General features: G+C 60.2%; 53 protein-coding genes, 1 other RNA gene and 1 pseudogene (2 of these 55 running past the window's edge). 18 read left to right on the plus strand and 37 right to left on the minus strand.

From position 1 onward, the window contains the following. The 3 genes from AB5750_RS01310 to AB5750_RS01320 form a co-directional block, all read right to left on the minus strand. Nucleotides 1-488: the 5' portion of a xanthine phosphoribosyltransferase gene (locus AB5750_RS01310; protein WP_368145207.1), read on the minus strand. 91 nt of this gene lie to the left of the window's left edge; the window shows 488 of its 579 coding nt (coding positions 1-488); it begins with the start codon at nt 486-488; the stop codon falls past the left edge of the window. A gap of 160 nt (nt 489-648) precedes the next feature. After that, nucleotides 649-1,953: an MFS transporter gene (locus AB5750_RS01315; RefSeq protein WP_271742931.1), complete on the minus strand. Its 1,305-nt coding sequence runs from the start codon at nt 1,951-1,953 to the stop codon at nt 649-651. Nucleotides 1,954-2,094: 141 nt separating this feature from the next. Next, nucleotides 2,095-3,378 (minus strand): O-acetylhomoserine aminocarboxypropyltransferase/cysteine synthase family protein, encoded by a 1,284-nt coding sequence (locus AB5750_RS01320; protein ID WP_368145206.1) that lies wholly within the window; start codon nt 3,376-3,378, stop codon nt 2,095-2,097. A gap of 235 nt (nt 3,379-3,613) precedes the next feature. Here AB5750_RS01320 and AB5750_RS01325 point away from each other — a divergent pair, with 235 nt between their 5' ends. Beyond that, nucleotides 3,614-4,060: a C-GCAxxG-C-C family protein gene (locus tag AB5750_RS01325; RefSeq protein WP_368145204.1), complete on the plus strand. Its 447-nt coding sequence runs from the start codon at nt 3,614-3,616 to the stop codon at nt 4,058-4,060. Between the two features lie 67 nt (nt 4,061-4,127). Here AB5750_RS01325 and AB5750_RS01330 read toward each other — a convergent pair whose 3' ends face one another. The 3 genes from AB5750_RS01330 to rpsA form a co-directional block, all read right to left on the minus strand. Then, nucleotides 4,128-4,766 carry a YigZ family protein gene (locus tag AB5750_RS01330; RefSeq protein ID WP_192934338.1) on the minus strand — a complete coding sequence of 213 codons (639 nt, stop codon included), beginning with the start codon at nt 4,764-4,766 and terminating at the stop codon, nt 4,128-4,130. 228 nt (nt 4,767-4,994) lie between these two features. After that, an RNA gene (gene rnpB, locus AB5750_RS01335) (RNase P RNA component class A) lies at nt 4,995-5,356 on the minus strand. Nucleotides 5,357-5,699: 343 nt separating this feature from the next. After that, nucleotides 5,700-6,866 carry a 30S ribosomal protein S1 gene (gene rpsA, locus AB5750_RS01340; protein ID WP_022095232.1) on the minus strand — a complete coding sequence of 389 codons (1,167 nt, stop codon included), beginning with the start codon at nt 6,864-6,866 and terminating at the stop codon, nt 5,700-5,702. A gap of 315 nt (nt 6,867-7,181) precedes the next feature. Here rpsA and AB5750_RS01345 point away from each other — a divergent pair, with 315 nt between their 5' ends. Further along, nucleotides 7,182-7,940 (plus strand): HAD family hydrolase, encoded by a 759-nt coding sequence (locus AB5750_RS01345; RefSeq protein WP_161159788.1) that lies wholly within the window; start codon nt 7,182-7,184, stop codon nt 7,938-7,940. Nucleotides 7,941-8,027: 87 nt separating this feature from the next. Here the strand turns inward: AB5750_RS01345 and AB5750_RS01350 are convergent, their stop codons facing one another. Beyond that, complete coding sequence (locus AB5750_RS01350) at nt 8,028-8,417, minus strand: DeoR/GlpR family DNA-binding transcription regulator (RefSeq protein ID WP_233543837.1); 390 nt, start codon at nt 8,415-8,417, stop codon at nt 8,028-8,030. A gap of 298 nt (nt 8,418-8,715) precedes the next feature. Here AB5750_RS01350 and trpS point away from each other — a divergent pair, with 298 nt between their 5' ends. The 3 genes from trpS (at nt 8,716) to AB5750_RS01365 (ending at nt 11,320) form a co-directional block, all read left to right on the plus strand. Beyond that, nucleotides 8,716-9,765, plus strand: a complete 1,050-nt coding sequence (gene trpS, locus AB5750_RS01355; protein ID WP_368145202.1) for a tryptophan--tRNA ligase — start codon at nt 8,716-8,718, stop codon at nt 9,763-9,765. Between the two features lie 134 nt (nt 9,766-9,899). Beyond that, a complete protein-coding gene (locus AB5750_RS01360; protein ID WP_368145201.1) occupies nt 9,900-10,730 on the plus strand; it encodes an HAD-IIB family hydrolase in 831 nt (276 codons plus the stop codon). A 257-nt stretch (nt 10,731-10,987) separates the two neighbouring features. Further along, nucleotides 10,988-11,320, plus strand: a complete 333-nt coding sequence (locus AB5750_RS01365; RefSeq protein WP_368145199.1) for an MGMT family protein — start codon at nt 10,988-10,990, stop codon at nt 11,318-11,320. Between the two features lie 60 nt (nt 11,321-11,380). On the opposite strand, the gene AB5750_RS01370 is transcribed toward AB5750_RS01365, so the two are convergent. After that, nucleotides 11,381-12,475: a hypothetical protein gene (locus AB5750_RS01370; RefSeq protein ID WP_368145198.1), complete on the minus strand. Its 1,095-nt coding sequence runs from the start codon at nt 12,473-12,475 to the stop codon at nt 11,381-11,383. Between the two features lie 257 nt (nt 12,476-12,732). Beyond that, complete coding sequence (locus AB5750_RS01375) at nt 12,733-13,983, minus strand: MFS transporter (protein ID WP_368145197.1); 1,251 nt, start codon at nt 13,981-13,983, stop codon at nt 12,733-12,735. Nucleotides 13,984-14,377: 394 nt separating this feature from the next. Between AB5750_RS01375 and AB5750_RS01380 the strand changes: the two genes are divergently transcribed. The 4 genes and pseudogenes from AB5750_RS01380 to AB5750_RS01400 all read left to right on the plus strand — a co-directional run. Further along, nucleotides 14,378-15,397 carry an SPFH domain-containing protein gene (locus AB5750_RS01380; protein ID WP_161159777.1) on the plus strand — a complete coding sequence of 340 codons (1,020 nt, stop codon included), beginning with the start codon at nt 14,378-14,380 and terminating at the stop codon, nt 15,395-15,397. Between the two features lie 598 nt (nt 15,398-15,995). Continuing rightward, nucleotides 15,996-16,616, plus strand: coding sequence for a helix-turn-helix domain-containing protein (locus AB5750_RS01390; protein WP_368145195.1), 621 nt, complete (start codon nt 15,996-15,998; stop codon nt 16,614-16,616). 100 nt (nt 16,617-16,716) lie between these two features. Continuing rightward, nucleotides 16,717-17,070, plus strand: a complete 354-nt coding sequence (locus tag AB5750_RS01395) for a hypothetical protein (RefSeq protein WP_161159771.1) — start codon at nt 16,717-16,719, stop codon at nt 17,068-17,070. A 196-nt stretch (nt 17,071-17,266) separates the two neighbouring features. Continuing rightward, a pseudogene (locus tag AB5750_RS01400) lies at nt 17,267-17,449 on the plus strand (helix-turn-helix transcriptional regulator); the annotation flags it as partial. A 354-nt stretch (nt 17,450-17,803) separates the two neighbouring features. Here AB5750_RS01400 and AB5750_RS01405 read toward each other — a convergent pair. Continuing rightward, nucleotides 17,804-19,117: an L-cysteine desulfidase family protein gene (locus AB5750_RS01405; RefSeq protein WP_161159768.1), complete on the minus strand. Its 1,314-nt coding sequence runs from the start codon at nt 19,115-19,117 to the stop codon at nt 17,804-17,806. 267 nt (nt 19,118-19,384) lie between these two features. Between AB5750_RS01405 and rpiB the strand changes: the two genes are divergently transcribed. After that, complete coding sequence (rpiB, locus tag AB5750_RS01410) at nt 19,385-19,852, plus strand: ribose 5-phosphate isomerase B (RefSeq protein ID WP_117762860.1); 468 nt, start codon at nt 19,385-19,387, stop codon at nt 19,850-19,852. Between the two features lie 151 nt (nt 19,853-20,003). Here rpiB and ndk read toward each other — a convergent pair whose 3' ends face one another. From ndk to AB5750_RS01430, 4 genes are all read right to left on the minus strand, one after another. Beyond that, nucleotides 20,004-20,408, minus strand: coding sequence for a nucleoside-diphosphate kinase (ndk, locus tag AB5750_RS01415; protein ID WP_006234152.1), 405 nt, complete (start codon nt 20,406-20,408; stop codon nt 20,004-20,006). A 385-nt stretch (nt 20,409-20,793) separates the two neighbouring features. Continuing rightward, complete coding sequence (gene argH, locus AB5750_RS01420) at nt 20,794-22,224, minus strand: argininosuccinate lyase (protein WP_368145193.1); 1,431 nt, start codon at nt 22,222-22,224, stop codon at nt 20,794-20,796. 118 nt (nt 22,225-22,342) lie between these two features. Beyond that, nucleotides 22,343-22,513, minus strand: coding sequence for a hypothetical protein (locus AB5750_RS01425; protein ID WP_368145192.1), 171 nt, complete (start codon nt 22,511-22,513; stop codon nt 22,343-22,345). Nucleotides 22,514-22,746: 233 nt separating this feature from the next. Then, nucleotides 22,747-23,973 carry an argininosuccinate synthase gene (locus AB5750_RS01430; protein ID WP_035138001.1) on the minus strand — a complete coding sequence of 409 codons (1,227 nt, stop codon included), beginning with the start codon at nt 23,971-23,973 and terminating at the stop codon, nt 22,747-22,749. A 554-nt stretch (nt 23,974-24,527) separates the two neighbouring features. Here AB5750_RS01430 and AB5750_RS01435 point away from each other — a divergent pair. After that, nucleotides 24,528-25,355, plus strand: a complete 828-nt coding sequence (locus AB5750_RS01435) for a Cof-type HAD-IIB family hydrolase (RefSeq protein ID WP_368145191.1) — start codon at nt 24,528-24,530, stop codon at nt 25,353-25,355. Between the two features lie 275 nt (nt 25,356-25,630). On the opposite strand, the gene polA is transcribed toward AB5750_RS01435, so the two are convergent. Further along, entirely contained in the window at nt 25,631-28,381 is a 2,751-nt protein-coding gene (gene polA / locus AB5750_RS01440) for a DNA polymerase I (RefSeq protein ID WP_368145190.1), read from the minus strand. A gap of 166 nt (nt 28,382-28,547) precedes the next feature. Here polA and AB5750_RS01445 point away from each other — a divergent pair, with 166 nt between their 5' ends. Together AB5750_RS01445 and AB5750_RS01450 are read left to right on the plus strand one after the other, a co-directional pair. Continuing rightward, nucleotides 28,548-29,945 carry an aminopeptidase gene (locus tag AB5750_RS01445; RefSeq protein ID WP_368145188.1) on the plus strand — a complete coding sequence of 466 codons (1,398 nt, stop codon included), beginning with the start codon at nt 28,548-28,550 and terminating at the stop codon, nt 29,943-29,945. A gap of 106 nt (nt 29,946-30,051) precedes the next feature. Further along, nucleotides 30,052-30,861 carry a YaaA family protein gene (locus AB5750_RS01450; RefSeq protein WP_368145187.1) on the plus strand — a complete coding sequence of 270 codons (810 nt, stop codon included), beginning with the start codon at nt 30,052-30,054 and terminating at the stop codon, nt 30,859-30,861. Between the two features lie 136 nt (nt 30,862-30,997). Here the strand turns inward: AB5750_RS01450 and AB5750_RS01455 are convergent, their stop codons facing one another. Further along, a complete protein-coding gene (locus AB5750_RS01455) occupies nt 30,998-31,519 on the minus strand; it encodes a hypothetical protein (RefSeq protein WP_368145186.1) in 522 nt (173 codons plus the stop codon). Nucleotides 31,520-31,690: 171 nt separating this feature from the next. On the opposite strand from AB5750_RS01455, the gene thiC reads away from it, so the two are divergent. Then, complete coding sequence (gene thiC, locus AB5750_RS01460; protein WP_368145185.1) at nt 31,691-33,025, plus strand: phosphomethylpyrimidine synthase ThiC; 1,335 nt, start codon at nt 31,691-31,693, stop codon at nt 33,023-33,025. A gap of 215 nt (nt 33,026-33,240) precedes the next feature. After that, nucleotides 33,241-34,038 carry a bifunctional hydroxymethylpyrimidine kinase/phosphomethylpyrimidine kinase gene (gene thiD, locus AB5750_RS01465; protein ID WP_368154889.1) on the plus strand — a complete coding sequence of 266 codons (798 nt, stop codon included), beginning with the start codon at nt 33,241-33,243 and terminating at the stop codon, nt 34,036-34,038. Nucleotides 34,039-34,099: 61 nt separating this feature from the next. Here thiD and AB5750_RS01470 read toward each other — a convergent pair whose 3' ends face one another. From AB5750_RS01470 to AB5750_RS01485, 4 genes are all read right to left on the minus strand, one after another. Further along, nucleotides 34,100-34,759: a GDSL-type esterase/lipase family protein gene (locus AB5750_RS01470; protein WP_368145183.1), complete on the minus strand. Its 660-nt coding sequence runs from the start codon at nt 34,757-34,759 to the stop codon at nt 34,100-34,102. A 77-nt stretch (nt 34,760-34,836) separates the two neighbouring features. Beyond that, nucleotides 34,837-35,970 carry a TIGR02452 family protein gene (locus tag AB5750_RS01475; protein ID WP_368145182.1) on the minus strand — a complete coding sequence of 378 codons (1,134 nt, stop codon included), beginning with the start codon at nt 35,968-35,970 and terminating at the stop codon, nt 34,837-34,839. A gap of 138 nt (nt 35,971-36,108) precedes the next feature. Continuing rightward, nucleotides 36,109-36,804 (minus strand): Bax inhibitor-1 family protein, encoded by a 696-nt coding sequence (locus AB5750_RS01480; RefSeq protein WP_117655137.1) that lies wholly within the window; start codon nt 36,802-36,804, stop codon nt 36,109-36,111. 84 nt (nt 36,805-36,888) lie between these two features. After that, nucleotides 36,889-37,227, minus strand: a complete 339-nt coding sequence (locus AB5750_RS01485) for a hypothetical protein (protein ID WP_138374472.1) — start codon at nt 37,225-37,227, stop codon at nt 36,889-36,891. A gap of 249 nt (nt 37,228-37,476) precedes the next feature. Between AB5750_RS01485 and AB5750_RS01490 the strand changes: the two genes are divergently transcribed. From AB5750_RS01490 to AB5750_RS01500, 3 genes are all read left to right on the plus strand, one after another. Next, on the plus strand, nt 37,477-38,526 hold the full coding sequence (locus tag AB5750_RS01490) for an inorganic phosphate transporter (RefSeq protein ID WP_006234237.1): 1,050 nt from the start codon (nt 37,477-37,479) through the stop codon (nt 38,524-38,526). A gap of 67 nt (nt 38,527-38,593) precedes the next feature. After that, nucleotides 38,594-39,217 carry a DUF47 domain-containing protein gene (locus AB5750_RS01495; RefSeq protein ID WP_117655140.1) on the plus strand — a complete coding sequence of 208 codons (624 nt, stop codon included), beginning with the start codon at nt 38,594-38,596 and terminating at the stop codon, nt 39,215-39,217. Nucleotides 39,218-39,502: 285 nt separating this feature from the next. Then, nucleotides 39,503-40,033, plus strand: a complete 531-nt coding sequence (locus tag AB5750_RS01500) for a nitroreductase family protein (protein ID WP_368145180.1) — start codon at nt 39,503-39,505, stop codon at nt 40,031-40,033. A gap of 166 nt (nt 40,034-40,199) precedes the next feature. Here AB5750_RS01500 and AB5750_RS01505 read toward each other — a convergent pair whose 3' ends face one another. From AB5750_RS01505 to murD, 17 genes are all read right to left on the minus strand, one after another. Next, nucleotides 40,200-40,874 carry a DivIVA domain-containing protein gene (locus AB5750_RS01505; RefSeq protein WP_006234242.1) on the minus strand — a complete coding sequence of 225 codons (675 nt, stop codon included), beginning with the start codon at nt 40,872-40,874 and terminating at the stop codon, nt 40,200-40,202. Nucleotides 40,875-40,935: 61 nt separating this feature from the next. Continuing rightward, on the minus strand, nt 40,936-41,223 hold the full coding sequence (locus AB5750_RS01510; protein ID WP_040358293.1) for a YggT family protein: 288 nt from the start codon (nt 41,221-41,223) through the stop codon (nt 40,936-40,938). A gap of 15 nt (nt 41,224-41,238) precedes the next feature. Beyond that, nucleotides 41,239-41,961: a cell division protein SepF gene (locus AB5750_RS01515; RefSeq protein WP_022094497.1), complete on the minus strand. Its 723-nt coding sequence runs from the start codon at nt 41,959-41,961 to the stop codon at nt 41,239-41,241. 60 nt (nt 41,962-42,021) lie between these two features. Next, a complete protein-coding gene (locus tag AB5750_RS01520) occupies nt 42,022-42,759 on the minus strand; it encodes a YggS family pyridoxal phosphate-dependent enzyme (RefSeq protein WP_368145179.1) in 738 nt (245 codons plus the stop codon). 119 nt (nt 42,760-42,878) lie between these two features. Next, on the minus strand, nt 42,879-43,736 hold the full coding sequence (locus tag AB5750_RS01525) for a phosphate signaling complex PhoU family protein (RefSeq protein WP_006234247.1): 858 nt from the start codon (nt 43,734-43,736) through the stop codon (nt 42,879-42,881). Nucleotides 43,737-43,828: 92 nt separating this feature from the next. Continuing rightward, nucleotides 43,829-44,632 carry a phosphate ABC transporter ATP-binding protein PstB gene (pstB, locus tag AB5750_RS01530; RefSeq protein WP_035137966.1) on the minus strand — a complete coding sequence of 268 codons (804 nt, stop codon included), beginning with the start codon at nt 44,630-44,632 and terminating at the stop codon, nt 43,829-43,831. 12 nt (nt 44,633-44,644) lie between these two features. Then, entirely contained in the window at nt 44,645-45,550 is a 906-nt protein-coding gene (gene pstA, locus AB5750_RS01535) for a phosphate ABC transporter permease PstA (protein WP_161159738.1), read from the minus strand. A 3-nt stretch (nt 45,551-45,553) separates the two neighbouring features. Then, complete coding sequence (pstC, locus tag AB5750_RS01540) at nt 45,554-46,477, minus strand: phosphate ABC transporter permease subunit PstC (RefSeq protein WP_161159735.1); 924 nt, start codon at nt 46,475-46,477, stop codon at nt 45,554-45,556. Between the two features lies 1 nt (nt 46,478). Beyond that, nucleotides 46,479-47,315, minus strand: coding sequence for a phosphate ABC transporter substrate-binding protein (locus tag AB5750_RS01545; protein WP_161159733.1), 837 nt, complete (start codon nt 47,313-47,315; stop codon nt 46,479-46,481). Continuing rightward, entirely contained in the window at nt 47,312-48,112 is an 801-nt protein-coding gene (locus AB5750_RS01550) for a purine nucleoside phosphorylase YfiH/LACC1 family protein (RefSeq protein ID WP_368145176.1), read from the minus strand. Before AB5750_RS01550 ends, AB5750_RS01545 begins: the two co-directional genes overlap by 4 nt. A gap of 216 nt (nt 48,113-48,328) precedes the next feature. Next, nucleotides 48,329-49,483, minus strand: coding sequence for a cell division protein FtsZ (gene ftsZ, locus AB5750_RS01555; protein WP_117734951.1), 1,155 nt, complete (start codon nt 49,481-49,483; stop codon nt 48,329-48,331). A gap of 199 nt (nt 49,484-49,682) precedes the next feature. Then, nucleotides 49,683-50,471 carry a cell division protein FtsQ/DivIB gene (locus AB5750_RS01560; RefSeq protein WP_338400818.1) on the minus strand — a complete coding sequence of 263 codons (789 nt, stop codon included), beginning with the start codon at nt 50,469-50,471 and terminating at the stop codon, nt 49,683-49,685. 424 nt (nt 50,472-50,895) lie between these two features. Beyond that, nucleotides 50,896-51,807, minus strand: a complete 912-nt coding sequence (murB, locus tag AB5750_RS01565; protein ID WP_006234257.1) for a UDP-N-acetylmuramate dehydrogenase — start codon at nt 51,805-51,807, stop codon at nt 50,896-50,898. A gap of 5 nt (nt 51,808-51,812) precedes the next feature. Beyond that, a complete protein-coding gene (gene murC / locus AB5750_RS01570; protein WP_368145174.1) occupies nt 51,813-53,231 on the minus strand; it encodes a UDP-N-acetylmuramate--L-alanine ligase in 1,419 nt (472 codons plus the stop codon). A gap of 97 nt (nt 53,232-53,328) precedes the next feature. Next, nucleotides 53,329-54,444: an undecaprenyldiphospho-muramoylpentapeptide beta-N-acetylglucosaminyltransferase gene (gene murG, locus AB5750_RS01575; RefSeq protein ID WP_161159724.1), complete on the minus strand. Its 1,116-nt coding sequence runs from the start codon at nt 54,442-54,444 to the stop codon at nt 53,329-53,331. Beyond that, nucleotides 54,434-55,927, minus strand: a complete 1,494-nt coding sequence (gene ftsW / locus AB5750_RS01580) for a putative lipid II flippase FtsW (RefSeq protein ID WP_161159722.1) — start codon at nt 55,925-55,927, stop codon at nt 54,434-54,436. Before ftsW ends, murG begins: the two co-directional genes overlap by 11 nt. 35 nt (nt 55,928-55,962) lie before the next feature. Continuing rightward, on the minus strand, nt 55,963-57,123 hold the 3' portion of the coding sequence (murD, locus tag AB5750_RS01585; protein ID WP_368145172.1) for a UDP-N-acetylmuramoyl-L-alanine--D-glutamate ligase. It continues 246 nt past the right edge of the window; the window shows 1,161 of its 1,407 coding nt (coding positions 247-1,407); the start codon falls outside the window, past its right edge; its stop codon occupies nt 55,963-55,965.

Below are 57,123 nucleotides of genomic sequence, written 5' to 3' on the forward strand. Positions count from 1 at the left end.
CCGCCGCCCTGGAAGCCCTTCTCCACGGCAATACCGATGCCGGCAACCTCGGCGCCCGCAGCCTCGCAGATCTTGATGAGACCCTCAAGCGCACAGCCGTTAGCCAAGAAGTCGTCGATGATCAGAACCTTGTCGCCCTCGGACAGGAAGCGCTTACCTACAATGACCGGGTACTCCTTCTGCTTGGTGAAGGAATAGATGGTCGTGGCATACTGCTCGCCGTCGAGGTTGATGGACTGCGCCTTCTTGGCAAAAACCACCGGCACGCCGCCAAAATGCTGGGCCGCGATGCAAGCCATACCAATGCCCGAAGCCTCAATGGTCAGGATCTTGTTGATCTCGACATCCTCGAACAGGCGGGCCCACTCGGCACCCATGTGGTCGAACAGCTCAACGTCGCACTGGTGGTTGAGGAAGGCATCAACCTTAAGGACGTTACCGGCCTTTACGATGCCGTCATGGCGAATACGATCCTCAAGCTCCTGCATGGCGCAACCCCTTCTCGCGGCAACGATACCGCGCGATTAATAAACGTTGTTCGATAGTCTACCACGGACCGACCCCCGCCCGCCCCACAAGCCACATCGCACCATAAAGCTGCAAGACCAGTAGATAGGCCCGATTCGTGGCAGACAGCCTCCCAACACGCTAATGCCGGGTGCGCGTCCTCACCAAACGTACCAATGTGAGCGCAAAGCCCACGGTAGCAACGGCCATCAGCACGTAGAATACCAAACGGAAGCCAAAGAGGAACACGTCCGGACGACCCGCCACATAGCTCGTGACCGTCTTGCCCATCGCCGCGCTCGTCTGTCCATACAGGATGCGCGACGCCGCCGTAATACCCAGCGCTATGCCCGCATAGCGCGCCAAGCTGCTCAAGCTGCCCGCAAAGCCAAGCGCCTCACGCGGAGCCGAACCCATATACAGCGAATTATTGGGACTCTGGAAGATCGACGTGCCGCACGACATAAACGCGACGCAGCACACAATCATCAAGATGGAAGAGTGCTCGTCAAGCGTGCTCACCGCAAAGAGACCGCACACGTACACGCCCAGGCCAACGGCCGTGGGCGCTTCACAACCAACACGGTCGGACACCGAGCCCGAAAGCGGGCCCACAAAGGCATTCACGACCGGCATCGCCAAAAACAACAGGCCGGAGATATCGGAGCTAAAGCCGTGGGCATCCTGAAAGTAGAACGGCAGCACAAACTCGGAGGCACCGATACCCACGAACACGATAAGCATGCAAGCCAGGTTAATCGTGAAAGCCGAGCTCGCAAAGCAGCGACGCGCCGCCTCTGTCAACGGCATAGGGCGTTCGCCAGCCTCCGGCTTCACATGCGGCAGCGTATAGAGTCCCACGATAAACGAGATTACGCCAATGGGCAGATTGATAAGGAAGATGCTCTCCCAGGGAAAGCTCGCCACCAGCACGCCGCCAAGCACGGGGCCGCACATCATGCCAAGAGCCACAAAGGTCGCCAGAATGCCCATGGCACGGCCGCGCTCACGCGCCGGAAACGACTCGGTGATGATGCCCATATTGTTGGCCATCGCGGCGGCACAGCCAATGCCCTGCACGGAACGCGCCAAGATAAGCACCTCGAGCGAAGCCGAAAGCCCGCAAAGCAACGAGCCACCCGTAAAGACGATTACACCAAGCTGGAACACATTCACCTTGCCGCGCACATCGCCCAAGCGGCCAAACGGCAGCATGGCGACGCACGTCGCGAGCAGATACACCGAGCTCACGAGCTGAATGCGGTCGAGACCCACCCCCAGCTCCTTTTGCATCACTGGGAGCGCCACCGTCACGATGCTCGCATCCAGACACGCCATAAAGGTCATGACGAGCACGGTGAACAGAATCGCCCATTTATTCTTACCGTGGGTGTCGCCCTCTAGGGCAATGTGTTCGCGGCGCAGCTGCTCGGCAGTTTTCTCCATGTATATCCTTTCTATCGTGCAACGCAAAAACGGGACCCCAATCGCCTACAAACGGACACGATCGGGGTCCCGCCTACGGAATCGGAACTATGAGGACGTCGTCAGCCGAAAAGCCGTCCCACGCCTCGCACGCACGCTAGCCTAGCACTGCTCGAGTGCCTGCTCAAGGTCGGCAATCAAATCGGCCGTATCCTCAAGGCCGCACGACAGGCGCACCATATCGGCGGAGATGCCGCAGGCGATGAGCTCCTCGTCGTTCATCTGGCGATGGGTGGCGTTTGCCGGGTGCAGGCAGCAGGTGCGGGCATCGGCCACGTGCGTGGCAATCTGGGCGAGCTTAAGACTCTTCATAAAGGTCTCGGCCGCCGCACGACCACCGGTAAAGCCAAAGCTCACGACGCCGCAGGTACCGTTGGGCATGTACTTCTGAGCCATGTCGTAGTACTTGTCGCCCTCTAGGCCCGGATAGCTCACGAAGCGCACTTTGGGGTGGCCCTGCAGGAACTTGGCGACCGCCAGACCGTTCTCGCAATGGCGCGGCATACGCACGTGCAGGCTCTCGAGCGAGCTGTTCAGGAAGAACGCCGCCTGCGGGTTCTGCATGGGGCCGAGGTCGCGCATGAGCTGCGCGGTAGCCTTGGTAATAAAGGCGCCCTCGCGGCCGAACTTCTCGGCATAGGTCACGCCGTGGTAGCTCTCGTCGGGCGTGGTGAGACCCGGGAACTTGTCCGCATGGGCCATCCAGTCAAACTGACCGTGATCGACGATGACGCCGCCCAGGTAGGCCGCGTGACCATCCATGTACTTGGTGGTGGAATGCGTGACGATGTCGGCGCCCCACTCAAAGGGACGGCACATCACGGGCGTCGGGAAGGTGTTGTCGACCATCAGCGGCACGCCGTGGTCGTGCGCGGCCTTGGCAAAGCGCTCAATATCGAGCACGGCAAGCGCGGGGTTGGCGATGGTCTCGCCAAAGACGAGCTTGGTGTTGGGCTGGAAAGCGGCCTCCAGCTCCTCATCGGTGCAGTCGCGTGCGACGAAGGTGCAGGTCAGACCCATGCGACCCATGGTGTGGGCGAGCAGGTTGTACGTACCACCATAGATAGCGGAGCTAGCGACCACGTGATCGCCGGCACCGGCCACGTTAAAAATCGCGAGGAAGTTCGCGGCCATGCCCGAGCTCGTGAGCATCGCAGCGGTGCCGCCCTCCATCTCGCAGATCTTGGCGGCAACGAGGTCGCAGGTGGGGTTCTGGAGACGGCTATAGAAGTAGCCCGACTCCTCCAGATCGAACAACTTGCCCATATGCTCGGACGTGTCGTACTTCCACGTGGTGGACTGATAGATAGGCACCTGGCGCGGCTCCGCATCGCCCGGGCGATAACCGCCCTGAACACACGTGGTACCGATGGTCTGCTCGCTCATATCTAGCTCCCTTGCTCGGGTTTTGGTTTTATTCGGTTCACGATACCGCTCCCGCGCACCCCTCTCAACCCATCCCCCAAGTAGGTTATCGGACAAATTAATCAGTTTTGTTTGTCTCAAATCTGAAAGATTGTGTTCGATAGCGAAAAACAATGCGATATGCATTAGGGTCTCGATGAGCAAAAGCGCCGGCAAGGGTACCATAGGCGGGTACACCACACTCAAGGAGAGGCCCATGAAGCAGATCGATACCACCCAGCTCGACACCTCCGCCTGTCAGGCCCAGGCTGCCGAATACCACGCCCGCGGTTTTAACTGCGCGCAGGCCGTCGCCTGCACGCTCGCACCTGCCGTCGGACTCGACCCTCAGGTCGCCTTTACCCTCACCGAGGGCTTTGGCGCCGGCATGGGCGGCATGACCGAAACCTGCGGCGCCATCTCGGGCGCCGTGGCCATCATGGGCTTCGTGATGAGCGACGGCATGGAAAACCCCAAAACCAAGGGCCAGACCTACAAGCTGTCGCGCGAAATCGCCAAGCGTTTTGGCGAGAAGAACACGACGACCGTCTGCGGCACGCTCAAGGGCATCGGATCGGATAAGGGTCCGCTCCGCAGCTGCCCCGGTTGCATCGACGATGCCATCGAGATCGCCTGCGATGTGCTAAAGCAGCTCGCCGAGTAGACGGCATCAACATAAAACGACGGCCGGCGCGCTTGGGATCCATCCAAAAGCACGCCGGCCGTCGCCGTCAGAACTCGGCAAATTTGGGAGCTCCGACCTCAATCTCCTCACGCCCCGCCATAAGCTCGCGCATCTTAGCGCAAAACGGCTCCTGCTCCCCAGCTTTGAACACCAAGTGAATCGTCACGGCATCCGCGTAATCGGTATCCGAAACCTTGGCACCCGAATCCTGCGCCAAACGAAGCACCTGCTCGTACTGCGGATAGGCCACATGCACGTCAACCGGCACGACGCTCGTCATCTCAACGATCTGCCCGGCCTCCTGAGCCGCGGCCACCGCCGCCTGCGTCGCCGCGGTATAGGCGCGTACCAAGCCACCAGGCCCCAACAACGTGCCACCAAAATAGCGCGTCACTACGCAGCAAACATTTTTGAGCTCCGCGCCGCGCAAAACCTCGAGCGTCGGCATACCACTCGTGCGGCTCGGCTCACCATCATCGCTCTGGCGCTCGCGTCCATCGACCAAAATCCACGCGGGAACATTGTGTCGAGCGTCGTAATGACGTTTGCGAACCATCTCGATAAAGGCATTCGCCTCATCCTCGGACTCAATATGGACCAGCTGGGCAATAAACCGGCTCTTGCGGTCCACAAACTCGCCCGAAGCCTCAATATTCGATTGCAGAGTAAAATAGCTGTCCAACAAAGCCCCTCAACAGAATAAAGCGCAGCAACAAACAGCCTAAATAATACGGCAAAGACATCACCGTTGCCCTCGCCAACAAGAACGGAAACGCCAATGATGCCGTCACCAACAGCGAGAACCCGTCAGCGCGAGCAAGGTGCCTTGAAAGCTGAGGGCATTGACCTTATGGTCATGCCCGAAGGCTTGAAAGGCAGATTGCCGCGCTGACGGGTTCGCAGCGTCAACAAAGTGCTGAGTGGGCCTATAAGCCGGGTTCTGTCGTGAACGGTCATTTATCTTGTCTGCACGTTACCGTGCAGCTCCACGCACGCTACCCGAACGCGGACCGGGCCGGCCCATAGCGTTCCTATTCGCGCTTGCTCCGGATGGGGCTTGCCAAGCCGCCGTGTTGCCACGACGCTGGTGGTCTCTTACACCACCGTTTCAGCTTTTCCCTTTACGCCTTGCGGCACAGGTGGGAGTCTTCTTTTCTGCGGCGCTTTCCGTCGGATCACTCCGCCCGGCCGTTAGCCGGCATCCCGCCCTCTGGAGCCCGGACTTTCCTCACGCGTGCTGCAAGCAGCACATCGCGCGACCGTCTGGCCCACTCAGCAGTGCAAGAGTGTAGCACACCGTCAGCATAGGCAGCGGCACAACACAAGCGCTCGACACGATAAACCAAGAACCATGTCATGCAGTACAATAGGAACGCCGATGGGCAACGTCGTCAGTCGAGACGCGACCGCGCTCCGCACCCCTCCGTCTACTCGGTGCGTTCCCGCCTCCTCCCCGAGGCGGGATGTCGGCGTTTTTTCATGCACCGACAACTCAATAGCAAGCGAATAGCCCAAGCAGCGTTACGCGCAGGCACTACCGAACATCTCGGCAGTAAATGCAAAAAGGGACCCGTCCATTACGGACGGATCCCTTAAAACAAGTGATCGTCAAACCGATTTACTCGGCGTCGGTCTCCTCGTCCTTCTTCTCGGAAGGCAGCGGGGTAACCTCGATCTCGACGCCCAGAGTCTCAGCAGCGGACTTCATGGACAGGGAGATACGACGACGGTCGAGGTCGATCTCCATGACCTTGACCTGAACCTTGTCGCCCACGTGGGTGACCTGAGAAGGCTGATCGACGTGCTTGTTGGCCATCTCGGAGATGTGCACCAGGCCCTCGATGCCCTCGCCCAGGTCGACGAAAGCGCCGAACGGAACAAGCTTGGTCACCGTGCCCTCGACGATAGCGCCGACGGGGTACTTCTTGACCAGTGCGCGCCACGGATCCTCGGTGGTCTGCTTGAGACCCAGGGAGATGCGCTCGCGGTTGAGATCGACGTCGAGAACCTCGACCTCGACCTCCTGGCCGACCTTGACAACCTCGGAAGGATGGTTGACGTGGTTCCAGGAGAGCTCGGAGATGTGGATGAGGCCGTCGATACCGCCGAGGTCGACGAAGGCGCCGAAGTCGACGATGGAGGAAACGGTGCCCTGGAGACGCATGCCAGACTTGAGCTTGGACAGGATCTCGGAGCGCTCGGCCTTACGGGACTCCTCGAGCACGACGCGACGGGAGAGGACGACGTTGTTGCGGTTGCGGTCCATCTCGATGACGCGGGCCTCGATGCGGGTGCCCATGTAGGAGGTGAGGTCCTTGACGCGACGGAGGTCGACGAGGGAAGCGGGCAGGAAGCCGCGCAGGCCGATGTCGAGGATCAGGCCGCCCTTGACAACCTCGATAACCTCGCCCTCGACGTTCTCGCCGGAGTTGAACTTCTCCTCGATGCGGTTCCAAGCACGCTCGTACTCGGCACGCTTCTTGGACAGGACCAGACGACCGTCCTTGTCCTCCTTCTGGAGAACCAGGGCCTCGATGGGATCACCGAGTGCAACGATGTCTGCAGGGTTAGCGTCCTTGCGGATGGACAGCTCGCGGACCGGGATAACGCCCTCGGACTTGAATCCGATGTCAACGAGCACCTCGTCATGCTCGATCTTAACGACAGTGCCGTTAACGAGATCGCCCTCATCAAAGTCGGTAATCGTACCGTCGATGAGGTTGTTCATCTCCTCCTCGTTGACATCGTCAAGAGAGAAAATGGACGAGTTCTGAATCTCACTCAAAGGTGGACCCCTTTCGAACTACGGGGCCCCGATTGCTAGGACCTACAGATGGGTGCGACAAGCACACAACGTTTAGGAACACTCGGGAGCCGACAGATACTGATGTGACGCTTATGCAATCACGCCCGTATAGATTACGGGGAAATCGCTTCGATTTCAAGCGTGAACTGCGATTTTTTACTCGTATGGAGACTTTTTCGCAATCTTGTGAACGACTGTCTCCACAAGTTGACGATGAGCAGCTAGGCACACTGCTTTGGGGTAAAGTATCCCAGACATACGATTCTGGAACGATTTTTCGAGAAAGGTGCCCGCGTGCTCAAAGCAGTCGTTTTCGATATGGACGAGACGCTTCTTAGCATCAACCTCAACGCGTTCATCCTTCGCTATTTTAAGGATGTCTCGTCGATGCTCGCGGATATCGGACGTCGCAGCCGCGGGGGCACGATGGCGCGCCTCGGCACCATCCTGGTCGACCTCAACGCCAATCGCCGCAGCAGCACGGACAATCGCACCAATCTTGAGTTCTACCAGGAAGAGGTTGAGCGCCGGTGTGGCATCTGCCTCTCCGACCCCCTCATCTACGAGGCGTTTACCTACTACGATCACGAAGTTCTGCCGTACAAGAACGATGACATGATCAACGCAAAAGCCATGCCGGGTGCGCACGCCGCGCTTCAAGCCGTACAGGACGCGGGGCTGCGCTGCGCGCTCTTCACCAACCCCAGCTTTCCCCAAGGGGCCATCGAGTGCCGCATGGGCTGGGGCGAGCTGACAGACGCGCCCTTCGAGCTCGTAACGCACATGGGCAACGCCACGCGCTGCAAGCCCGATGTCACATATTATCTAGAGCAGCTGCAGGTCATGGGGCTCGAGCCGCACGAGGTCCTTATGGTGGGCAACGATCCCAAGCGCGATTTCCCCAGCCCCGCCTGCGGCATTCAAACCGCCTATGTGGGCCAAGGAAAGCCCGGCCGAGCCACCTGGCGTGGAACCATGGAAGACTTCGCCCGCGACTTTAACGCCGTAGTAGAAGCCTTCTACGAGCACCAAATAGCCGACGAACTAAGCTAGTCCCCAAATCAGGAATGGGGCGCACGTTTGCCCCACGCTTCGTTACGTGGGCAACGGCTTGAGGGCAAGATGCGATGCCCCAGTGTCCTAGGCCGTGATCATTTTGACGCGTTCGCCGATTTTGGAGTCGCGCCTGTCGGAAATAACAGTAAAGCCCTCCAGGTCGCACACCTTTACATTTGAAAACACGTGGAACTTGGAGCTATCGGCGAGTACGTAACTCGCCTGGGAATTCTGCATCACGATACGTTTTTTGATAGCCTCGGGATAACCTGGCGTCATGATACCGCGGTCCTCGTCCACCGCGTTGACACCTATAAACGCCCGGTCAAAGTACAGCTCGCGCAGCGCGCTCTCAACCATAGGACCGGTGAGCGAGCAGGTAACGGGGTTGAAGTCGCCGCCAATTACCACCACCTTAGCAGCAAGCTCGCCCGTAAACCGACATGCATAGCCGTTGGTGGTGTAGATAGTCACCGGCTTGTCGACGAGCAGGCTCAGGAGCGCCGTCGCGGTGGTACCGGAGTCGACAGCGAGATGAGACCGTCACGCCCGAAGACCCCGCTTTCGCCGCCGAGGAGCGCGCGGCGCACGTGGCCCATGAGGAGCGGCTCGAGCATATCGAGGGGCTCCTTCCCAAGAAGGGAAACGGCCCTGCGGGACGACACGGCGAAAACCATCGTTGATTCCGGCAAGAGACGCCGTTTCTCTGGTAGCTTCATTTTCAACCAAGACCGACAATGCCGGCCAGGCACTCAACCCAAAAGGAGACAGCATGCCCAACGAGCTCAGCTACGAGGTCAGCCTCGAACGCAGCAATCAAATCCGCGCCGACCTGCCGCAGCACCCCGAGAAGTACACCATGCTCACCGGCGATCGCCCCACCGGCCGCCTGCACTTGGGCCACTACTTTGGCACCCTCAAAAGCCGCGTCGAGCTGCAGGAGCTGGGCGTCCACACCAACGTGCTCATCGCCGACTACCAGGTCATTACCGACCGCGACAGCACGGACAACATCCAGGACAACGTCTACAACATGGTCATCGACTACCTGGCATGCGGCCTGGACCCCGACAAGACCATGATTTACACGCACTCCGCGGTTCCCGCTTGCAACCAGCTCATGCTGCCGTTCCTCTCCCTCGTCTCCGAGGCCCTGCTCCAGCGCAACCCCACGGTGAAGGCCGAGATGGAGGCTTCCGGCCACGAGCTCACCGGCCTGCTCCTCACCTATCCCGTGCACCAGGCCTGCGACATCCTGTTTACCAAGGGCAACGTGGTCCCCGTGGGCCGCGACCAGCTGCCCCACATCGAGCTCACCCGTACCATCGCCCGCAAGTTCAACAACCGCTACGGCAACGTCTTCCCCGAGGTCGACGCTTTGCTGTCCGATACTCCGCTGCTCCCCGGCCTCGACGGCCGCAAGATGAGCAAGTCTTACGGCAACGCCATCAACATCTCGATGACGGCCGAGGAGACCGCTAAGCGCATCAAGAAGAGCCAGACCGACGGTGAGCGCATGATCACGTTCGACCCCGAGGCGCGCCCCGGCGTATCCGGCCTGCTCTCCACCGCCGCGATCTGCACCGGCCGTTCCGAGGTCGAGATCGCCGAAGAGATCGGCATGGGCGGCTCCGGCCAGCTCAAGAAGTACGTCACCGAGAGCGTGAACGAGTACTTCGCCCCCATCCGCGCCCGCCGAGAGGAACTGGTCCAGGATATGGACTACGTCAAGGACGTCCTGCGCGAGGGCAATCGCCGTGCCAACGAGGTCGCCGAGGCGACGCTCGCCGAGGTGCGCGAAGCCATGGGAATGGTGTACTAAGCCATCCGCCCCGCGCACGCGCGGCGACACGCGAATGGGCCATCTTCACGTGCCCGCGCTTTCGACATAGCCAAGGTCTTACGAGGTGGGCGATAATAAGCCCGCCTCGTTTTTTACGTTGTATGGGGGACTGCATGTACCGACTTGTTGCCAGCGATATGGATGAGACGTTTCTCGATGCCGACCACGCCATCCCGGCGTCCAACCTCCGGGCACTCAAACGCATGAGAGAGCTCGGCGTGCTGTTCGTCCCTTCGAGCGGGCGATGGTATTCCTCGATCATGGACAACTTCTCGGGGGAGGCCCGCGAGCTGATCGAAGACGGCTATGTGCTCTCCTATAACGGCGGCTTCATCAACCGCGTGGGAGACCCCACCCCGCTCACCACCTGCGGGCTTTCCAACGAATGTGCGAACGCGATCTATGCAAAGGGACTCGAACTCGGACTCTGCATGCACGTCAACGTCGCCGACGGCCACGTGTTCGTGAATGACGCACCCACACGGGAGCGCGACTATCTGGAATCGATCACCGGGGTCACTCATTTTCGCGGATCCGACCACCCCGACCTCTCATTCCTTGAAGGCCGCGGCATCGTGAAGATCCTGTATGTCGACTTGGACTTCGACGCGCTACAGGAATTGGGCCGCGAGCTCACGCCGATGGCCGAGCGCCTCGGCGTTGACATCACTTTCTCCTCCAAGCGCTACCTCGAACTCATGCCCGCAGGCGTTGACAAAGGGATGGGGCTCACACGCCTTGCCGATATGCTGGGAATCCCGATGTCCGAGGCCATCGCCGTTGGCGATTCCGCAAACGACCTCTCCATGATCAAAGCGGCGGGGCTGGGAGTCGGCGTGGCGAATGTCACCGACGACGTGCGGCCGTATTGCGATGTCGTTCTTGAAACGGCCGGGACCGACGGCGCGTTCTCCGAGCTCGTCGAGCGATTCCTCGAGCCCTAACGTCCGCATGACGCCGCGTCTTTCTATTTGTAACCCTTGGTTAACTTGTGGAGAGGCTATGTGCTCGTCGGTCTACGACTTGGGTCTCATAGAATTAGCTATAGTTAACTCAACGAAGGCACAGGCGAATTAAAGACCTTCGACACGAACGTTGCGCCTTCCCTCCCCTCGCGCAACACCTCTTTGGAAAGGCGCCCCGCACATGTGGGGCGCCTTTCTTGACTACAATGACGATATCGATTGGAAGTGAGGATGGCATGGTAGACCGGGACACCGACGGATTCTTCAACCGCGTATACGACATGGTGCGCCAGGTGCCCTGCGGCATGGTTGCCACGTATGGTCAGATCGCCAAGCTCGTTGGTGAGCCCCGTCGAGCCCGATACGTGGGATACGCCCTGCACGTCAATCCGGAACCCGGGGACATACCTTGTCACCGCATCGTATTCGCCGACGGACGCCTGGCGGAGGGTTTCGCCTTCGGCGGACCCGAGGTGCAGCGCGCATTGCTCGAGGATGAAGGCGTTGCCTTCCTCGCCAATGGGCATGTCGACCTGCAGGCCTCTCGCTGGCCCGCAGGCCTGGTATGACAAGGGGCGCCAACTGAACTGCGCCCCTTCCCGTATTTGAAACTTTGACAGGCAACCCAATCAGACAGTCGCTTCGAGCGCATCCTCTGCACGGTCGACCGTGCTTCTGGCCTTGGCGCCCTGCTTGAACCACGAGCGCAGGTCCTCGAGGGTGCTGCCCGCTGCATACACCTTGATTTTGCGACCGCCCTTCGTAGTCACCGTACAGCGGTCGCCGCTCTCACTGTCCTCGTGCGCCGTGACCTTCTTGAGGTAATCGCGGCGGAACGCCACGACGCGGGCATTGCTGATCTCGATGAACCAATCATCGTCGACAAGCGAAGTGCCCGTGGCACCTCGACTTGCCATCTCCTCGGCGAAGGAGAAACCGAGTTCGCGCTCCTGCCTGCCAATCTCGAGGATACCGCGGGCGGGCATGCTGAGCATGAGCAGGGGCAGGAGTCCCCCTATGAACAGGAAGAGGAACGGGACGAGCAAGAGCAGACGAGCGCCGGCATCGGTGAAAACAGCCATGAAGGCGATCACGAGCGAGAAGACGAGTGCCATGCCGTTGAAAACAATCGTCAACGGCTTGATGGCAGACCAACACAGGCCCGCCTTGGTCATGGGGCCGTCGACAGCGTCCGAGATCTCGATGCCCTCTTCCTCCAGACGGTCGAGGAGGTTGAGTGAGCACACCCCCTCGAGGCTTATCGAGCAGATCTTCCGGTCGCCCTCGAACAGGTCGATCCTCATCATCTGCGCGTGAAGCGTTGCACGGGCGATGTTGCCAAACGTCGTCTCCTTGCGGATGCCGAAGGCGTTACGCGAGAGAATGCGCCCACCGTCCACGTCGATACGCGGGATGCTCAGCAAGGCCCAGATAGCCATACCCGCGAGCGCCATGGCATGACCGAACCACACAAGTTCGTGGTCCCACTCGCCCAGCGAGACGCCCTGCCAGACGTAGACACCCAGCATGAGCAGTTCGAACGCGACGGCGCAGCAGGCGATGATCGTGCGGATGGCTGCGGGCATGCGCACCGTGAAGCAATCGAGGCTGTCCGTTGCCTCGCTGCGCTCGCGCGCGCCGCGGCGGGCGACCCATGCAGTGAGCGGGCCGACGATGAACACGGTCATACCGACGCGCAGAATGGATTCGAGCAGATTACTCATAGGGGCCACCGCCTCGGGCTCTGGAGATTAACTGCAGGAAACGCTGCCAGAACGATGGGATGCGCACAACGTAAGGAGCCGCGTATCGGCAAGCGGCGGCATCGCAATCGCCCGGCGAACAGATGATGATCGGCGCCGGGCCAGACGAATTAAACAAAAGGGTGGTCGACGGCGCCCTCGCAGGCGCACCGTCGACCACCCTTCACGTCGCAGCGACCCTACGAGCCGTCCGAAACGAAACGCACTCCGCCAGAGCGCTACCCAATCTTGCGGATGCTCGGGATCGCCCAGGTGATGCCTGCTAGGATCACCATTGCAGCACCGATGAGCACGAAACACGCGCTTACGCCGATGGCGTCCGCGAACAAGGTCGATGCGACGAGCCCCACGGGCATGGCCCAGCTGCAGACCGCTCCGTACAGGCCGAAGACGCGGCCCATGCACTCGGGATCGACGCGCTCCTGCATGAGCGCCATCTGCGGCGCGCTGTACAGCGGACTCGAGACCCCCATCGCGAACGTAAGCCCCAGAAACACAACGAGCGCGGAAGGGGGCACGAGGCCGCCCGCGAGCGTGCCCGCTCCGAAGAGGCCGATGGCCAGCGTGCACGAAAGAGCGCGGTTCTTAAGGCCACCCGTCGCCCCGATCCAGCCGCTCGCCGCGATCATGCCGACCGAGAACGCGATCTCCGCGATAGCCGACTGCGTAGTGGTGCCCCCAAAATGGTCGAACACCATGAGCGGGAACAGCGCGGATATGGGCGAGAACAGGACCGAGAAGGCGAAGCCGATCCAGAGCATGGCGAACAGACCGTGATGGCGTTTGAGCTCGCGGTACCCGTTGGCCGTCTCCAATAGGAAGGCCCGCACCGCGCGGTGCGACGCCTCGGCGTTCTCCTCGGGCGTATGGCGCTCGGGCGCCGGCGTCTTGATGCCGGAGGTCGCCACCGCGATGCTCGCGAGCACCGCCCCGGCGACATCGAGCGCGATCATGAAAGTCAGACCAAACGCCGGGTAGACCGCCGCGGCGATGGCGTTGCCGATGATATAGCTACCCGACTGCATGAACTGCAGCATGCCCGCCAGCTTGCCGAGCACCTCGGGCGGGGCGATGAGCGGTGTGAGCGCGTTGAAGGCGGGCGTATGGAGCGTGCTGCCCAGCGCACGGACGAACACCACCGCCGCCACAACGGCGACAGAAAGGTCGCCCCGAAGCGAGCCGAAGACAAGCGTGAGGCTCACGGCCGCGATGAAGAGATCGGCGCCGATCATGAGACGCTTGATGGACGTGCGGTCCACGATGGTGCCCGCGAAGGCGCCGAGGAGCGCCATGGGCAAGAAGGCCGCCAGGCTCACGAACGACAGGGCGCTCGCGGAGCCGGTGGTGAGGGTGACGTGCCAGATGAGACCCATCTGCAGAATGGAGCTCGTGAGCACGGAGAAGAACTCGCCGATCCAGACGATGGCGAGCGAGCGCTTCCAAGAAGCGCAGGGATTCGGTTGTGTCATGGAATAATCCTTTGATGCGATCGGTGGTATGCAGCGAAGTACCGGTCGCTCACGCGACCGTGGCTAGAGCCAAATCCTCATGGAAGCAAGCATGGTGCAGCTCCCCTTTCCAAATCTCGAGGTAAACCTTCAGCCGTGAGTGGGGCTATTATAGGGACTTGCGAGCCAAGATGCAACAGGAAGACCTCTACGGAGCGTAGATGCCGGGCGCCCCGAACCACTTATGCCATGAGAGACGGCATCCGATTCTCCTTGACTTGGTCTCAATGTGATATCACAAAGCAATCAGCAGCCGCACGGACTGCTCGGGGACTCGCCTCCTCCCCATCGCAATCTGGAGCGCGGCGCCGGGGACGTCACGCAAACGCCGGCGCAGTCGTGAAAGGAACTCACAATGAGCGTGGAAAAGCAACTCAAGGCCAAGTCGGGCTACGGCATGCTCGTCGCCGTGGCGGTGGCGCTCATCGTCATCATCGGCCTCTTTATCTGGAGCACCATCGGGCTCGCGAGCACGCCCGACGGCGTCGACGCGCCCGCAGTCTACGGATGGGGGCTCGGCCTCAGCATCCTCGCGTTTTGCTTGTGGTTCATCCCACTCAACGGATTCTTCTCGCTGCAGCCCGGCCAGGCGCGCGTGTGCATCCTGTTCGGCAAGTACGTGGGCACCGTCCGCGACGAGGGCCTCTTCTGGGCCAACCCGTTCTTTAGCAAGAGCATGGGCGGATCGGCCGGGATCGGCGAGATGATCGAGCTCGAGATGAGCGATTCCAAGGCCGCCAAGGCCGCGGCGCAGAAGGCCGCCAAGGGCAACCCCACCACTATCTCCACCCGCGTGCGCACCCTGAATGGCGAGCGCCTGAAGGTCAACGACAAAATGGGCAACCCCATCGAGATCGCAACCGTCGTGGTGTGGCACGTCGCCGATACCGCCAAGGCGCTCTTCGACGTCGACGACTACCAGAGCTATGTCGCCATGCAGGCCGAGACGGCGCTGCGCCACGTGGCGAGCGTGTACGCCTACGACCACCTGGAGGACGAGTCCGATGCCGCCGGCGCCATCACGCTGCGCGCCAATGTGGAAGAGGTCTCCGAAGCCCTGCGCCGCGAGCTCGCGATGCGCCTGGCGCCCGCCGGCGTCGAGGTCGACGATGCACGTCTCACGCACCTCGCCTACTCCCCCGAGATCGCCCAGGCGATGCTGCGCCGCCAGCAGGCCGAGGCCGTCATCGCCGCACGCAAGAAGATCGTCGAGGGCGCGGTCTCCATGGTCGACATGGCCGTGAAGGAGATGGCTGCCGGCGGCACCATCGAGCTCGACGACGAGCGCAAGGCGCAGATGGCCAGCAACCTCATGGTGGTGCTCTGCGGTGAATCCGAGGCGCACCCGGTGCTCAACGCAGGCTCGCTGTACTAACCCCAACACCAATGAGTAATTTGGGGACGGGTGCAAAATTGCACATTCGACAAGAAGGCACGTCATGGCACGCAAGTAGTATCCACTCCGTATAGACCCCGCTATCTGGGAGGCCGTCCAACGCTGGGCGGACGATGAGATGCGCAGCGCCAACGGTCAGGCGGAATGGATCTTGCGAGACGCCCTCAAACGCGCGGGAAGGCTGCCGAAGAAAGAGCCCTCGTCCAAGGACGCACCCAAAGGCGAGGAGGGCTAAGCTGGAAGACAGGGCTCGGCCGCTGCCGACGTCGGGACAAAGCCGCGCCCCGCGCCGCGGTCGAGGCAGAGCTGAGCCCCGCCGCTCCAAAGTCGAGCCGAACGGCGGGGCCAACACCAACCCAAAGCAAGCTCGCCCCCTCTATACGCACCAACCGGTCCCCGGAGGCATCCGCCTTTGGGGACCGTTCTTTTCCCAGCTAGATGTCGTATATAAAGCCTTTTGACAGCTCGATTTTGCCCCGTGGGGGTCAAATATAAAGACCTTTGATGGTACGATGCTCGCGTCAATGACATGGTGGCTCTCGACAGGGGTCACCCCGACCCTCTAGGGAGCAAACGCATGGAGCTGGGCTCGCACATCAAGGAGCATCGCACGGAGCTCGGACTGTCCCAAGACGATCTGGCGGAGCGCATCTACGTGTCGCGCCAGACCATCAGCAACTGGGAGTGCGGCCGTACGTATCCGGATGTCCAGAGCCTGCTGCTGCTTTCCAACGTGTTCGGGGTGACCGTGGACTCCCTCATCAAAGGAGATGTGGAAACCATGGCACAGGTAATGAACGAAGCGGTCAAGAAGTACAACGCCCTCTCCACAATCACGGTCGTGAGCGCGGTCGTGTTTTTGGTGCTGAGCGCGTGGGCGGCGTTCCAGCTCGAATGGGGCTGGGGCATGCACATCGCGCCCACCGCGGCGTTTGCCGCCGTGGCGCTCGTCGTGATGCTCGTGGCGTTCGTGTATATGGAACGCATGAAGAAGCAGCACGACCTCGTCACGTACCGCGAGGTGTTGGCGTTTAGCCGCGGCGAGCAGGTCGATCGCGACACGCTCGAGGGGCGCCGTGAGCGCGAGATGAACCCTTGGGTCAAGGGCACGCGCAACGCGGTGCAGATCATCATCGGCGCCATCGCCGGCGGACTGGTGGGCGTCGGCATCGGCATGCTCGCCAAGATGCTGAGTTAAAAGCGCGGGTACGCACCCGTTCCCCGAAATGGTATCCCCCTTAGCCCCCATTCTGAAGATGTATGCCAGAATGGGGGCGATTCCCGTTAGGAGGTGCCCCATGAACGTCACCGTACGCGCGTCCCTCATCGCATTGATCGCAATCGTTGGCGCCTGCTGGGCAATCCCCGTCCTCCTGGTGAGGGTCGTCCCATCCGATGCCGGCATGATCGCCATGATGACGCTGATCTACCTCGTGCTCCCCGTAACTGCGATCGCCCTCGGCCTGCTCGCCGCGAACTCCGCGAGGACGCTCTTCTGGATACCCGCGGCGCTCGGAATCGGATCCGCGCTCCTGTTTCCCCTCGCGGTCGAGGGCAGCCGGGACCTTGCGTTCCATGGGGTTGCCTATACCGCAATCGGCTACGCCGCCATGGGCCTGCGCACTTGGACGATTGCTCGACAGCATCGCTAAGCCATCGCCCCGCAAGCCTCCACAAGCCAGATCTCCCCGCGGCGATGGCACGCATCGCAGCAACAATCATGCGGGTAAACCCCGTGCAAAACAGTTTTTGCAGCGCCCGGCAAGCCATGCCGCATATGATGTACAACAGATTCGATAGCGCACCCTACGTGTTCGCGGGACGCTCCTTCACGACCGGGAGGTGACGATGGACATCAGCAACCAGATCAAGACGAGGCGCGAGGCGATGGGGCTCTCCCAAGAACAGCTCGCCGAGAAACTCTACGTGTCGCGTCAGACGATCTCGAACTGGGAGCGGGACAAGACGTATCCGGACGTCCAGAGCCTGCTCATGCTGAGCATCCTATTCGGCACCTCCATAGACACGCTCGTGAAGGGAGACGTGACCGTTATGGAAGAGGCAGTCGAAAGAGATTGCAAGCGCATGGGAACGCGGATGCTATGGCTGGCCGTGCTGATGCTCGCGTTGCTGGCGGTGGCGTTCGCACTGATACTGTCGCCGGCGTTTAACTGGATGGAGGGCACCTGGGGCGCCGGCGTCGCCGCGGCTGCGGCGTTCCTGCCGGCGATAGCGGCGCTTGTTGTCGCGACCGTCCTCGAGCGCATCAAGCGCGAGAACGACCTGGTGACATACCGCGAGATCCTCGCTGTCCGCAATGCAGACAGGTGCTTTACAGCCACAAGCGCGATAGTTTCAACAACAAGATGCAGTGCCCCAGAGCCCCTAGCAGTCGACGATGGTCTTGCCGATCATGATGTTGAGGATCTCGACGTCGGTATCCTTCATGCCAACGCGGCCCACATAGCCCATGCTGGCGATCGTCTCTTCCACCGTATCCTGAATCAGGCCCTCTCCGGCACGGAAGCCGCGGCCCTGCATGGCCATATCGTGGCCCAGAATCGCCGCATCAACGGCAGCGGAAATCTTAGCGGCGCAGCTTGCCTTGGCGCCATCGCACACGATGCCGCCCACGTTACCGAGCGTATTGGAGACCGTCGCGCCGATCTGCTCGCGCGTGCCACCGCACAGCCAGGTAATCGCCGCGCCGGCACCGCACGCAGCGCAAATAGCACCGCAAAACGCCGAGAGCGCACCAATATAGCTCTTGATATGCACGGCAATAAGATCAGACAGCATCACGGCGCGCACCAGGCGCTCGTGGTCGCAGCGCAGGTAATCGGCATATTCCATAACGGGCAACGCACAGGTAATACCCTGGTTGCCCGAGCCGCACACAATGGCGACCGGTAGCGCACAGCCGTTCATACGGGCGTCAGACCCGGCGGCCGCACGCGCACGCGCACGGCAGGCGACATCGTCGGCGCGAGCGCCCAGCAGCGTACGGCCCACCTCGGCGCCCCAAGCGTTCACCAAGCCCTCGGCGCTAATAGCGCCGTTCAGCTCAATCTGACGCTCAACGGCAGCGCGGGCGCCCTCGATGTCGCCGTCCTCGATAAAGTCAATGATAGACTCAATCGACATGGGCGTATCGGCGGCACGCTCGGCCACGATGCGCTCGGCGCAGGCGGCACACTCCCCCGCCGACTTGCCACACATCGGAATGCCATCGAGTGTATGGCACGTAACATTGGTGTGATGGTCGGTGATCTCGACGACCGCAGTATGACCTCCGGCCGTGGCAGTCACCTTAATGTAGAGGTTGGGCACACCCTCGACAAGCGACACATCGCAGTAGTCGGCATCGGAGAGCAGCTCGGTCACGCGAGCACGGTCTGCATCGCCAACACTCTCGAGCACCTCGAGCGCGCTCTTGGCGTCACCGCCCACGGCACCCAGCACGGCCGCGGCCTCAATACCGTGCATACCGCCCGAGTTGGGCACGGTCACGCTCTTTACGTTCTTGATGATGTTGCCTGAGCAGGCAACATCCATATGTTCGGGTTCGCAACCGAGCGTCTGGCTCGCCAGCGCCGCCGCATAGGCAACGGCAATGGGCTCGGTGCAGCCGAGCGCACAGACAAGCTCGCGGTTCAAAACATCACAAAACGCGGTATCACGGATGGAATCGGTAGGCATAGGTATCTCCTACATGTATAACGGGTTTCTCTAGCAAGTATCAACTTCTCCATTTGATAACAAGGCACCAAAAACCGCAAGTCGAGTTCCGGCAGACGGCCGCCAGAAGCAAATTGGCGGCATTTTTCGTGATGGGCTGATGTTCGCGTCCGCTAAAGCGTTTGACCAAAAAACGCCCGAGTGTTTAGGCAAAAGACGCGCTATCATGCAGTCGAACGCGGTAAAACCTTTAGCAATTCCGCCGCACGGACCAGAGAGGAACCACTCATGAAGATCGGTATCGGCAACGACCACGCCGCCGTCGAGCTCAAGAACATCATTTCCGAGCACCTGAAGGAGCGCGGCTGCGAGGTCGTGAACTTTGGCACCGACACCTCCGAGAGCTTTGATTACCCCATCGCCGGCTACAAGGTGGGCAAAGCCGTAGCCAACGGCGACGTCGATCTGGGCATCCTGATCTGCGGCACCGGTGTCGGGATTAGCTTGGCCGCCAACAAGGTCGAGGGCGTTCGTGCCGTCGTGTGCTCCGAGCCCTTCAGCGCCAAGCTCTCGCGCATGCACAACAACACCAACGTGCTCGCCTTTGGCGCCCGCGTCGTGGGCTCCGAGCTCGCCAAGATGATCGTCGACGAGTGGCTCGACGCCGAGTTTGAGGGTGGTCGTCACGAGCGTCGCGTTAACCTCCTCAACGAGATCGATCACACGCGCGCCCTTAAGATCGTCGACGAAGCCTAAACTATTCAGTGCCACAAGCTAACAGCAGGGGCCCGCTCGGAACACATGTCCGAGCGGGCCCCTGCATAGATTCTGGAATAAAAGGGCACCGCAGATGGAGTTCCGCGGCGCCCAAGCCACACGCTAACAGCTTTAAGGAGTCAAAGCTGGTTTAGCCAAAGAAGCGCTTGATCTCAATCTCGGCGTTCTCCAGGCAGTCGGAGCCGTGGATCACGTTGGCGTTGACATCGACGGCAAAGTCGCCGCGGATGGTACCAGGAGCAGCGTCAAGCGGATTAGTAGCGCCCATGAGGGTGCGCATCTTAGCAACAGCGGAGAGACCGGAAACGACCATCTTGACGACCGGACCGCTCGTCATAAAGTCGCAGAGACCGCCAAAGAAGGGCTTGTCGGCCAGATGGGCGTAGTGCTCCTCGACGGTAGCGCGCTCGAGCGTGGTCATCTCCATGCGCTCGATGACAAGGCCGCTGCGCTCAATGCGAGCAACGATCTCGCCGATCTTGCGGTCGCGCACGGCGTCGGGCTTAATCATGATGAAGGTCTTCTCGATAGCCATAAGGTAGCCTTTCAAGTAGGTTCGCGCGTGCCCAAGTCCCATTCCGGCACCCGCCTGTACTGCATCGTAACAGAGTTTTAGCTGCAGTTAAACAAAAAGCTGTTTATTGAAACGTTACAATTTATTGAAGCGTTCCATATGTGTCACTTCTGTTTCGAAGCTCGATTAGAGTACCATCCGACTGCCCATCAACCGCATCGAGCAGAGCAGACGGTCGGTTGCCGCCCGCGAACGTACCCCCTTCACAACCTGCCCAAAGGTCCTACAGAACTTCTCGACAAGCCCCTCCCCCATAGCAACAAAATACGGACGCTCACATCAGCAGACGTCCGTAAAGCAAAAAATGATTCCTCAATAAATGGCAAAAACAGCTTCGGCCAAACCCTTACTTTATCCCGTGGCCCATCTCGACGACCTTGGTCAGCGATCCAAACACGCCCTCGTCGGCCACGAGCTGTGCCTCGGCACGCTGCAGCTGCACGGCAACGGCGGCAGGGGCGGTACCGCCCTCGGTCGTGCGTGCAGCGACAATCGACGGGATGTCGAGCGCCTCGGTAATGTCGTGCTCAAAGAGCGGGCTTGCCTCCTGGAACACCTCAAACGGCAGGTCCTCAAGATTGCAGCCGCGCTTCTCGCACATCAGGACCAGATGGCCCACCACGGCGTGTGCCTCGCGGAACGGCAGGCCACGCTTAGCCAGGTAATCGGCAACATCGGTAGCGGCAAGGTGTCCCACGCCGCACTCGCGCGCCATGGCATCCTCGTTGACGGTCCAAGTCGAAATCATACCGGCCATAACCGACAGGCACTGCATGAGCGTGTGAGCGGTATCGAGCGCGCCCTCCTTGTCCTCCTGCAAGTCCTTGTTATAAGCAAGCGGCAAGCCCTTCATGGTTACGAGCAGCTGCAACAGGTTGCCATACACACGGCCGCTCTTGCCGCGGATAAGCTCGGCAAAGTCGGGATTCTTCTTCTGCGGCATGATGGACGAGCCGGTAGAGTACGAGTCGGAAAGCGTGATAAAGCCAAATTCGGAGCTCGACCACAGCACGATCTCCTCGGAAAGACGCGACAGGTGCATGGCCATAACGGAGCCGGCGTAATGCAGATCGAGCAGGAAATCACGGTCGGAAACCGCATCGAGCGAGTTGGGAATCACGCCCGCAAAGCCAAGTTCGGCAGCCGTCAACTGGCGATCGAGCGGATAGCTCGTACCGGCAAGCGCGGCAGCACCCAGCGGGCAGTTGTCGGCGGCATCAAAGGCGGCCTTCAGGCGCGTAAAGTCGCGCGCGAACATCCAGGAATACGCCAGCAGATGATGCGAGAGCAGCACGGGCTGAGCGTGCTGCATATGCGTGTAGCCCGGCAGAATCACCTTGTCGTACTTCTTAGCCGCATCCACCAGCACATGGCGCAGCTCAAGATTGGCCTCCATGAGCTCCTTGGCCAGCGCCTTGACGCCCAGGCGCGTATCGGTCGCCACCTGGTCGTTGCGCGAACGGCCGGTATGCAAGCGCTTACCGGCCTCGCCGATGCGGCGCGTCAACTCGCTCTCGATGGACATATGAATGTCCTCATCGTTGATATCGAAGGTAAAGTTGCCGGCATCGATATCCTGTTCGATTTCGGTCAGGCCCTTGGCAATCGCCTGCTCGTCCTCGGCACTGATGATGCCCTGGGCCGCCAGCATTTTGGCATGCGCCTTAGAGCCGGCGATATCCTGCTTATAGAGATGTTTGTCGACCGGCAGCGACGCGCCAAACTCCTGCGTGACCTCGGCCACGCCTGCCTCAAAACGACCGCCCCAAAGAGCCATGGAACCGTCCCCTTTCTCCAAATACCAAAACAAGCGCCCAAAGCAATGCGCCATATCGCTAAAGCGATTTTTCAACCGCTAGTTTTACACATTCCCCACCGTGTGCGGAGCCATGTAGCTAATTTGCAAAGAAGTGACGCGCCATGCACTTGGCGCCCAACGTCTCCCTCCGGATGTTGCCCTGCGAACCATCGATCCAGGCCTTCAGGCTCATAGGGACGTCCTCGGCCCTTGCAGCATCGAACTCGGGCGCGAGGGCAAGTAAAGCATGCGCGATAGCATTGAACATAATGGATACTCCTCATATATATAGGCGCAGAGCCGCCAAATTGATAGAAGGAGCCCCACCGGACAACCCCGGCGGGGCTCGGACTCAGCCGCAGACGCGGCATCATATATGCGGGCGGAACGTAGGGGCCACCGATGTTAAGAAGTGTCAGCAAGCATAACGAAAGGTAGGGACCCCGTGCGCCCGTTATGTATCACGCGGATGGGCCGCGCGGATACCAAGGGAAGGAGGCGCTAGGCCTGGGCGGCAGCAGAGCTGGGGCCCTGGACCTTTGCCCACGTCTTGAGCGACAGCGTATCAATCTCGATAAAGCCGGCGCTGGCCTTCTCGTCAAACGTGGTGTCGCGGTCGTAGGTAGCCAGACCGTAGTCGTAGAGGCTGAAGGGGCTCTTGCGGCCGACGACATGGCAGTTGCCCTTAAAGAACTTCAGACGGACAGTGCCGGTCACGAACTTCTGGGTATCGGCCATAAAGGCATCGAGCGCGTTTTTGAGCGGGCTGTACCACTGGCCGTTGTACACGGCGGTGGCCCAATCCTGCTCGAGCTTGATCTTGGTCTTGAGCAGGTCGCCCTCGACGCAGATGTCCTCGAGCGCCTTGTGGGCAGTGATGAGCGTCAGGGCTCCGGGAACCTCATAGCACTCACGGCTCTTGAGGCCCACCAGACGATCCTCGACCAGATCGAGGCGGCCAAAGCCATTGTCGCCGGAGATCTTGTTGAGGGCGATGACGATCTCGGAGAGCTTCATCTTCTTGCCGTCGACGGCGACGGGCTTGCCGGCCTCAAACTCAATCTCGGTGTAGGTCGGGGTGTCCGGCGTGTCCTCGGGGTTCTTGGTCATAACCCAAGCGTCGTCGAGCGGCTCGTTCCAGGGATCCTCCAGGTGACCGCACTCAATGGCACGACCCCACAGGTTGTCGTCGATGGAGTAGGGGTTGTCGTTGGCACCCTCGGGAACCGGCACGTTGTGGGCGTGGGCATAGGCGACCTCGTCGGGACGGCACTTCAGGTCCCACTCGCGAACCGGGGCGATAACCTTGAGCTCGGGGTCGAGGGCCTTGACGGCGGCCTCAAAACGGACCTGGTCGTTACCCTTGCCGGTGCAGCCGTGGGCGACGTAGGTCGCGCCAAACTCGTGGGCGACCTCAACAAGCTTCTTGGCAAGCAGCGGGCGAGACAGGGCGGAGAGCAGCGGATACTTGTTCTCGTACATGGAGTTTGCGGCGATAGCCTTGGTCAGGAACTCATCGGAGAACTCGTCGCGCAGGTCGAGCACCTGGCAATCGAGAACGCCCAGGTCGAGCGCCTTCTGCTTCTTGGCATCCAGTCCGGTCTCTTCCTGGCCCACGTTGCCGCAGACACAAACGACATCGAGATTCTTCTCGTCCTGGAGCCACTTGACACATACGGATGTATCAAGACCACCGGAATATGCGAGAACGACTTTTTCCTTGCTCATGGCTGTTTCCTTTCGCCCTTGGTAGCTAGTTAGAACATCGGTCAGTTGCAAGTCACCTTGAGGTCAAAAACCGTGCAATATCAGGTTATTCAGCAGAATGCATCACAGGCATGCCCTAGAAACATGCAGCTATGTCGTGCTTAAACCCAACGACCTCAAAATGACTCTGTTGAGGCATTGCGCCCCATGCGGACAGAGACGATTGTTATCGTCGTCGGGAAATTGCGCGCTGGCGTCGGATGGCATTGTCTGCAGTGGTGATGATCTTTACGAACTGCATCTGCCTCTCCTTTCACGTATCGCCGGGCGCAATTCAAATATCGCAAACGGTACCTTTTCCTCGGTAAACGGCTCTTTTGCCGTCTCCGTTTTCGATGTTCGCTATATTACGATAAAGTGCACGCTGCGCAAGCGACAAATTCAAATTTCTGAAAAGTTTTTTCATTAGTTTGTGAATTGCAGTGCAAATACGCACCATTCCTGCGAAAATACGCTCGACTGCTAGTTGATGGTTATAACGCCTGAAACAATCTCGAAACGAAAGGCGCATTTTTATGCAAACTTACGAATCGGACGCCAACATCGGCAACATTAAGATTCTCGCCGTCGATATGGACAAGACGCTGCTGACCGACGAGCGCGTGCTGCCCCAGGGTCTCGACGAGCGTCTGGACAAGCTCGCCGACGCAGGCATCGTATTCTGCCCCGCCAGCGGACGTCCCGCCCCCAAGCTCGAGGAAATGTTCGAGGGCATTAAGAACCGCCTCGCTTTTTGTCCCGATAACGGAGCGTGCGTGATCTATCGCGGTAGCTATATCTATAAGAGCAATATTGACGTGGAGCTGTATCAGCAGGTCTTGAGCCGTGCCTCGGAGGATCCTCGCGCTGTCCCCGTCCTGTGCTGCTTCGACGAGTTCTACGTACTTGCCCGCGACCATCAATACCACGACGAGATCAGCGTCTACTACAACACAATCAACTACGTCGACAGCTTTGAGGGCATTGATCTCGAGTCCAACAAGATTTCGATCTTCTTCCCCGGCTACGACGCCGAGCCCGCTTTCCGCGAGGCCTATAGCCCCGAGTTCTCGGACAAGCTCTACGTCACCAACGCCGGGCGCGAGTGGATCGACTTTATGAACCTGGGTGTCGACAAGGGCGCCGGCGTCGCGCACCTGTGCGAGCACCTGGGCATCGATATTGCCGATGCTGCCGCCGTGGGCGACACCTACAACGACATCCCCATGCTGGAGCGCGTCGGTCACAGCTTTATCGTGGACAATGCCGAGGAGCACATGAACGCACATGCCAAGTGGCGCATTCCGAGCAACAACGACGGGGGCGTACTGACGCTCATCGACGCCATCTTGGCGGCTCGCTAGCCATCCCATCGGGTCTGGCCGGGCGGCAGGGGTTAACTTTTCGCTCGGTCAGGTCCTGCGCAAGACGAAAGCCGCATTAAGTGGCTTTCTTTGCGTGCGGAATCTACGAAAAGTTAACCTGTGCCGCCCGGCCAGGCCCTAGGTTTTCTTGTTTGCCGCCTAGATGGCGTCTTGAGTGTCTAGATACTTAGGCTGAATTTAATTGAACGAAGGGGGCTCCTTGTTGGCAAGGAGCCCCCTTCTGGTTTGGTTACTTTAGGGTTGTGGGCACTTCCCTATTTGGCGTCGGCCCAGGTTATGCCGGTGCTGGCTTCGGCGATTAGGGGGACGCGGAGGTCCACTACGTGCTCCATGACGTCGCGGACCATGGTGGTTAGGCGCTCGACTTCGTCGATGGGGCACTCAAAGTCCAGTTCGTCGTGCACTTGCAGGATCATGTGGGCGGCAAAGCCTTCTTCTTCCAGGCGACGGCTTACGCGGGCCATCGCGATCTTGATGATGTCGGCGGCGGTGCCCTGCATGGGATGGTTCATGGCCGTGCGCTCGCCAAAGCCGCGGAGTTGCGGGTTTTTGGCCTTGAGCTCCGGAATATGACGACGGCGGCCGTACATGGTCTCGGCGTAGCCCGTCTGCTTGGCGCGTGCCACCACGTTGTCGAGGAACGTGCGCACGCCCGGGTAGGCCTCGTAGTAGCGGTCGATCATGTCGCGTGCCTCGGCCATCGAGATATGCAGCGACTGCGACAGGCCGTAGGCCTGCTGGCCATACACGATGCCAAAGTTCACGGCCTTGGCGCGACTGCGCAAGTCGGGCGTTACCTCGGACACCGGCACACCAAACACGCGCGCCGCCGTCTCGGCATGGAAGTCCTCGCCCTCGTTAAAGGCGCGCACCAAGTGCTCGTCACCCGAGAGATGCGCCAGCAGACGCAGCTCGATCTGCGAGTAGTCCACCGCCAAAAAGACGCTTCCCTCGCCTGCCGAAAACGCCGTCTTGACGGTACGACCCAGCTCCGAGCGCGTCGGGATGTTCTGCAGGTTCGGGTCGCTCGAGGACAGACGCCCCGTTGCTGTGATGGTCTGGTTGTACGTAGTGTGCACACGACCGTCACCACGGCGTAGCGGGCCCAGCGTGTCCAGATAGGTGGACTTGATTTTGGACTTCTCACGCCAGTCCAAAATCAGGCGCACGATCTCGTGGTCGCGGGCAAGGTCACTCAGCACCTTGGCGTTGGTCGAATAATAGCCGCGCTTAGTCTTCTTGAGGCCCTTGGTCGGAAGCCCCATCACATCAAAGAGCACATGCGACAGCTGCATGGGACTGCCAATATTAAAGGTCTCGTCACCCGCCAGGTCACGAATGCTGCGCTCGACCTCGGCAATCTGAGTCGCCAGGCCCTCGGACAGACTATGCAGACGGTCGGGGTCTACGAGCATGCCCGCGCGCTCCATCTTGGCAAGCACCGGCACAAGCGGCATCTCGATGCCGTCGAACACGTTGGTGGCGTTCTCACGGGCCATGCGGTCGCGCAGCGGTGCGACCAGCGCCAGCGTTAAGGCCGCCGTGCGAGCGGCGGGGGCGGGGGCGTCCTCGCCGGCACCCTCTGCACCGCGCGCCGCAGGCAGCGCCATCTGCAGATAGGTATCGGCCAGATATGCCTCGTCAAACTCGGAGCGGTCGGAATCCAACAGGTAAGCGGCGACCACGGTGTCGAAGATGCACGTGGAATCGACTGCTAGCGGATCCATGAGCTCGGGCTCAGAAGAATCGATGGGCGAAAGCTCGTGCAGCAGCGCCTTCGTATCCGGGCTCGCCACGCGGCCCTCCATAAACAGGCGCGCAAGCACGCCGGCGATCACACCGTGAGCGAAGTTGAAGCCATCGACTACGGCAGTGGAGGCGCCGTCGCCCTCCTCGAGCGCGAACAGGCCCTTGGACGTCGCCAACCACAGCGTGCGCGTCAGTCCAAAGAGCGCGCCCTCTTCCTTGTCGTCGTCCACCACGGCGGCGACCCACTCGCCGGCATCAATCGCGCGGGAGACCTCAGCCGCAACGGCACCAAGCGCGTCGGCATCGCCGGCGGCTGCGCGAACCATAGCAGGTATCTCAAACACACTGGAGGCAGCAGCAGCCCCGCCCTCGCCGCCGATCAGCGCCAAGAAACGGTTCTGCATGGCGGTGATACCAAGTGTGCCCAGCGCCGCGGACACTTCGTCGGCAGAAAACGCCGGGAAGGACGTTTCGTCAAAGTCGAGCTCGACGGGCGCATCGGTGCGAATGGTTGCGACCTTGCGGCTCAGCAGCGCATCGTCGATGTGCGCACGCAGGTTCTCGCCCATCTTGCCCTTGACCTCATCGGCATGCGCGATGACTTCGTCCAAGCTGCCGTACTGTGCGATGAGCGCGCTCGCCTTTTTGGGGCCGATGCCCGGTACGCCGGGAATGTTGTCCGACGTATCGCCCTTTAGACCGTAAAAATCGGGCACGAGCGCCGGCGTAATGCCGTGATACAGGTCGTCCACGCTCTCGGGCGTCATGATCGCCACGTCGGACAGGCCCTTGCGGGTCGAGACCACGTTGACGTGCTCGGTCACGAGTTGATACATGTCGCGGTCGCCGGTCACCAGCAGCATGTCGCAGCCGGCCTCTTCACCCAGGCGCGCCATGGTTCCCAGGATATCGTCGCCTTCCCAGCCCTCGGACTGCAGAATCGGCACGTTGAGCGCGGTGAGCAGCTCCTTGATCATCGGAAACTGCGCATGCAGATCGGGGTCCATGGGCGGGCGTTGCGCCTTATACTGCGGCAGCATCTCCATGCGCACGCGCGGTTTGCCCTTGTCAAACGCCACGACCACACCGTCGGGGTTAAAGGCATCGATCATCTTAAGAAACATGTTCAGAAAGCCGAAGATCGCGTTGGTGGGGCGCCCGTCCGGCGCATTCATGGTGGGCGGCACGGCGTGGAAGGCGCGGTGCATGAGCGAGTTGCCGTCGATAACGGCAAAGGTGCGGCGCTTGTCAGACATATTGAATACCTCGCTTTGGGCTGGGCACGGTTTGCTCACACCAGTTTACACGCTCCCCGCCCCGCGGCCACCGCACATCAGGCTTCCCTGCCGCCGCGGGCCCGCGCGTGATACGATGGCTCACGGTACATCAACCAGCACGATCGATCCGAAAGGAGCCTGCGTCATGGAGCGTCCCTGCGCATGGAAAAAGTACACGCCACAGCAAGTCGAGGAACTCGAGGAGCTTTGCCGCGGCTATAAGCAGTTTTTGAGCGAGAATAAGACCGAGCGCCTGTGCGTCAAGACCGGCATCAAGATGGCCGAGGAGGCGGGCTACGTCGACTTGGAGACCGTGATTGCCGAGGGCCGCACGCTCAAGGCCGGCGACAAGGTGTACGCCGCCAATCACGGCAAAGACCTCATGCTCGTCAACCTGGGCACCGCCCCGCTCGAGCAGGGCTTTAACATCCTGGGTGCTCACGTGGACTCGCCGCGCCTGGACCTTAAGCAGAATCCCGCCTTCGAGGCCGGCGACATGGCCTACCTCGACACGCACTACTACGGCGGCGTCAAGAGCTACCACTGGGTGGCCTCCCCGCTTGCACTCGTGGGCGTCATCTGCAAAAAGGACGGCACCACCGTCGACATCAACATCGGCGACAAGGCAGACGATCCGGTCTTTACCATCTCCGACCTGCTGATCCACCTCTCGAGCGAGCAGATGTCCAAGCCCGCCAAGGACGCCGTCGACGCCGAGATCCTCGACGTGATCGTGGGCGGCCGTCCCGTCAAGTTTGACGAGGACGACAAGGACGCTCCCAAGGAGCCCGTCAAGCAGATGTTCCTGGACATCCTCAAGGAGCAGTACGGCGTCGAGGAGGAGGACTTCCTCTCCGCCGAGATCGAGGTCGTGCCCGCCGGTCCCGCCCGCGACATGGGCCTCGACCGCTCCATGATTTTGGGCTATGGCCACGACGATCGCGTCTGCGCCTACCCCTCCATGCTCGCCCAGATCGACGTCGCCAACGTGGAGCGCACGAGCATCACGCTCATCGTCGACAAGGAGGAGATCGGCTCCGTGGGTGCCACCGGCATGACGAGCCGCTTCTTCGAGAACACCGTCGCCGAGATCATGACGCTCGCCGGCGAGGGCAGCCCGCTGGCCCTGCGCCGCGCGCTCGCCCGCAGCCGCATGCTTTCCTCCGACGTGTCCGCCGGCTTCGACCCGGGCTATGCCGGCAAGTTCGAGACCAAGAACGCAGCCTTCATGGGTCGTGGCCTGTGCTTCAACAAGTACACGGGCAGCCGCGGCAAGGGCGGCTCCAACGACGCCGACGCCGAGTATGTGGCCCTCGTCCGCGACATCATGGACGAGGCCGGCGTGGACTTCCAGACCTGCGAGCTCGGTCGCGTCAACGCGGGCGGTGGCGGCACCATCGCCTACATCATGGCCAAGTACGGCATGAACGTCATCGACTCCGGCGTTGCCGTTCTGTCCATGCACGCCCTGTGGGAGGTCGCCAACAAGGCCGACATCTACGAGGCCTACCGCGGCTACAAGGCCTTCCTCGAGCGCGCCTAATCCACCCCACCCATAACTTGCGGTGGAATACGGACTAAACTGGCCCATAAACGGCCAAAACAGACCGTATTCCACCGCAACTTCCTTTTTTGGCAGAGGAGAGTCTATGCTTCAAGTCATCATTTCGCCCGCCAAACAGATGCGCGCGGCCCAAGATGCTTATGAAGTCCTGGGCATTCCACCCTTTGTGCGCGAGACAGCTCGCCTCCACCGTGCACTGCTAGATATCGAGCGGAATGAAGGCAGCGGCGGCCTGCAGGCGTTGTGGAACGTGAGTGACAAACTGCTGGGGTCTTGCCTCAGCACCCTGCATGAGTTCGAGCCCATCCTGAAAAACGGCGATCTCGACAATCCCGCACTCGCCCGTCACCTCTCCCCTGCCGTCATGTCCTATCACGGCATTCAATACCAAAGCATGGCGCCCGAGGTCATGGATGCCGCACAGCTCGCATGGCTGCAAGACCATCTGTGGATCCTCTCGGGCCTTTACGGATGCGTACGCCCCTTTCATGCCGTTGAACCGTATCGGCTGGAGATGGGCGCGAAGCTTGCCGTCGACGATGCCCGAGACCTCTACGCGTTTTGGGGCGACAAGCTCGCACGGGTCATCGCTCCGGCGGGCTCCAACGCTACGATCGTCAACCTCGCCAGCGCGGAATACGCCAAAGCCGTTCTGCCCCGCCTCACCACCGATGCCGCGGTCGTCACATGTCTCTTTGGCGAAGGCATCCGCAACGGCAAGCCCATCCAGCGCTCGACCGCCAGCAAAAAGGCGCGCGGCTCCATGGTGCGCTGGATGGCAGCAAACGGACTCGAGGACGCCGGCCGTCTCACCGAGTTCGACATCGGCTATCGCCACGCCCCCGAGATCTCATACCCAGGCACCCTCGTGTTCATCAACGAACAGATGCTCTAGACCCGCCACCCAAAACTGACCCGCTCAGCCTTCTCTATATAACTTGCGGTGGAATAGTTCCTATTTGAGCCTTTTATCGCACAATCAGGAACTATTCCACCGCAACTTTTATGAATTGGCTGGCTAGGCTCGACACCTATTCTGCTAGACCGTCGGCCTTTGCAATCCCGTTTGTCGAACCGTCCTGATAGACAATCTTGACGTGCTCAACCTCGGAAACCGCAACACCCGTCGGAGGCTCCAGACGCCATTCCGTCAGGACGATATCCATAGTCGTGGGCACATCTCCTTGATCTTTGAGCTTCACCGTCAGCGTTTTGAGCGCCGCGTCAAACGTCACACGTTCGATTTCTTCACCTGGAATGGACCCACCACTCAGCTGCAACTGCACAAACTCATCGCGCGGGTACCAATAATCGCCCGGAATGGCGAGCGTATTGGCATTACCGCCGGTGCTCCTCACCGTCATAATCGGTAGGCCATCATCAGCCTCGAACTCCCATACAGCTCCCCCACGCCCGCCAAACGTCCAGATACAGCAGGCAATCACCAGCACGGCAAGCACCGCAAAACCAATTGCGACCAGCCCATGATGGGCACGGCCTTCCTCGGCCGACACATACCACTGCGTCTCTCGATATAGATGCTTGTCTTCCATGTTCGCCTCCCCACGGGCATGCTCATCGCGTCAATCGTACCCATTCGAGCTATACTTGAGCCCACCACATAAACGGGGAGCTTGCAGGACAAGACGGCAGGCTGAGACTGGGCGCGCCCGCCCTGACCCGCAAACCTGATATGGGTAATGCCAACGAAGGGAGCCGTGCCAATGAGCACACAGACCGAGCCCAAGCTCGTCACACAAATCGACTTCGCCCGCGCTGGGCAGATCACACCTCAGATGAAAGAGGTCGCCGAGCGCGAGCATCGCGACCCCGAGTACATCCGCGAGCGCGTGGCAGACGGCCGCATCGCCATTCCCGCCAACATCGTGCATATCAAAAAGGGCATGCGCGCCTTTGGTGTCGGCGAGGGCCTGTCCACCAAGGTCAACGTGAACTTGGGCATCTCGGGCGACAAGGCCGATGCCGCCGAGGAATGGAAGAAGGTCAAGATTGCCGAGGACTTTGGCGCCGACGCCATCATGGACCTCTCCAACTCGGGCAAGACGCGCCAGTTCCGCCAGCAGCTCATCGACGAGACGCCGCTTATGGTGGGCACCGTCCCCATGTACGACGCCATCGGCTACATGGAAAAGCCGCTGGTCAAGCTCACCAAGGACGACCTGCTCGAGGTCGTTCGCGCGCACGCCGAGGACGGCGTGGACTTCATGACCATCCACTGCGGCATCAACAAGTCGGTCATCAAGACCTTTAAGGAGACCGGCCGCCTCATGAACATCGTCAGCCGCGGCGGCTCGCTGCTGTTTGGCTGGATGGAGGTCACCGGCAATGAGAACCCCTTCTACGAGTTCTACGACGAGGTGCTCGAGATCTGCCACGAGTACGACGTGACGATTTCGCTTGGCGACTCCTGCCGCCCGGGCTGCCTCTACGACTCCAACGACGCAACCGAGACCGCCGAGATGATCGAGCTGGGCAAGCTGTGCAAGCGCGCCTGGGCCGCCGGCGTCCAGGTCATGGTCGAGGGCCCGGGTCACATGGCGCTCGACGAGATCGCCGCCAACATGAAACTGCAGAAACGCCTGTGCCACAACGCCCCATTCTATGTGCTCGGGCCGCTGGTGACCGATATCGGCGTGGGTTACGACCACATCACCGCCGCCATCGGTGGCGCCATCTCCGCCAGCTCCGGCGCCGACTTCCTGTGCTACGTGACGCCGGCCGAGCACCTGTGCCTGCCCAACGCCCAGGACGTGCTCGATGGCCTCATGGCCACCAAGATCGCCGCACACGCCGCCGACATCGCCAAAAAGGTGCCCCACGCCCGCGACATGGACGACAAGATGGGCCAGGCACGCCGCAAGCTCGACTGGGAAGAGATGTGGAAGTGCGCGCTCGACCCGGTCACCGGCAAGAAGCGCTACGAGGAATCCCCCGCCGCAACCGAGGGCACTTGCACCATGTGTGGCAAGATGTGCGCCGTCCGCACCGTTAACAAGGTATTCGAGGGCACGACGATCGACCTTGGCATGGAGGACTAGACTCCTCGCTGCGATCGCTTCTAGCGGCGAGCCGGCGCCCCTCAATTGTTGACGTGTGAACATTTGCTTACATTTGCGTAAAGATTGCATCGCCCGCCCGGGTTCGACATAGAGTCGGCCCGGGCATCTTTATAATGCTGGCTTAAAGACCAATTTGATTCCGACCGAACAAGGGAGCGAACATAGATCGTAGTAAGGTACCTGCCGTCCTGTCCATCGCGGGATCCGATTCCAGCGGCGGCGCCGGCATTCAGGCCGACATCAAGACCATCACGGCGCACCGTCTGTATGCCCAGACGGCCATCACCGCCATCACAGCGCAAAACACACTGGGCGTTACCGCCGTGCAGGATATCTCGCCAGATATCGTAGCCGCGCAAATTGACGCCGTTTTTGACGATATCCGCCCGAGCGCCGTCAAGATCGGCATGGTTTCTTCTGTCGAGATTATCGATGTTATCGCCGACCGCCTGAGCGCCTGGAAGGCGACAAACGTGGTAGTCGACCCCGTCATGGTAGCCACCTCGGGCGCACGGCTGATTGCCGAAGATGCCGCAGAGGCGCTCACTCGCCGCCTGTTCCCGCTAGCGACGGTTATCACGCCCAATATTCCCGAGGCCATGGCCCTGCTCGACTACGAGGTCGATTCCGAGCGCACGCAGCAAAATGCCGCTATGCTCCTCACCCGCCGCTTTGGGTGCGCGTCTCTCGTTAAGGGCGGGCATTTTGTCAACGAGGCCAACGATGTGCTAGCAGAGCCCGCACCGCTCGATGACGAGGGCAACCACCTGGGCGATCCGCTCACCACGTGGTTCCGCCACAAGCGCATCGAGACCGGCAACACGCATGGTACCGGCTGCACGCTTTCGTCCGCCATCGCCTGTGCGCTGGCCCAGGGTATGGATCTTGCCGATGCCGTCAACGCCGGCAAGGCCTACCTAACGGGCGCCCTCGCCGCCGGCCTTGACATGGGCAAAGGCTCCGGCCCTGTCAACCACATGTGGCAGTATTAAGATTCACAGCCCAAAACCACCGCAAAGGGGACAGGCACCTTTGTGGTGGCTTGGGGTCGCGCTACTCACCGAGCATCTCTTTGAGCTTGGCTGCCACGGCATGTCCCAAGCTCTCATGGCTTTCGGGCATCATATGCAGATAGTCGATATCGCCCGGCTCGGCAAACTCGGCGGCATTCAAAAAGTCGCAGCCAAACTGCTCGGCCACGTGCGCATAGTACTCGCCAAAATGCTCAGATGCCTCAACGGAATGCTTGTCAAAGTCGGTCATATACACATCGGCGATCTGCGGCTTGATCTTGATAGGAGCCATCAGCAGAATGTGCGGACAAGGCGCAGCGTCGGTCCACGGAAACGCGCGGACGGCGCGAATCAGTGCCATGGCGCCACAGGCGATATCGGAAGCTGTCACGTTAAAGACCGTCTTACAGTCGTTGGTGCCCAGCATGATCACAATGGCGTCCAGCGGCTTATGGGCCTCGAGCAGCATCGGAAGCGCGCGAATGCCGTTGAGGTTAGTGTCCAGATGGCACATATCGTCGCGCACCGTCGTGCGGCCGTTAAGCCCCTCCTCAATCACATGCCAGCCCTCGCCCAGGTCACGCTGCGCCACGCCGCACCAGCGCACATCCTGCGCATAGCGCACCGCGGTGCCATCGCGCATACCAGCCGGATCATAGCCATAGGTATTGCTGTCACCAAAGCACAGAACGTTTTTCATCGTAAGCCCTTCCTTTAGTAAAAAGCCGACGGGAGCAGCCCTCCCGCCGGCTCGACCTATCTGTCGGCACGTACCGATTACAGGTACTTGCGCCAATCGTCATCGTCCTCATCGTCCTCGGCGGCAGCCTGAGCCTGCTCGGTGGCACGGGTGGCCGCGGCGCGGGCGGCAACCTGAGCATAGGACTCCTCGTTACGCTCGGGGAAGCTTGCCAACACGTGCTCAAACTTGGCAAAGTCCTCATCCCAGCGCGTAGAGGGCACGGCAAAAAACACCTGCTTGACCTTAAAGTCGCCCGACGCGAGCTCCTTACGGAAGAGCTCGGCCACGGCCTCGGCATCAAAGCCGTTATTGTCGCAGCCCCAAGCACCCAGCACGAGCTTCTCGCGACCCAGCTCATCGCAGATGGCAAGGACAAAGCGGATACGGTCGCGCAGGGCATCCAACAGGGCGTCGTCACTCACGCGGTACTCCTGGCGGGCGCGCTTGACGTTGGGTGCGGCGGCAACGATCACATCGGCGTATGCGTGCACGTGGTTGCGGTCGAAGCGCACGGCGGGCACCACCAGCGCACGATTGCGGTAAAGCTCGCAGTTGATGTTGCGGCGACGGTTCTCGCCGTACCACTTTCGCTGCTTGTCGAGCACGTTGTACAGGTACGAATCGGCGCAGAGCGTGGCCTCCTGGCCCAGGTAGCCCTGGATATAGCCGCCGCCCGGATTGGTAAACGAGGCAAAGGCAAGCACGGCCATATCGCAGAACTGCGCATAGCCACGACCGTTATCCAGAATGGCCTGCGTGGCAGAGGCGTCGAGCACGGTGACCTCGGGCAGGACCGGAGCGGGCTCCTCGGCGGCAGGCGCGGACTCGGTCTCCGTGGCCTCCTCTGCGTGTGCAGGCTCGGCCGTAACCTCGGTCTCGGCGGACGCAACCTCAGCGGTCTCGGCCTCGGCGGCCTCAGACTCCTCGGCAACCTGTTCTTCGGTGGCCACAGCACTCTGAACCTTGGCCTTCATCGCCGAGACAAAGCCGGCAGGCATACCGTCAAACTCGCGAACACCGGCAAGCGAACGCTCGATATCCTTGGCGCACGCTTCGGACACAGTTGCCACGTGACGCTCGGCGGCCTTGGCACGGGCCTCGCGCTTGGGATTGGGCTGACCCGCTCGGTTGGACCTGCGGTTACGGTTCCTGTTGTCGACGTCTGCCATAAGTGGTCACCTTTCTCGGTCTCTGCCGCTATCGGCTTTTCCCATCCATGATACCCCGTCGCGTACAAAAAAGACGGCCCCGAAGGACCGCCTTTCGCATCGATTTGCATGCACGGCAAGCACCGCCGCAATTCGCCACTAGTCGCGACGGCCGAGGATGTTCAGAATGCGCAGGAACACGTTGATAATATCCACGAACAGGTTAGAGGCCATAAGCACGGCGTTGGGCAGTGTAGGCGGCACTGTCGTGGCAACATAGGTGTCGTAGCCAATAAAGCCGGCGAACACCACGATCACGATCAGGTCGGTGATGGTCTGCGAGACGCCCATGAACATCAGCACGATCTCAACCAGAATAGTGGCGAGCAGAATGCCAAAACCGATGCCATATACGCGCTGGAAAAACTTGGGGAACGTCACGCCCAAGGCGCCAAAGACAAAGGTGATGGCGGCCGTGGCGATAAAGGCAGTGTTGATGGTGGGCAGGTCGTAGTTGGCAAGGCCAAACGACGCGGTCAGGCCAAAGGTACTCGCAAAGATTACGTAGCCCACAAGGGACAGGCCCACGGACTGTTTGCTGGCAGCAGCCGACATCATAACCATGCCGACGATGGTCAAAATAAACGAGCCAAAGACCAGCGGCAAGGCGGCGCCGCTCATCATCATGCGCGCAAACGACATGGTGCTCGTAAAGTAGGCGCCGGCGCCCATGGCGCAAAAGCCCAAGAAGATCAGGGCAGACATGGTGAGATTGTACGCGCGCGGCGACATCTCCTTGGCGCGGCTTGCGCCGCTCTCGACGGGGCCGTTCTGATAGCCCTGGATATCGTTCATAGGTTCGTCCTTTCAAAAAGCGCCACAAATAACGGCGCAGTAGCTGACAAGATTCCTGTCATTGTACCCGAACGCCGTGCGTCCTTACCTACGGCGCTCGCCCTCAAGCGTACGGTCGAATGCCCACACCCACCAACGCATCAGGTGGGCCTGCGAGCCATCTGGTCGTTCGCGCGTCTGGTCCTCCAGATACAACTCGGTCGCGTGCCCGCCAAAACGCACCTTATAGGTTGCCGTACGGATGCCGTGAACCGTCAGGCCAAACCCAGCGGTCGAGACAATCTCGTCAATCGTAAAGCAACGACCGTCGACCCAGCAGACGGTGACCGGCACGACCTGTCCGCCCGCGAGGATGCGAGCCACGACGTCCACATACTGCTTGTGCACGCGCCGAGTTTTGCCATCTGTCTGTCGATATTCCATGTCTCCTATTATCGAACGCATGTTTGCATGTTGTAAAGCGAACAGACTGTGGTTTTGGAGTGTCGGAGCGAACGCGCGTGTCCGCATGGCGTGATAGCAAAAAGAACACCCACGGTCAACAGGGCTAATATTCAATTTTAGTGCCAAAAAATTACTTCTCCCATCAGAACTCGGCAAAGAAACCCGTAGGAGGTGATACGATTTATCATGTTTTTGTAACGTGTCTGCAAACTTCGAGAAAGCCCATATATGGACGTAACGTTCTCAACCTTCCTCGGCCAAATTGTGTCGAACCCAGTCCTTGCCGTCACCGTGATCCTCGCGTTGGGCGCCATCTTCGTCAATGGATGGACCGACGCGCCCAACGCCATCGCGACCTGCGTCACTACGCGTTGCATGCCCGCCCGCGCCGCCATTCTCATGAGCGCCGCATTCAACTTCCTCGGCGTGCTCATCATGACGCACTTTAATGCGAGCGTCGCCAACACCATCTCACATATCGTCGATTTTGGCGGAAACAGCACCATGGCGCTCGCCTGCCTGTGCGCGGCGTTGTTCTCCATCGTCGTCTACGGCGCCACAGCGTCGCGTTTTGGCATCCCCACCTCGCAAAGCCACAGCCTTATCGCCGGCCTGACCGGTGCCGCTATCGCCCTCGGCGGCGCGAGCAGCGTCAACGTCCACGAGTGGATGAAGGTCATCTACGGCCTAGCACTCTCCATCGGCCTGGGCTTTGTCATGGGCTGGGTCCTGTGCAAGCTCGTCTCGATCCTTTTCGCCGCCGCCAACAGGCGACGTGCCAATGTCTTCTTTAAATACGCTCAGATCGCGAGCGCTGCGGCCATGAGCTTTATGCACGGCGCGCAGGATGGACAGAAGTTCATCGGCGTGCTCTTTTTAGGCGTGGCCTTTGCCAGCGGCCAGACGAGCGTCGGCGATGCAGGCATCCCCATCTGGATTATGCTGCTGTGCTCGGCCACCATGGGTATCGGCACCAGCGTGGGCGGCGAGCGCATCATCAAGTCCGTCGGCCAGAGCATGGTTAAGCTCGAGAAGTATCAGGGCTTCTCCGCCGACCTCGCGGGCGCCGCGAACCTGCTACTTGCCACCCTTACCGGCATCCCCGTGTCCTCCACGCACATCAAAACCTGCGCCATTATGGGCGTCGGTGCCGTCAAGCGCCTTTCGGCCATCAACTTCGGCGTCGTCAAGGACATGATGTTCACCTGGTTCTTCACCTTCCCCGCCTGCGGACTCATCAGCTTTGTCATGGCCAAGCTGTTCATGATGTTCCTCTAGTCAAACCGAACGTCCATCTGGACCGCAACACTTCGCCCACCCGTCTTCGCCTCGAAAGGACCCACCCATGGCAAAGAAACCCGATTCGTTCTACTTTGACAACTACGTCGCCTGCGCCGACCTTGCTGTCCAGGCCGCAGAGTTGCTCATCAAGATTTTTGAGAACTTTGATCCCGCGCAGATCCACGACATGCTCGAGGAGATGCATGCGATTGAGCATGCGGCAGACAAGAAGCACCACGAGCTCGAAGACGCCCTGCTCACCGCCTTTATCACCCCGCTCGAGCGCGAGGATCTGGATCTGATGAGCTGCGCGCTCGACACCGTGCTCGACCGTATTGAGGGCGTCGTGCAGCGCGTCTACTTCACCAACATTCAGAGCATCCATCCCGACGCCATCGTCATCGCCCACAAGGTGACTGACGCCTGCCGCGCCATGAAAGACCTGATGGTCGAGCTTCCCAACTACCGCAAGTCCAAAACGCTGCGCGAGCTGGTCATCCAGATCAACACCATCGAGTCCGAGGCCGACGAGCTCTACATCAACGCCATGCGCAACCTGCACGTTAACGGCAAGGATCCGCTCGAGGTCATCGCTTGGCGTGACGTCTACGCCTTCCTGGAGTACTGCGCCGACTGCTGCGAGAATGTGGCCGATGTTGTGGATTCGATTGTCATGAAGAACAGTTAATTGGGGGTACGTATCCCACCGGTCGCGGGCCCGACCACTAATACCTTTTTCACTCCGGCTGCAAGCAGAGTCGTTCAAAAGGTATTAGTGGTCGGGCCCGCTCCCTTACGTACCACCATTGGGAACTTTGGCTGAGGGGTTGAGCGTGGTGGGGCCTTTGCTGTGATGGCCCTTGATTGCTCGGGGTTTTACTTTGGTATTCGATGAGCGATTGGCTGATTGCTGCTTTGGGTACTGTTTGGGTTACTTTGGGTTTGTTTGATTTTTAATTGTTGGAGGGCTTGTATGTCTTATTTGGATCTGGCTCGGGGTCGGTATTCTTGTCGTGAGTTTGAAGATCGGGCTGTGGAGCAGGCTGTGGTGGATGCCATTGTTGAGGCTGGGCGGATTGCTCCTTCTGCTTGTAATAATCATCCTTCTCGTGTGATGGTGCTGGATACGCCTGAGCTTCTGGAGAAGGCTGCTGCTTGTCAGCCTCGGTTTGCTCGTGATGGATCTATCTTTGGCGCTCCGCTCATCTTCCTTATTTGTAGCGTTACCGAAGACGCTTGGGTGCGCCCGTATGACCAGATGAATTCCAGTGAAATCGATACGTCCATAGTGTGCGATCAGATGATGATGGAGGCCACCGAGCAGGGCCTGGGAACGTGCTGGGTATGCCATTTTAAGCCTGGGGTGGCACAGGAGCAGTTCAATCTGCCCAAGGGCGTCTATCCCTATCACATGCTCGTCTGTGGATATCCTGCCGACCACATCGCCGATCCCGAGCATCGCGAGGCCCGTACCATTCCCCTCTCCGACTTCCTCCTCAAGTAGGTTTTGGGACATGCCTTAAAACCTACCCTTGACCGCTCACCCGTTCGCCGAGTTCTGCGCCATTATGTGCAGGGCTCGGTTTTTTATGTTACGCACTCCGGCACAGTCATAAAAAAGGACCCGCAAGCTGCGGGTCCTTTCTAGGCACTAAATTGTAGGCCGAATGTTAGTCCAGGTCGTCGGCAGCAAAGTTGTCGATCGGGGCGAAGGGATCGGCCACGGGGACAACCGGGTCAGCGACGGGCAGCGGCTCGGCGGGAACAGTCACCGCAGGAGAAGCGGCAGAACCGACCGGCGTGGAGGCCATGAGGTCGGCCGGGAAGGAGTTCTGGGCATCGTCCATGAAGTGCTGGATGAGCTTGAGATACTCTGCCTTGAACTCCTCACGGGAAGCCTTGAGACGATCGATCTCCTCGAGCTCGGCCTGCTTCTCGGTCAGAGCCTGGCGGATAACCTCGCGGGCCTTGGCGTCAGCCTCGTTGCGGATACGCTCAGCGTTCTCGTTGGCATCGTTGACGATGGTCTCAGCGGTCTGCTGGGCAGCGATCAGGGCAGCGGAAATCTGGCGCTCCTGAGCGGAGAAGTCAGGGGCGGGAGCAGCCACGGGGGCGGCAGGAACGGCCTGGGCGGTGGCATCCTGAGCTTGGGCAAGCTGAGCCTGCGCATCGGCAAGCTGCTGCTCGGTAGCAGTCAGACGACCCTTAAGGTCGACGATCTTAGCGAGCATAGCGTCAACCTCGGAGGACAGCGTCTCCAAGAAGACGTCGACCTCGGCAGGATCGTAGCCACGCTTGGCCTCAGAGAAAGTCTGAGCCTGGATGTCTGCAGGGGTAATAGCCATAACAAGTCTCCTTTTTCATCGCCTCGGCGCTACACGCCCGACGTAAGTTACTAAGACAGTTCTACACGAGTATACCTATAAGAAGCTGCAGAACCAGCCTCTGCACCAACTGCAACGCAATAATCGCAACGACCGGCGAAAAATCGATACCGCCCATCGGCGGGATGAAACGACGGAACAGGTTGAGCCACGGACCGCACACGCTATCAAGCACCGCAGCAATATCCTGAAGCAAACCACCCTGCTTCATGGGAATCCACGTCATAAAGCAGTAGACGACAATGAGCGTGGAATAGAAGTTGAACAGCGTGTTGACCAGCTGGACGATAGTGTAGATGTTGATGGGAATCTCCTCGTCTTGTCTTTACTTAAGGTAGCCGTCGGCACGAAGCTTCTTGAGATCGGAATCTTTGACCTCGCAACCGGCGGGCAGCACCATGAACACGCGGTCGCCCACCTCCTTGACCGTGGCACCCAGACCGCAGGCAAAGCCGTAAGAGAAGTCCAAGACGCGCTTGGCAACTTCGGTGCGTACGCCCACAAAAATCAGTGCGACAGGCTGCTTGGTGCGAACGCGGCGCACCACAGTCTCCACGTCGTCATAGCTCTCGGGGCGCAGGACATAGGCCGGCAGCTGCGGCGTGGCGTTGATGATATTGCTCGCATAGGCCGAGGCATCGCTCGGTGCAGGCGCGGGTGCAGCGGCGGCACGGGCGCGGGTATTCTCGGCGTAGCTCGACGGCGTGTCATAGGCACCGGGACGATAACCGCTCGCAACACTGTCCTGCGAGCGCGAAGGCGGGTTATACGTCGTGGCATGGCGGGAGTCATCGCCGACCAGCTGACCGGAGCGCGTATACACGGCAACCGACTCAGCTTCACCGCGGCGCGTCTGACCAAGCAGGCCGTTGCTCGGCTCGTCTTGGGTGTAGAAGCCCTCGCCCGAAGCACCGCTGTAGCCGTTGCCCTGATAGCCATCGTCGTAGCCGTCATCGTAGCCGTAGTCGTCGTCCTGGCCATAACCCTGGTCGTAACCCTGCTGGCCGCCCAGGTGCATCTTATTTTTAATCTCGTCAAGGAAGCCCATGGTTGTGTCCTCTCGCGGTTTAGTGCAGGCGCCCCGATAATCAGTGCGCACTTCAGAGCCTTATTTTACTGCAAACTCCGGGCTAAATACTACCCTGCCCAGGCGAACGAGCGTAGAGCCCTCCTCAAGGGCAGACTCAAAGTCCTCGCTCATACCGCAGGAAAGCTCAGGCAGGTTCAAATCGGGATGCGCCGCCTCCAGCTCATCCCTCAGCTCACGAAGCCCCGCAAAGGTGCGGCGTGCCACATCCTTATTCCCCCGGGGCGCCATAGTCATAAGCCCCTGTACGCAAATTCCCTCAAGTTCTGCAAGCTCACCCGCGGCGGCGCGAATCTCATCGGGTGAAAAGCCTCCCTTCGACTCCTCACCACTCACATTGACCTCAATGAGCACACGCTGGGGGCCGACGAGCTCGCCTGCCTCAATCTTGCGAACAGCACGGCTCGAGATCGCCTGCGCCAGATGCAGCGAACCCACCGAGTGAATCAGCTCGGCTGAGCCCAGCACCGCATTGATCTTATTGGTCTGCAGGTTGCCGATCATATCGAAGCGCACCTCGGGCAGCTCCGGATGCTCCGCCAGACCCGTGAGCTTGCGAACCAGCTCCTGCGGGCGGTTCTCGGCAAAATGGCGATACCCCGCCTGGATGGCGGCAACGGTCTCATCGACACCAACGGTCTTGGACACGGCAATGAGGCTCGCGGCGTCGTGGGTACGGCCCGCGCGATCGAGCGCCGCATAAAAACGTTCCAGAATCTGCTCGCGGCGAGCGCGCATCAAGTCCAAATAGTTATCCATTGCCAATCGCCTCCGCTGACAGCCAAACAAGTAGTCCCATGCTAACGCAAGAGCGCGGCCCCGCATGTGCAAGGCCGCGCTCACTTAGGTATTTACAATCTTTCGACGAACGGGGTTACTTACTCCTCGTCGTCCTCGCCATCGTCCTCATCCTCAAGATGATCGAGCAGGTAGCGAAGACCCTCGCTGACCTCGTTAACGGGCACCTTGGCAACGTAGCGTGCATCGACGGCGGGCCTCATGATAACACCCTCGCCCGAAGGCACGCGCATGCTCTCGAGCTCATCCTCATCAGTGCAGGCGATATCACCGGCAGTCATACGCTGTCCGGTCAACAGGAAGGTCAGACGGCAGGCGGCATCGATGGAAATCGAGGCGATGCGATCGAGATAGCGCGATACCATGATGGCGCGGCGCAGGTCGTCATAGTTGCTGTCGTCGTCCATAAAATCGCCCGTGTCCATGCGGTTAAAGGTGCGGAAGAACTTCTCGTAGGCGGCGTGCACTGGCTCGTCCTCGACGGCCAAGTTGCAGATGATGGACATGTCGTTGGTGACGAGCGCAGAAAGCGAAGAGCCCAGCACCTGGTAGACGGCCTCAGCCTCGGCCTCGACCGTGCCGACAAGCTCCTTGGGCAGCGAGATGTCGGCCTTGATCATATGACGCGTGGCGCGGCAAATCTGGCGAACCTTATCGGTCATGCGCTGCAGGTTAAAGTCGACGTAGATGATCGTCTGCAGCAAGCGGAAGTCGGAGGCGACCGGTGACTGCGTGGCAATCAGGTTGTAGCAGACGGCCTCCAGGTTGGCGCAGCGTGCGTCAATCGAAAGCGTGCGCTTCTTGGTCTTGGTGGCGAGCTTGCGGTCGTCGGTCACATAGGCCTTCACGGCATCGTGGAGGGCCAGATCGACGGCCTCGTAGATGCTCAGCATCTCGTGACGGGCCTCGATGAGCTGACGGGAAAACAGTTTGCGCATGGTTCACTCCAATCAGTTGGGTGCGGTCATGCCGCCCGCACAGTGAATACGCACCGGACCAGATCCGATCGGCTTGGGACTAGTCGCACCGATCAGCCAAAGCGGCCGGTGATATAGTCTTCCGTCCGCGAGTCCACCGGGCTGGTGAAGATCGCGTCGGTTTGACCATACTCGATGAGCGTAGCGGGCTCGCCGGCAACTTCCTGCAAGAAGAATGCGGTGTAGTCGCTAATGCGAGCTGCCTGCTGCATTGAATGCGTGACGATGATGATCGTCATCTCGGGCGCCAGCTCGGCCATCAGATCCTCGACCTTAGAGACGGACGTGGGGTCGATGGCGGAGCAGGGCTCGTCCATCAGTAGGACATCGGGCTGCACCGCAAGCACACGCGCGATGCACAGACGCTGCTGCTGACCGCCCGAGAGCGCCAAACCATCCTTGTTGAGCTGATTGGATACCTCTTTCCAGAGGTTGGCGCGCTTAAGCGATTCTTCCACGATGTCATCGAGGTCGCTTTTGCTAGTCACACCCTGCAGACGAGGGCCAAAAGCGACATTCTCGTAGATGGATTTGGGGAACGGGTTGGGCTGCTGAAAAATCATGCCCACGCGGCGGCGAAGGTCGACCGGGTCGACGCCCTCGGCATAGATATCGTTGCCGTCGAGCGTCATGGTGCCCTCGACGCGGGTGCCCTCGATCAGGTCGTTCATACGGTTGATGCAGCGCAAAAACGTCGATTTGCCGCAGCCCGAAGGACCGATAAACGAGGTGATGGCGTTTTTGGCGATGTTGAGGTCGAGCCCCGTCAGCGCATGAAAGTCACCGTACCAGAAGTTGAAATCCTTGGCCGTGATGGCCGCTTGCTCCGGCGTGGGAGCGGACTGATAGACGGACATGGGACTCCTTAACTAGTGGCGCTTGCGCGACAGATAACGCGCAAACAGGTTGAAGGCCAGAATAATCGCCATCAGCAAAAGCGCGGTGCCGTAGGCTGCGTTCATGTTGATGCCGTCATTGGCAAGCAGATAAAGGTGAACGGTCATGGGACGACCGGAATCGAGCGGCGAAATAGGCAGGTTGATGGCCTGACCCATGGTGTAGAGCACCACGGCGGTCTCGCCGATGGCGCGGCCGATGGCAAGCACGATGCCGGTGGCGATGCGGCCAAAAGCCGAAGGAAGCACGATCTTGGAGACGACCTGCCACTTGGTGGCGCCCAGGCCATATGCACCCCAACGGATATAGCGCGGAACGGCGCGGATTGCCTCCTCGGTGGTACGCATGACAATAGGCAGCATCAGAAGTGCCAGCGCCAGGGCGGCCGAGACCATCGAAAGGCCCAGACCCATAGCCTCGACAAACAAGGCGTAGCCAAAGAGGCCCATAACGATGGAGGGCACCGAGGCCAGGGCATCGGCAGCATAGCGAATGATGTCGACGACCTTGCCCTGTTTGGCGTACTCGGCCAGATAGACCGCAGCCAGGACGGCAACCGGCGTGCAGATGAGCATGGCGAGCGCCGTCACGTAGATGGTCGAGACGATCGTGGGCCAAATGCCGCCCTCGGCGTTGACGCCCTGCGGCCAGCCGAAGATAAAGTCGAGCGAGATATGCGGCAGGCCGTTGATGACCACGTAGGCGATGATGGCGATCAGCACCAGCGTGGTGATATAGGCCGCGGCGCGAAACACGCCGAGCATGATCTTGTTGGACAGATCCTTGTTGATGCGGCCCTTCTTGCCATGGGAAAGGGCACGCTTGATGCGCTCACGCGACGAGGTCGTATCGACCGTCGTGTCAACGGAATCGGACATAGCCTACCCCCTCTTCTTGGAAATCAGGCGGACGATACCCACCAGTGCAGCGGAGATGATAAACAGGACAACGCCCATGCCAAACAGAGCCGAGCGGTGCAGGCCCGAGGAATAACTCATGTCGAGCGCGATCTGACTCGTGAGCGTCGAGATGGGGCTCGAGATGCTATCCGGAATGACCGGGGCGTTGCCAACGACCATGAGCACGGCCATGGTCTCGCCGATGGCACGCCCCATGCCCAAGACAATCGCATCGACGATACCCAACTTGGCTGCAGGCAGCACGACCTTGTAGATGGTCTGCCACTTGGTGGCACCCATAGCATAGGACGCCTCGCGAATGCCCATGGGAATGGAATTGAGCGCATCGATCGTGAGCGTGGTGATGGTGGGCACGATCATAATGGCGAGCACGAACCACGCCGTCAGCGCGCCAAAGCCAAGACCGCCGGTCAGCTGCGCGATAAACGGACGGATGATGACCATGCCAAAGAAGCCGTAGATGATAGAGGGGATGCCCGCCAGCAGGTCGACGGCGGGGCTGATGAGCTTGCGCACGCGCTTGCTGGCGATCTCGACCAGATATACAGCCGTGCCCACACCCAGGGGCACGCCCATGGCGAGCGCACCGACCGTCACCAGACCAGAGCCCGCCAGCAGCGACACGATGCCGTAGTGGCCCTCGGAGGGCGCCCACGTAAAGCTAAAGAAGTCCGCCAGACCGATGTCGGTAAAGACCGGCAGCGCCGAGTACGTGGTAAAGACAAAAATCAGGATGACGGTGACGACCGCCAAGAACGCGCAGGCAAAAAAGATCCACTGCAGCGCCTTCTCCTTAAGATAGGTGCTGCGCGACACCAACGCCAACTCACGCTTTTTGGGAGCCTGAGTCTCCTGCTCAATCTGCGGGGTTTCCTGTGCTTCCACGCTACTCACTCCCCTTTCCGTCGTTGGTGACGGGAATAAAGCCCGCCTCGCGAATCTGCTTGTCCATCTTCTCGGACGTCACATAGTCAATGTAGTCCTGCGCCTGCTGCGAAGGCATACCCTTCACAAAGAAGTAAAGGTCGCGCGAGATGGGATATCCGCCGCTTGCGACCGTCTTCTCGGATGCCTCGACATGGTTGACCGAAACGGCCTTGACCGAGGTCTTGGCGTTGAGGCTCTCGACAAAACCCAGCGAGATGTAGCCAATGGCGCCACGCGAGCGAGACACGACATCGCGTACCTGGCCCGTACCCGAAAGAACGGCCGAGCGACGATCGAACGGCGTGCCGTCCATCACGATGGTACGGAAGGCCTCGCGCGTACCGGACGCCTCGTCGCGGTTGATAACCTGAATCTTCAGGTCCTCTCCGCCAACTTCCTTCCAGTTGGTGATCTTGCCGGCGTAAATATCGCGGAGCTGCTCGGTCGAGAGATTGTCGACCGGGTTGTCGTCGTTCACGATGACTGCGATGCCGTCGTGCGCGACTACGATCGGGGTCAGGCCAAGGTCTTGCTCATCGTCATTGAGGCCGCGAGACGAGCTGGCGATGTCGGCTGTGCCGTTGCTGACGGCCTCGATACCCGCAGAGGAACCAAGGCCGGAGACGAGCACGTCGATGCCGGTCTCTCCCTTAAAGCCCTCGGCCGCGATCTCGGCAATAGGAAGGCACGTGGTCGAACCGGCCACGGTAATAGAAGATGTGGAAGATCCCGAGGAGCAGGCACACAGCGTGAGCGTGAGCACTGCTGCACTCAAGGCCGATGCGATCTTTCTCATAGCATCACGCCGATCGCAGCATGGCGCCCGCAGGTGCCGCCCTCGTTGCGGTAGGAATAAAAACGATCGTTCTGACGAACGGTGGAAAGCTTGGTGTCCACAATGCCGCTCGCCTCGACGCCGGCGTCCATAAGCGCCTCGCGAATGGCGGCGGAAAGATCGAGCATACGAGAAGCGGTAGCATCGATGCACGCGAACTCGGTGGCAAAGCGGTCTATAAGTTCTTGAGAGACCTCGTACTCGTCGCCTAGAATATGGGGGCCAATATAGGCAGAGATGTCGTCCGGCTTGCAGCCAGCCGCCTCGCAGAGCGCTTGGCACGCCTTGGCGGAAATGCGCGCAATCGTGCCTTTCCAGCCAGAGTGCACCACGGCAAAGCCACCGGGAGCCACCAGCACCACGGGAACGCAATCGGCAAAGCAAAGCATCACGGGCACCTCATGCGCCGTGCAGACAATGGCATCGCAGCCCTCGGCAATCTGCTCGCGAATGTTCTCGAGATCACCGGCACCGTTCGAGGTCACCGTCACGACATGGTCACTGTGTACTTGATTGGGAACAAGCAGGTTGTGCTCGCACTCGGCGGCCCCTATGGCCTCGAGTGCGCGTCGACGATTTTCTTGAACGGCAAAGGGGTCATCGCCAACATGCGAGCCCAGATTGAGTGAGGAGTACGCATCTTCGGAAACACCGCCGGCGCGTTCGGTGAAGGCAAAGCGAACATCGTGCGTCGCACCCTCCACCAACGTAACTCCATCATGGTCGACACGCGAAACGCTGTCCGCACGTGCTGCCATACTAAAGCCTCCTAATAACACAAGTATCGCGGCGACACCGCAGCAGTCCGTGTCATACGGCTGCCATACTTCATCAAAATGATACCCGCAGCGGCAGGGACCAAACGTAAAGGGAACGTAAGGAGATTGGAGGCTTTCTTTTACAAAGTCGAAACACAACAAAAAAGGGGTGCGCCCAATCGGTCGCACCCCATGCAGGTCGTTGAGAAAGACGAACTAGAAGCTACCGCGCTTCAGGAAGTCGGGAAGCTCGAACTGATCGTTGCCGAAGTTAGGAAGCTCGGTGCCACCGACGTTGCGGGTCGGAGCGGCCTGAGCCGGGCTGGCGGCAGGAGCGGTGCGCTGCGGCTCAGCGGAGGCAGCGACCTTGCTCTGAGACTGCTGAGCAGCAAAGAGCTCGTCCTGACGGTTGACGTTGGAGTCGGAGAAGCCCGTAGCGATGACGGTGATACGCACCTGATCGCCCAGGGACTCGTCGACAACGGTACCGAAGATGATGTTGGCCTCGGGGTCGACGGCGTTGGCGACAACGTCGGCGGCGTCGCTGATCTCCTGGATGCCCAGGTCCTTGGAACCGGCGATGGAGAGCAGCACGCGCGTGGCGCCATCGATGGAGCTCTCGAGCAGCGGGCTGGAGATGGCCTGCTGGGCAGCGTCGACGGCACGGGTATCCCCAGAAGAGGTACCAATACCCATCATGGCGGTGCCGGCCTGCTTCATGATGGTCTTAACATCGGCGAAGTCCAGGTTGATGATACCGGGGACGGTGATGAGGTCGGTGATGCCCTGGGTGCCCTGGGAAAGGACGCCATCGGCAATCGCGAAGGCCTCGAGCATGGTGGTCTTCTTCTCGGCGATGTCGAGCAGCTTATCGTTAGGGATGACGATCATGGTGTCGACGCAATCGGAGAGGGTCTTAATGCCCTCCTCGGCGCTCTTCTTGCGCTTGCGGCCCTCGAAGGTGAAGGGCTTGGTCACGACGGCGACGGTCAGCGCACCGACCTCGTTCATCGCGATATCGGCAACGATGGGAGCAGCGCCGGTACCGGTGCCACCGCCCTCGCCGCAGGTGATGAACACCATGTCGGCGCCAGCGAGCGCCTCGGCAATGTCGTCGCGGGACTCATCGGCAGCCTTGCGGCCAACCTCGGGGTTGGCGCCGGCGCCCAGGCCGCGGGTAAGGTCGGTGCCGATGTGCACCTTGATATCGGCATCAGAGATCGCGAGTGCCTGAGCATCGGTGTTGATGGCAACAAACTCGACGCCGCGGATGCCCTCTTCGATCATTCGATTGACCGCGTTGGTACCGCCGCCGCCGACGCCGACCACCTTAATGACGGCAAGGTAGTTGTTGATCTCTGTCTCGTGCATGTCGGTCCTCCGAACAAAGGTTATAGCCATAGCATGGGTCGACCCCTGCGCACATTAACCTTCAGGTTGAAAGTAAATGCAAAGGTAAACCGTATTATGTTTGCACATTATGAACGTATCAGTCAAATAATTGACCGTGAAAACCAAACAAACCAGATAAACGGCGTGGTATGGCCCCTCAACAAAGCATCAACCAGCGCTACGAGGTCGGAGCGTTCCTAAATGTATAGTTACCCGGAGAGCGCACATTGATATACGTTACGCCCTCTACCTGCGAAAGCAGCTTGGTGACTACGCGCTCCTTCTTGACGATATCGTTCGAATCGCCCAGCGACACTTCAATGCCGTTATTGAGGTTTGCCGAGATGGCTTCGACCGAAGGCGTGGAAATATCCTTGACTTGTCTCAAGAACTCGCTCGAAAAACCACGCACATAATCCAAGCCAGCCTTAACGGCCTTGGAGCTCACCGCCTGGCCGGAAACCGGAGCGACATCCGCCGAGACATCAGTCAACAACACCGCGCCATAGTGCTTAGCGAGCGCCAGCGCGGCATCAATGCCGGTCAGGGTATTTGAGCCCTGCCCCGTCGTGATGACGTTGCCCTGGTCATCCACTTCGACCGACGTCGACAGCGGGGCGATCCAGGTGTCATCATCCCCGATGGCCCAGGCAAGGTCATCGGAGCTGATATAGGCAATTGCGATGACCTTGCGCTCCATCGGCGTAATGATGAGCGTATGCGGGAACTGACGCTGGACATCCACGCCCGAGACCCACGGATTCTGCTTGAGGTCCTCGGTAATCTGGTCGGGATCGACGTTAAAAAGCGACGTTCCCTCGGGCAAATCGATCAGCTGGATAGCATCGTGCTTCGTCACGTGCTCGCTGCCTTGAATCTGAATATCAGTGGCGGTAAACAACCCAGAGTTAATCACCACGATGGAAACGACGACGAGCACGGCCAAGACGGCCAAAACGCCGCCCACGATTTTGCCTTTGCCTGTAACGACAGAAGCGGCGTCTGATGTTTTATTTGCCATCGCCCTAAGTGAAGACAACGGGTTGACGCCTTTTTTACCCGAAGGCTTCTTGGCGGTAGCCGGCACCGATGTCAGCGAGCGAGGTTTCGATGCGCCCAGCGTGCGACCTGGACGCGGCGCTTTAGTTCCCGTCGAGGGCTTAGGAGTTGCCATGGGACGGGCAGGTTTGGCGCCCATAACAGGCTTTGACGTCACCGAGGGACGCGAGGACTTTTTTGCGGCCGGACGATTACCGAGCTGCGAGCCGACGACCGGACGACTGGTCTGTCGAGCACGCCCGACAGACTTAGAGTGCGCGACGGTATTGCGTTGAGGTTTGGCAGGCGCGCCGGAACGCCCTCCGGCGCGGCGGAAGGTGGGTTTCGATGCTCTAGAAGCCGAGGAATTTAACTTCCGGTCTGAGCTCGATGCCATACGCCTCCCTCACCTTTCCGTGCACATGTCTGATAACCGCGGCAACGTCATCGGCCGAGGCGGTTCCGTTATTAACGATAAAATTAGCGTGAACGGGCGAAACTTCCGCGCCGCCAATCGAAAAACCCTTTAATCCACAATCCTCGATAAGCTTGCCCACACTCGCATCGGGCGGGTTGCGAAAGACCGACCCGCAGGATGCGCGACCCATGGGCTGCGTACGCTTGCGCCTCGTCAGGTACCGCTCCATGCGCTCGCGAATGTCGGCCTTGGGCGCCGGTTTAAGCTTGAGCACGCACTCGAGGATAATCTCATTGCGGGGAAGGCTACATTCGCGGTAGCCCCAAGTGATCTCGGACCCCGCATAATGCTTGATACCGGATGCCGGGTCAAACGTTACGACATCCTCAACCAGCGAGCCAATCCACTCGGTCCGTGTGCCTGCATTCATAGATATCGCACCGCCAACCGAGCCAGGGATGCCAACGGCAAACTCAAGGCCCGAGAGGCTACGCGACAGGGCATCGTTGACCAGGCGCGCAAACATCACGCCCGCACCGACCGTCAGCGTACAACCGTCATCGGCAACAACCGTGCGCTGAAACTCACGTCCGAGCGAAATGACGGCACCGCGATAACCGCCATCGGCAACCAGCAGATTGGAGCCCTTGCCGATGATGACCCACGGCACCTGCTCGCGATCGAGCACCGCCACGGCGCGGCGGAGGGCATGATAGCTATGGCACGTCACAAAGAGGTCGGCCTTGCCGCCGATACGATAGCTCGTATGACGCGCAAGGCGCTCGTCCTCGATCACATCCGTGTCGATCATACCCGAGAGCGCCATGACGGCGTTAAACAGACCCATTAGACTTAAGCGTCTTTCTTGGCAGTCAGATACTCGATAAACTCGGGACCGACGGTCGTAACGTCACCGGCACCCATAGTGAGCAGCAGGTCGCCCGCGCCCACCATCTGCTCGAGCTCCTGATTGAGCTCAAGACGGCTGGAGCAGTACACGACCTCCTTGCCAGGATGCTTGGCGCGCACGGTATCGGCGAGCATCTTAGAGGTGACGCCCGGAATGGGCATCTCGCCAGCCGAGAACACATCAATCAGCAGCAGTTTATCGGCATTGGCAAATGCATCGGCAAAGTCGTTGCACAGGGCCTGCAGGCGCGAATAGCGGTGCGGCTGGAACACGACGTCGACGTGCTTGTAGCCCAGCGACGAAGCAGCAGCAAGCGTCGCCTTGATCTCGGTGGGGTGATGGCCATAATCATCGACCACGGTGATGCCATCGATATCGCCCACGTGGGTAAAGCGACGGCGGACGCCCTCAAAGCTCGAGAGCGCCTTGGCGGCGGCGTCGATGTCAAGGCCCAGGACATGGGCGATGGTGAGCACCGCTGTGGCGTTGAGCATGTTGTGGCGACCGGGGTTGCTCTTGATCTCCACAGCGTGCTCAGTGCCGTCCTCAAAGCGAACGATAAAGTCGCTCTGGATGCCCTTGACATCCGGGTGCATGCAGACGATGTCGTTGCTCTCGGCAAAGCCGTAGGAAAGCACGTGACGACCCGTCGACTTGGCGAGCTCGACCAGATGCGGGTCCTCACCGCAGACGATGACGGTGCCGTCCTCGCCCACCAGGCTCATGAATTTGGCGAAAGTCGCCTCGATCTCCTCGATACCCGAGTAGTGATCGAGGTGGTCGGCCTCGACGTTGGTCACGATGACCACGTTGGGGTTCAGGAACAGGAAGGAGCTGTCGGACTCGTCGGCCTCGGCGACAAAGTAGTCGCCCGAGCCGTTCTTGCCGTTCGTGTCATAGCCCTCGACGATGCCACCGATCAAGAAGCTCGGATCCAGACCCATGCGGTCGAGCATGGTGGCGCACATCGAAGACGTGGTGGTCTTGCCATGCGTGCCGGCAACAGCGACGGTGGTGTAGCCGTGGCCCAAAGCAGAGAGCATCTTGGCACGGGGCCACACGGGAATACCAAGCTCGCGAGCGCGCACGAGTTCAGGGTTGGACTCCGGAATAGCGGTGGAGACAACAACCACGTCGGGCTTGACCTCGTCGATCGTGGCGGCCTCATGGCCCACATGCACCTTCACACCAGCGCGGGTAAGCTGGCGGATATAACGTGACGTCTTAAGGTCGGAGCCGGTAACGGCATAACCGCGCTCGTGCAGAACGAGGGCGATGCCGCTCATGCCGGCGCCGCCGATACCGATAAAGTGGGCGCTCTTAAACTCGGGCGCGGAGGTTGCAGTCTGGGAATCAGCCATGTGCTCGTGTACTCCTTGCGTAAACACTGCCTGTAACCCGTTAACTGTACCGCACCTACCGCATCAGCGCGAGGGCGACCGACGATATCCCGTCTAACTAACGCAAACCCTCTACCGCATCCGCCAGAAGAGCGGCGGCCCTATCCTGAGCCAGACCACGCGCCGCCTGACGCATGGCGTCGCGTGCCGCCGCGTCATCGACCAGGTGCAGCAGCTCATCGGCAAAGGCAGAACCGTCGATATCGGCATCGGCGCAGAGCACGCCGGCCCCGGCGTCGACCAGATAACGGGCATTGGTGGTTTGGTGGTCGGCTGTCGCATGCGGGTACGGCACGAGCACCGAAGGCACGGCGAGCGCAGCGATCTCGGCCACGCTCGATGCGCCCGAACGCGAGAGCACCAAATCGGCAGCAGCCAGCATATCGCCCATGTTGTCGATGTAAGGCTGGACGCGGTAACGCTTCGCCTCCTCGGGCGTCAGCGCCAAAGCGCGCTCGGTCTCCTCAAAGCCGTCGGCACCCGTCGAATGCAACACATAGAGGTTCTTGCGCGAAAGCAGCTCGTTTTTGAGCGAAGTCACGCGCTCGTTGAGGTGCTGAGCGCCAAGTGAACCGCCAAAGACGAGCAGCAGCGTAGCGTCCTCGGGAACGCCAAGTGCCTTGCGGCCGCGAGCGCGATCGCCCTCGATTACCGAGCGACGTACGGGGTTGCCGGTCATGAGCACGTGGCCAGGGTCACCTTCGCGCTCAAAGACCGAACGCGCTGCCGGCACCGAGATGCACACGCGGGCGGCGTGGGAGTTCATCATCTTGTTGGCCAGGCCCGGAACAGAGTTCTGCTCATGCAGCAGATACGGAACGCCCGCGCCCTTGCACCACCTCAGCAGCGGAACCTCGACATAGGCACCAAAACCAATGGCGGCATCGGGCTTGCCGACCTTTGAGAAATGACTGGCGAGCGTACGTATGGCCTTGTTGACACGCCACAGCGAGGTCAGCGCCGTCCAAGGACGGGAGCGGTCGAAGCCCGTGACCGTAATGGGCACAAAATCAAACCCAGCCTCGGGGACCAGACGACCCTCGAGCTTGCGCGACTGGCCCACGAATACAACGTGGTGGCCACGGTCACGCAGCTCTTCGGCCAAGGCGAGCGCGGGGTTGATGTGTCCTGCCGTGCCGCCGGCTGCAATAGCAACGGTCATCTTATCGGTCATGGTAGTCCCTTCGTACACGCGGTCCCTGGTCGTCGGTACGCAGACGCGCCGACGGGTCCGAGTTCAAATCGATTCGATTATATCCGCCGCCCACGTTGCGAGGGCTGGGGCGCTGCGGACGACCTTGCGGAGCCGTTCGCGAGCGTGGACGAGCTGCCGGCTCGGTCGCAGAGCCATCCAGGACGGTAAAACCGTTACGCGAAGATCGCTCGCCGCGCACGTGGGGCACGCCGGCGGTACTCTCATCCATAACGGCAAAGCTCTCACGGCGGCGGTCATACTCATCGCGGCGGGCGCTCTCGTACGAAACGCGCAAGATCAACCCGGCAAGCATGAGCGACACAATAATCGACGAACCGCCGTAGCTAATAAACGGCAGCGGTTTGCCCGTCATGGGAAACACGTTGAGGATGCCCAGCGCGTTAATCAAAAACTGCACCGCGAGAATGACCGCGGAGCCAGATGCCATAAGCGCGCCCCGACGATCGGTCGCCTGCTCGGCAATGCGAAACGCCGAGTAGATCAGCATCGCAAACACCAAGAAGAACAGCACGGTTCCGACAAAACCGACTTCCTCGCCAATGATGGCCAGGATGTAGTCGTTGTGCGCTTCGGGCAGATACGAGTACTTCATGGTTGAGTTGCCGATGCCGCGGCCGAACAGACCGCCCGAGGCAAAGGCCATGATGGCAAGCGTGGCCTGATAGCCGTCACCATACTCGTCGGCCCAAGGGTTCAAGGCAACCTGAATACGCACCATACGGTACGGCTCTGCGACAAGCGCAATCACGATCACGAGAATGCCGAAGATTAGCACGCCGATGATAAATCTGGGGTCGAGACCCGCAAACAACGCCATGCACATGAGGGTCAACAGGATGATCAGGACAGTACCGAAATCGGGCTGGATAAAGATCAAAAAGAGCGAAATGCCCAGGTAGATGCCCATTTTGCGAAGGAATTCGTTGATGTTGCCACCGGGCGAAAAGAAGCGATCAAGCATGATGGCCGAATACGCAATGGCAAATGGCTTTAAAAACTCGGAAGGCTGGAACTGAATACCGGCGATGTTGAGCCAGCGCGTGGCGCCACGGCTGCCGCTGCCCACCAAGAACACCAGAAGCAGTAGCCCCATCATGCCGATAAGGAAGATCCTGAGCACATCCTCCCCAAACCAGCTGTCCGGCAAAACGCGCACGATGGCAATCAGCGCCAGAACACCGACCACGGCAAACGCGGCCTGTCGACCCAGAAAAAACGTCGCCGAGCCATTCTCGTGCAGCGCCTCGACCGAAGACGCCGAGTACACCATCAGCAGGCCAAAGCACACCAAGGTAAACAGACAGGCCATGAATATCAGACGGGGGCGCATGATACGGGCGGGAACACCGGCAATATAGCGTTCGCTAAACGACTGCCCGCCGCGGCTGGAACGCGGTGTGATGCGCCGTGAGGAAGCACGGTCCGAGTCGGGCCTCCTCATACCTTGTCGGGGGCTCTCCTCTCTCACCGCAACCCCTATTCCATTTGTGATTTCGCTGTAGCGGCAAGCTGAGCCACGTAGTCCTTAAACACGCGGCCGCGCTCCTCATAGCCCGAGAACTCATCGAACGAAGAGCAGGCAGGAGAAAGTAAGATCACGTCACCACGGCTCGAAAGCGAACGGGCGACGTCCACGGCGTCGCGCAGGTCATCCGCCTGGGCGATATCCACATCGCCATCGACATCGGCCTCATCCATAGCGGCGGTGAAGCGCTCGCGCGCATCGCCAAAGCAGACGACCGAGCGCACGTTGTCCATAACGACGCGCGCGAAGTCCGTGAGCGGCGTGCCCTTATCGTGGCCGCCGAGCAGCAAGATCACATCGTCATCGGGAAATGCCGTCAGCGCCTTCTCGACCGCATCGGTGTTGGTCGCCTTGGAATCGTTGACGTAGCGCACGCCGTCAATCTCGCCACACGGCTCCACGCGGTGCTCGAGCGGCTGGAACGAGGCCAGACCGCGGCAGACACCATCGATATCGGCACCGACTGCCAGGGCAGCCGTGGCAGCGCACAGGGCATTGATAACATTGTGATGGCCCGAGATCTTGAGCGCGGATGTAGCGATGAGCGGGGTCTCGACACCCTTCAGACGCACAATCATCTTGCCATCGCGCACAAAGGCGGCATCCTCGCCCTCAGGCTCGTCAAAGGCAACCTTGCAGATGCGACGACCCGGCGTGTAGATGTACTCATCGAACTCGTGAATGCCGGCGTCTTCGACGTCGACAACCGCCAGATCGTCATCGACCATATTGTCAAACAGTTTGATCTTGGCAAGCGCGTAGTTCTTATGGCTCTTATGCCAGCCCAAGTGGTCGGGAGTGATGTTGAGCAGCACCGCCACGCGGGGGTGGAGCTCGGTTGTCGTAGCAATCTGATAGCTCGAGAGCTCAGCCACAAACCACTCGTTGTGGGCTCGACCGTCAATCTCGTTGACCGGCGGCTCGCCGATGTTGCCGACAGCAACGCTGGCCTCGCCGGCAGCCTTGAGCAGATAATCAGTCAGCGACGTGGTGGTCGTCTTGCCGTTGGTGCCCGTGATGGCAATCCAGTTATCGGGCGACAGGCGATAGGCAAACTCGGGCTCACCCATAATCTGGGCGGCATGCTCGCGCCCGGCCTTAAAGAAGCCCGA

The sequence above is a fragment of the Collinsella aerofaciens genome, from assembly GCF_040926185.1.
In the GTDB taxonomy this organism is placed as follows: domain Bacteria; phylum Actinomycetota; class Coriobacteriia; order Coriobacteriales; family Coriobacteriaceae; genus Collinsella; species Collinsella aerofaciens_BC.

Excerpts from the sequence above, each read along its gene's own strand:
- AB5750_RS01315 (WP_271742931.1), bottom strand. The coding sequence starts at position 1,953 with ATGGAGAAAACTGCCGAGCAGCTGCGCCGCGAACACATTGCCCTAGAG.
- AB5750_RS01320 (WP_368145206.1), bottom strand. The coding sequence starts at position 3,378 with ATGAGCGAGCAGACCATCGGTACCACGTGTGTTCAGGGCGGTTATCGC.
- AB5750_RS01325 (WP_368145204.1), top strand. The coding sequence starts at position 3,614 with ATGAAGCAGATCGATACCACCCAGCTCGACACCTCCGCCTGTCAGGCC.
- trpS (WP_368145202.1), top strand. The coding sequence starts at position 8,716 with ATGCCCAACGAGCTCAGCTACGAGGTCAGCCTCGAACGCAGCAATCAA.
- AB5750_RS01360 (WP_368145201.1), top strand. The coding sequence starts at position 9,900 with ATGTACCGACTTGTTGCCAGCGATATGGATGAGACGTTTCTCGATGCC.
- AB5750_RS01365 (WP_368145199.1), top strand. The coding sequence starts at position 10,988 with ATGGTAGACCGGGACACCGACGGATTCTTCAACCGCGTATACGACATG.
- AB5750_RS01370 (WP_368145198.1), bottom strand. The coding sequence starts at position 12,475 with ATGAGTAATCTGCTCGAATCCATTCTGCGCGTCGGTATGACCGTGTTC.
- AB5750_RS01375 (WP_368145197.1), bottom strand. The coding sequence starts at position 13,983 with ATGACACAACCGAATCCCTGCGCTTCTTGGAAGCGCTCGCTCGCCATC.
- AB5750_RS01380 (WP_161159777.1), top strand. The coding sequence starts at position 14,378 with ATGAGCGTGGAAAAGCAACTCAAGGCCAAGTCGGGCTACGGCATGCTC.
- AB5750_RS01390 (WP_368145195.1), top strand. The coding sequence starts at position 15,996 with ATGGAGCTGGGCTCGCACATCAAGGAGCATCGCACGGAGCTCGGACTG.
- AB5750_RS01395 (WP_161159771.1), top strand. The coding sequence starts at position 16,717 with ATGAACGTCACCGTACGCGCGTCCCTCATCGCATTGATCGCAATCGTT.
- AB5750_RS01405 (WP_161159768.1), bottom strand. The coding sequence starts at position 19,117 with ATGCCTACCGATTCCATCCGTGATACCGCGTTTTGTGATGTTTTGAAC.
- rpiB (WP_117762860.1), top strand. The coding sequence starts at position 19,385 with ATGAAGATCGGTATCGGCAACGACCACGCCGCCGTCGAGCTCAAGAAC.
- ndk (WP_006234152.1), bottom strand. The coding sequence starts at position 20,408 with ATGGCTATCGAGAAGACCTTCATCATGATTAAGCCCGACGCCGTGCGC.
- argH (WP_368145193.1), bottom strand. The coding sequence starts at position 22,224 with ATGGCTCTTTGGGGCGGTCGTTTTGAGGCAGGCGTGGCCGAGGTCACG.
- AB5750_RS01425 (WP_368145192.1), bottom strand. The coding sequence starts at position 22,513 with ATGTTCAATGCTATCGCGCATGCTTTACTTGCCCTCGCGCCCGAGTTC.
- AB5750_RS01430 (WP_035138001.1), bottom strand. The coding sequence starts at position 23,973 with ATGAGCAAGGAAAAAGTCGTTCTCGCATATTCCGGTGGTCTTGATACA.
- AB5750_RS01435 (WP_368145191.1), top strand. The coding sequence starts at position 24,528 with ATGCAAACTTACGAATCGGACGCCAACATCGGCAACATTAAGATTCTC.
- polA (WP_368145190.1), bottom strand. The coding sequence starts at position 28,381 with ATGTCTGACAAGCGCCGCACCTTTGCCGTTATCGACGGCAACTCGCTC.
- AB5750_RS01445 (WP_368145188.1), top strand. The coding sequence starts at position 28,548 with ATGGAGCGTCCCTGCGCATGGAAAAAGTACACGCCACAGCAAGTCGAG.
- AB5750_RS01450 (WP_368145187.1), top strand. The coding sequence starts at position 30,052 with ATGCTTCAAGTCATCATTTCGCCCGCCAAACAGATGCGCGCGGCCCAA.
- AB5750_RS01455 (WP_368145186.1), bottom strand. The coding sequence starts at position 31,519 with ATGGAAGACAAGCATCTATATCGAGAGACGCAGTGGTATGTGTCGGCC.
- thiC (WP_368145185.1), top strand. The coding sequence starts at position 31,691 with ATGAGCACACAGACCGAGCCCAAGCTCGTCACACAAATCGACTTCGCC.
- AB5750_RS01470 (WP_368145183.1), bottom strand. The coding sequence starts at position 34,759 with ATGAAAAACGTTCTGTGCTTTGGTGACAGCAATACCTATGGCTATGAT.
- AB5750_RS01475 (WP_368145182.1), bottom strand. The coding sequence starts at position 35,970 with ATGGCAGACGTCGACAACAGGAACCGTAACCGCAGGTCCAACCGAGCG.
- AB5750_RS01480 (WP_117655137.1), bottom strand. The coding sequence starts at position 36,804 with ATGAACGATATCCAGGGCTATCAGAACGGCCCCGTCGAGAGCGGCGCA.
- AB5750_RS01485 (WP_138374472.1), bottom strand. The coding sequence starts at position 37,227 with ATGGAATATCGACAGACAGATGGCAAAACTCGGCGCGTGCACAAGCAG.
- AB5750_RS01490 (WP_006234237.1), top strand. The coding sequence starts at position 37,477 with ATGGACGTAACGTTCTCAACCTTCCTCGGCCAAATTGTGTCGAACCCA.
- AB5750_RS01495 (WP_117655140.1), top strand. The coding sequence starts at position 38,594 with ATGGCAAAGAAACCCGATTCGTTCTACTTTGACAACTACGTCGCCTGC.
- AB5750_RS01500 (WP_368145180.1), top strand. The coding sequence starts at position 39,503 with ATGTCTTATTTGGATCTGGCTCGGGGTCGGTATTCTTGTCGTGAGTTT.
- AB5750_RS01505 (WP_006234242.1), bottom strand. The coding sequence starts at position 40,874 with ATGGCTATTACCCCTGCAGACATCCAGGCTCAGACTTTCTCTGAGGCC.
- AB5750_RS01515 (WP_022094497.1), bottom strand. The coding sequence starts at position 41,961 with ATGGGCTTCCTTGACGAGATTAAAAATAAGATGCACCTGGGCGGCCAG.
- AB5750_RS01520 (WP_368145179.1), bottom strand. The coding sequence starts at position 42,759 with ATGGATAACTATTTGGACTTGATGCGCGCTCGCCGCGAGCAGATTCTG.
- AB5750_RS01525 (WP_006234247.1), bottom strand. The coding sequence starts at position 43,736 with ATGCGCAAACTGTTTTCCCGTCAGCTCATCGAGGCCCGTCACGAGATG.
- pstB (WP_035137966.1), bottom strand. The coding sequence starts at position 44,632 with ATGTCCGTCTATCAGTCCGCTCCCACGCCGGAGCAAGCGGCCATCACG.
- pstA (WP_161159738.1), bottom strand. The coding sequence starts at position 45,550 with ATGTCCGATTCCGTTGACACGACGGTCGATACGACCTCGTCGCGTGAG.
- AB5750_RS01545 (WP_161159733.1), bottom strand. The coding sequence starts at position 47,315 with ATGAGAAAGATCGCATCGGCCTTGAGTGCAGCAGTGCTCACGCTCACG.
- AB5750_RS01550 (WP_368145176.1), bottom strand. The coding sequence starts at position 48,112 with ATGGCAGCACGTGCGGACAGCGTTTCGCGTGTCGACCATGATGGAGTT.
- ftsZ (WP_117734951.1), bottom strand. The coding sequence starts at position 49,483 with ATGCACGAGACAGAGATCAACAACTACCTTGCCGTCATTAAGGTGGTC.
- murB (WP_006234257.1), bottom strand. The coding sequence starts at position 51,807 with ATGGGTCTGTTTAACGCCGTCATGGCGCTCTCGGGTATGATCGACACG.
- murC (WP_368145174.1), bottom strand. The coding sequence starts at position 53,231 with ATGGCTGATTCCCAGACTGCAACCTCCGCGCCCGAGTTTAAGAGCGCC.
- murG (WP_161159724.1), bottom strand. The coding sequence starts at position 54,444 with ATGACCGATAAGATGACCGTTGCTATTGCAGCCGGCGGCACGGCAGGA.
- ftsW (WP_161159722.1), bottom strand. The coding sequence starts at position 55,927 with ATGAGGAGGCCCGACTCGGACCGTGCTTCCTCACGGCGCATCACACCG.